This is a genomic window from Microbacterium awajiense (assembly GCF_039536545.1).
Taxonomy (GTDB): Bacteria; Actinomycetota; Actinomycetes; order Actinomycetales; family Microbacteriaceae; genus Microbacterium; species Microbacterium awajiense.
Genome location: NZ_BAAAYU010000005.1, coordinates 1,122,232 through 1,179,902 on the forward strand (window position 1 = coordinate 1,122,232; position 57,671 = coordinate 1,179,902).

The window sequence follows — 57,671 nt, forward strand, 5'->3', positions numbered from 1 at the left end:
TCTCCGGACTTCGTGGCGCAGAGGGGGAGAGCTGATGCTGTACTCCACGGTGTCGGCGGGCGAGAAGCGGCGGCTCTTCCGCGAGCGACTCGCGTCGGGCGAGCTGTTGCGCTTCCCGGGCGCGTTCAATCCGCTCTCGGCGCGGCTCATCGAGCGCAAAGGGTTCGAGGGCGTGTACATCTCGGGGGCGGTGCTGTCGGCCGACCTGGGCCTGCCCGACATCGGGCTGACGACGCTGACCGAGGTCGCCGGTCGTGGGCAGCAGATCGCGCGCATGACCGACCTGCCGGCGATCATCGACGCCGACACCGGCTTCGGTGAGCCCATGAACGTGGCGCGCACGATCCAGACCCTCGAGGATGCGGGCCTGGCCGGCACCCACATCGAGGATCAGATCAACCCCAAGCGGTGCGGCCACCTCGACGGCAAGAGCGTCGTCGACGAGGACACCGCGATCAAGCGGATCCGGGCGGCCGCCGACGCGCGCCGCGACGAGAATTTCCTCATCATGGCGCGCACCGACATCCGCGCCGTCGAGGGGCTCGAGTCGGCGATCGACCGCGCGAAGGCGCTGGTGGATGCCGGCGCCGACGCGATCTTCCCCGAGGCCATGCGCACGCTCGACGAGTTCGCCGCAGTGCGCGCGGCGGTCGACGTGCCGATCCTCGCCAACATGACCGAGTTCGGGAAGTCCGACCTGTTCAGCGTCGACCAGTTGCGCGACGTCGGCGTGAACATCGTGATCTGGCCGGTGTCGCTGCTGCGCATCGCGATGGGCGCGGCATCCCGTGCGCTCGATACGCTCGAGACGGACGGGCACCTCACCGCGAAGCTCGACGAGATGCAGCACCGCGCCGATCTGTACGACCTCATCGACTACGAGCAGTACAGCCGCTTCGACCAGAACGTCTTCGACTTCCACATCACCCGCTGAGCGCCGCGAAGGAGCACGCATGACCGACCCGACACAGATCAAGAAGGGCCTTGCCGGTGTGGTCGCGGACTACACCGCGATCAGCAAGGTGAACCCCGAGACCAACTCGCTGCTGTACCGGGGCTATCCGGTGCAGGAGCTCGCGGCGACCCAACCGTTCGAGGCGGTCGCGTACCTGCTGTGGAACGGCGAGCTGCCGGATGCCACGCAACTGGCCGAGCTGCGCGCCGCCGAGCGCGCCAACCGGGCGCTGCCCGACGATGTGAAGGCGGCGATCGATCTGGTGCCCGTCGACGCGCATCCGATGGATGAGGTGCGCACGGCGCTGAGCCTCTACGGCGCCCGCGACCTCGCCGGCATCGGCTCGGTGCTCGACGCGAGCGGCACACCCGCCGAGAATCTGGACCGCAGCATCCGCCTGTTCGCCGTGCTGCCCGCGATCGTCGCCTACGGCCAGCGACGGCGCCGCGGCGAAGACCTCGTCGAGCCGCGCGAAGATCTCGACTACGCGGCGAACTTCCTCTGGATGACCTTCGGTGAAGAGGCGGACGACGTGGTCGTCGACGCCTTCAACCGCTCGATGATCCTGTACGCCGAGCACTCGTTCAACGCGTCGACGTTCACCGCGCGCGTGGTCACCTCGACGCTGAGCGACCTGTATTCGGCGGTCGTGGCGGCCGTCGGCGCCCTCAAGGGACCGCTGCACGGCGGGGCGAACGAGGCGGTGCTGCACGTCTTCGACGAGATCGGTTCGGCCGACAACGTCGCGCCGTGGCTCGACGAGGCGCTCGCGTCCAAGCGCAAGATCATGGGCTTCGGCCACCGCGTGTACAAGCGCGGCGACTCGCGCGTGCCCACGATGAAGGCCGCCCTCGACTCCCTGGTCGCGCACTACGACCGACCCGACGTCGCCGCGCTGTACGACGCGCTCGAGAGCGAGTTCGTCAGCCGCAAGGGCATCTACCCGAACCTCGACTATCCGTCGGGGCCGGCCTACCAGCTCATCGGGTTCGACACGCCGACCTTCACGCCGCTGTTCGTCGCCGCCCGCGTCACCGGGTGGACCGCGCACATCATGGAGCAGCTGTCGGCGAACGCGCTGATCCGCCCGCTGTCGGCGTACAGCGGACCCGACGAGCGGCACATCGACGGCTACGTGCCCGACACCGCCGCGATCGACATCGCCGAGCGTCCCGAAGAAGCAGCCGGCTGAGCGGAGAGCTGCCATGAGAGACGCCGTCATCGTCGACGTCGTTCGCACGCCGGCCGGGCGCGGAAAGCCCGGAGGCGCGCTGAGCGGCATCCACCCCGTCGACCTCGCGGCCGACGTGCTCCGAGCGGTGCTGATGCGCAGCGGCCTGGAATCCCGACAGATCGACGATGTGATCCTCGGGTGCGTCAGTCAGGTCGGCGACCAGGCGATGAACATCGCGCGCCAGGTGACCCTCGCCGCCGGCTTCGACGAGGGCGTGCCGGCGACCACCGTCGACCGCCAGTGCGGATCGAGCCAGCAGGCCGCGCACTTCGCCGCGCAGGGTGTGATGTCGGGTGCGTACGACATCGTGATCGCCGGCGGCGTCGAGTCGATGAGCCGTGTGCCACTCGGATCGTCGCGCGTCGGCGGCTCGCTCTCGCGCGGCATCGCGGACCGCTACCCCGAGGGACTCGTGAACCAGGGGGTCTCGGCCGAGCTCATCGCCGCGAAGTGGTCTCTCGCCCGCGACGAACTCGACGCCTTCGCGGCCGAGTCGCACCGTCGCGCGGCCGAAGCCTGGCACGCGGGACGCTTCGACAACCAGGTGATCCCCGTGCTCGGCGACGGCCCCGACGCGGTGTCGTTCGACGAGACGGTTCGCGCGGGGACGACCGTCGAGGGGCTCGCCGGGCTGCGGTCGGCGTTCCGCACCGACGAGCTCGCCGCCCGATTCCCCGACGTGGGGTGGAACATCACCGCGGGCAACTCGTCGCCACTGACGGATGCCGCATCCGCCGCGCTCATCATGGGTGCCGACACCGCGGAGCATCTGGGCTTGACGCCCCGGGCACGCTTCCACGCCTTCGCGGTCGTCGGCGACGACCCGATGCTGATGCTCACGGGACCGATTCCCGCCACTCGGCGCGTCCTCGACCGTGCGGGCCTGTCGGCCGGCGACATCGACGCCTTCGAGGTCAATGAGGCGTTCGCGTCGGTACCCCTCGCCTGGCTGCGCGAATTCGACGTCGACCCGGCGAAGCTCAACCCGTGGGGCGGGGCGATCGCGCTCGGGCATGCGGTCGGGGCGTCGGGGACGCGTCTGCTCGGCACCCTCGTCGCGCACCTCGAGGCGACCGGCGGGCGGTACGGCCTGCAGACGATGTGCGAGGGCGGCGGGCTCGCGAACGCGACGATCATCGAGCGGATCTGACGTCGCGACGGATTCACTGCAAGCGCTTGCATTAACCGCTTCCTGCGGGCTACTCTCGGCGGACACGCACCCCCGGCACGACGCCGTGCCTTGAGCCCCGCCCCCAGGAGCCCCTGTGTCGAAGACGACCACAGCCCGTGTCCGCCGCCTCATCGCCGGTCTTGCCGCCGGAGCACTGGTCGTCACGGGGGGAGTGATCGCCGCGGCTCCCGCGACAGCCGCTGAGCGCACCTTCGCCGTTGTCGGCAGCCTGCAATCCGAGATCGGATGCCCCGGCGACTGGCAGCCCGAGTGCACCGCCTCCGAGTTGGCGCCGACCGCGACGGCAGGCGTCTACGCCGCCGAGTTCGAGGTTCCGGCCGGCACCTGGGAGTACAAGGTCGCCGTCGACGACGCGTGGGACGAGTCGTACGGGCTCGAGGGGAACAACATCCCGCTCACCCTCGGGGGTCCGGCGACTCTCCGCTTCCTCTTCGACGACACCACCCACCGGGTGGGGCTCGAGGCGGTCTCGCTGCGCGGCGACTACGAGGCGGCGGATGCCGGCCTCGTGGCCGCGCCGGTGCGCCAGCCCGGCAGCGCAGAGCAGTTCTACTTCGTGATGACCGACCGGTTCGCCAACGGCGACACCACGAACGACACGGCCGGCATCGTCGGCGACCGCCTCGCCCACGGCTTCGACCCGACCGACAAGGCGTTCTTCAACGGGGGCGACCTCGCGGGCCTGCACGGCAAGCTCGACTACATCGAAGGCCTCGGCACCACTGCGATCTGGCTGACGCCGAGCTTCGCCAACAAGCCGGTGCAGGGCACGGGCGCCGATGCGAGCGCGGGCTACCACGGGTATTGGGTCACCGACTTCACCCGCATCGACCCGCACCTGGGCACGAACGCCGAACTCGAAGCGCTTATCGCCGACGCGCACGCCCGCGGCATCAAGGTGTACTTCGACATCATCACGAACCACACCGCCGACGTGATCTCGTACGCCGAGGGCCAGTACTCGTACATCGATCAGGCGACCGAGCCCTACCGTGCCGCCGACGGCACGGCGTTCGACCCGGCCCAGTACGCGGGCACCGGCACGTTCCCCGCCCTCGATGCCGCCACGAGCTTCCCGTACACCCCGGTCGTCGCCCCCGCCGAGGCGGATGCCAAGACCCCGGCGTGGCTGAACGACCCGACGCTGTACCACAACCGCGGCGACTCGACGTGGTCGGGCGAATCGGTCACCTACGGCGACTTCGCCGGTCTCGACGATCTGATGACCGAGCATCCCACCGTCGTCAGCGGCTTCGTCGAGGTCTACCAGGACTGGATCGACCTCGGCATCGACGGCTTCCGCATCGACACCGCCAAGCACGTGAACTTCGAGTTCTGGGAGCAGTGGTCGACTGACGTGCTCGACTACGCGCACGCGGCGGGCAAGCCCGACTTCTTCATGTTCGGTGAGGTCTACGACGCCGACCCGGTCAAGCTCGCCCCGTACATCCGCGACACCGACATGAACTCGGTGCTCGACTTCACCTTCCAGTCGGCGGCGGTCAGCTTCGCCGCCGGCAACAGCGCCAAGGGGCTGCAGTCGCTGTACGCCGGCGACGACCGGTACACGACGCCCGACTCGTCGTCCACGGCGCTGCCGACCTTCCTCGGCAACCACGACATGGGCCGGGTCGGCTACTTCCTGCAGAGCCAGTCGCAGCCGCTGCAGCGCGACCTGCTCGCGCACGATCTGATGTTCCTCGGCCGCGGCCAGCCCGTCGTCTACTACGGCGACGAGCAGGGTTTCGCCGGCGCGGCGCCCGGCAACGACAAGAGCGCGCGCCAGACACTGTTCGCCAGCCAGGTGCCCGAGTACCAGAACCAGAACCTCATCACCGGCGAGACGGCCGGCTCGACCGATCGCTACGCCACCGACGCGCCGGTGTACGAGCACATCGCCGACCTCGCGGCGCTGCGCGCAGCGCACCCGGCGCTCGTGACGGGCGCGCAGATCGAACGCCACGCCGCCGACGGGCCGGGCGTCTACGCCTTCTCGCGCGTCGACCGCGATGCCAAGGTCGAGTACCTCGTCGCCCTCAACAACGCGACCAGCGCTCAGACGGTCGAGCTGTCGACCCTCACGGGCTCGGCCTCGTTCGCGGCGGTCTACGGCGACGGTGCGACCTTCACGACGGATGCCTCGGCGACGGCATCCGTGACCGTGCCGCCGCTGTCGGCGGTGGTCTGGAAGGCCGGTGCCGCGGTCACGGCACCCGCCACCCCGCACTCGCTCACCGTGACGGCGCCCGCAGCGGGAGCCGCGCTCGCGGGCCAGGTCGCCGTCGCCGCCGACATCGATGACGCCACCTGGGCAGAGACGAGCTTCGCGTGGCGCGTGGTCGGTGCAGCCGAGTGGCACCCGCTCGGCACCGCCGAAGACACCGAGCCGCGGGTCTTCCACGACATCCGCGGGCTCGCCCCCGGCACGCTCGTCGAGTACCGCGCGGTGACGACCGATGCCGCGGGTGGCCGCGCTGCGGCATCCACTTACGCTTCGGTCGGCCACAGCGTCGCGCTCGCGGTCGACGACGAGCCCGAGTCGGACATCGACATGGTGACCGTGCCGGGCAGCCTCAACAGCGAGATGGGCTGCGCGGGGGACTGGAGTCCCGGCTGCGACGCGGCGAAGCTGACCCTGCGCAGCGACGGCATCTGGGCGGGCACCTTCGACCTGCCGGCCGGCGACTACGAGTACAAGGTCGCGATCAACGGCTCGTGGGCGATCAACTACGGCGCGAACGGGGCGGCCGACGGTCCGAACATCGCCATCAGCCACGGTGGCGGCGCGATCACGTTCTACTTCGATCCCCGATCGAACATCGTGCAGTCGACGGCCGAAGGCCCCATCGTCACGCTGCCCGGCTCGTACCAGGATGAGATCGGATGCCCCGGCGACTGGCAGCCCGAGTGCCTGGCGAGCCTGATGGCCGACGGCGACCGCGACGGCGTCTACGAGTTCTCGACCGACGAGATCCCTGCCGGTGCCTACGAGGTCAAGGTCGCGCACGGCATGAGCTGGGGCGAGAACTACGGCGAGGGCGGTGCCCCCGGCGGTGCGAACCTGTCGTTCAGCGTCGGCGACGGCGAGCTCGTCGTGTTCCGCTACACGCTCGACACCCACATCCTCGAGATCGTCGTCGAGAATCCGCCGTTGGCCGGCGTGGGCGAGGAGCGCGCCCACTGGATCGACGCCGACACGCTCGTGTGGCCGTCGGGGCTCGGCGCGACCGACGGCGCGGGCTACGAGCTCTACGCCTCGGCCGACGCGTCGATCGCCCTCGGCGACGGCGACGTGACCGGGGCCGACCCGATCGCGCTCGCCGCCGGCGACGGGCTCACCGCCGACCAGGTCGAACGATTCCCGGCGCTCGCCGGCGGTATCGCGCTGCACCTCGACGGCGTGAGCCGCGACGACGTGGCAGCCCTGCTGACCGGACAGCTGATGGTCGCCCAGCGCGACGCCGGGGGTGTGCTCACCGGCTTCACCGGCGTGCAGATCCCGGGCGTGCTCGACGATCTGTACGCGGAAGCCGTCGACGAGGTTGAGCTCGGCGTCAGCTTCCAGGGCAACAAGCCGACGTTCCGGCTGTGGGCGCCGACGGCGCAGTCCGCGACGCTGCTGACGTGGGATGCCGGTGCGACGGGCGACCCGCAGCGCCACGAGGCGGCGCGGGATGCGGCATCCGGAGTCTGGAGCGTGAAGGGCAAGACGGCCCTCAAGGGCGACGAATACCTGTGGGAGGTCGTGGTCTACGCGCCGGCCACCGGGGCGATCGAGACCAACGCGGTCACCGACCCGTACTCGGTCGCGCTCACCCTGAACTCGGAGCGCAGCGTCGCGATCGACCTCGACGACAAGCAGTGGAAGCCGAAGGCGTGGGAGAAGACGAAGGCGCCCATCGTGTCGCGCCCGGTCGATCGCGCGATCTACGAGCTGCACGTGCGCGACTTCTCGATCACCGACGAGAGCGTGCCCGCCGCCGAGCGCGGCACCTACCGTGCCTTCACCCGTGACAGCGCAGGCACGGCGCAGCTGCGGGAGTTGGCGGATGCCGGGATCAACACGGTGCACCTGCTGCCGACCTTCGACATCGCCACGATCGAGGAGGACCGCGCCGCGCAGGCTGTGCCCGACTGCGACCTGTCGTCGTTCGCGCCCGACTCGACCGAGCAGCAGGCGTGCATCGAAGCGGTCGTCGACGCCGACGGCTTCAACTGGGGCTACGACCCGTACCACTACACGGTGCCCGAAGGCTCGTACGCGGTCGATCCCGACGGCGGTGAGCGCGTGCATGAGTTCCGCGAGATGGTCGGGGCGCTGCACGGCATGGGACTGCAGGTCGTGCTCGACCAGGTGTTCAACCACACCGCGCAGTCGGGCCAGGGCGAGAAGAGCGTGCTCGATCGGGTCGTGCCGGGCTACTACCACCGGCTGAATGCGGCGGGAGCCGTCGAGACCTCGACGTGCTGCCAGAACGTGGCGACCGAGCACGAGGTCGCACAGAAGCTCATGGTCGACTCGGTCGTCTCGTGGGCGCGCGACTACAAGGTCGACGGCTTCCGGTTCGACCTGATGGGCCACCACTCGAAGGCGAACATGCTCGCGATCCGCGACGCGCTCGACGAGCTCACCCTCAAGAAGGACGGCGTCGACGGTTCGCGCATCTACCTGTACGGCGAGGGCTGGAACTTCGGCGAGGTCGCGAACAACGCGCTGTTCGAGCAGGCGACGCAAGGTCAGCTCGGCGGCACCGGCATCGGCACGTTCAGCGACCGACTGCGCGATGCCGTGCACGGCGGCAGCCCGGTCGACGGATCGTCGACGTTCTACCAGGGCTTCGGCACCGGCCTGCTGACCGACCCGAACGCGCGCCCCGGGGTGCCCGGCGACGCGGCCGGCGACCTCGCGCGCAAGACCGACCTCGTCAAACTCGGACTCGCAGGCAACCTGCGCGACTTCGAGATGACCGCGGCCGACGGCAGCACGAAGAGCGGCGCCGAGTTCGATTACAACGGCTCGCCCGCCGGCTACGCCGATCAGCCCGACGAGATCATCACGTACGTCGACGCGCACGACAACGAGACCCTGTTCGACCTCGGCGTGCTGAAGCTGCCCGTCGACACGTCGATGGCCGACCGGGTTCGCATGAACACCCTTATGCTCGCCACGACGGCGTACGCGCAGACTCCGTCCTTCTGGCACGCCGGCACCGAGCTGCTGCGCTCGAAGTCGCTCGACCGCAACAGCTACAACTCCGGCGACTGGTTCAACCGCATCGACTGGACCGGCCAGGAGTCGACGTTCGGCTCGGGCCTGCCGAGGGCGGCCGACAACGAGGCGAAGTGGCCGATCATGGCGCCGCTGCTGGCCGACCCGTCGCTGAAGCCCCAGGCATCCGACATCGCCGCGGCCGAGGCGGCAGCGCTCGACCTGCTGCGCACGCGCGACGAGGTGGGGCTGCTGCGCCTCGGATCGGCGGACCTCATCGAGCAGAAGGTGTCGTTCCCGGGCAGCGGCCCCGACGCGGCGCCCGGCGTGATCGTCATGCTGATCGACGACACCGTCGGCGCCGACGTCGACGGTGAGCTCGACGGCGCTCTGGTCGTGTTCAACGCGTCACCCGACGCAGTGTCGCAGGCGCTGCCCGAACTCGCCGGTCGCGAGTTCGCGCTGGCCGACGCGCTGGCCGACGGCGCCGACCCGGTCGTCGCATCGACGACGTGGGATGCCCAGGGTGGCCGGATCACCATCCCGGCTCGTACGGCTGCCGTGCTGGTCGAGGCGGAACCGGTCGGCACCAGGACGTTCGTCGCGCCCACGTCGCTCGTGGTCAAGGCCGGCAGCACGGTGCGCGTCGCCGGGCACGTCTTCGCCGACGACGGCTCGGCCCCGGTCGGAACCGCGACCATCAGCGACAACGGCCGCGTCGTCGCGACGATCGAGCTGGATGCCGCCGACAAGGGCCGCTTCGGTGCGACGGTGACGATCTCGGGTCGCGGGCTGCACTTCCTCCGCACGTCGTTCGTCGGGGCGGGCGCGTACCGCGACTCGCGCATGCCGTTCGCCGCACCGGTCTTCGCGTATTGACGGCCGCCGGGGGCGGCGTCTATCCCGCCGCGCTGCCTGCCGCGACCTCGGCGGTCTCGTCGATCGCGCGGATGCGTGAGATCAGATCAATGATCTGCGCGTCGTCGAAGATCTCATCGGGACCCGACGGCGCCACACCGTCGAACGGATCGTCGTAGAGCCGACGCGGATCGAGGTGTCCCGAGATGGTCAGCTGCTGCACGACGAGATCGACGAAGGCGTGCTGGCGGTGGGTGAACCCCGGTGCGGCCACGAAGTCGGCCAGGGCTTCCTCGATGGCTGAGCGGTCCATTCCCACGATCGAGCGGATGAGCCTGCCGAGCCCGCCGGCGCCCTGCGCCTCTGCGTGCAGCTGATCGGCGTCGAGGCCGCCCGCGACGGTGAGCATGTCTTCCAGCTGGCCGATGTCGACACCGGTGAGCGGTCGGCCGGTGCGCAGCTTGTGCAGCGCGACATCGGTGCGGTCGCTGAGGAACCCGAGCAGCTTCTCGCGGAACGCGCGGCGGTCGAGTCCCGGCACGATCCGCGTGAGGGTCACGTCGCGGGCCTCGCCGAGCGAGTCCTCGAAGTCGGTGTACATGATCGCCTGCGCATCAGAGCCGATCAGCCGCACCAGATCGCGGAGTCTCAGCCGCACGTGCTCGAGCTGGGCGACGCCTGCCGCCTCCCACCAGGTCGGATCCGCGACCGCGTCGAGCAGCGCTGACTGCGCGGCGACCGCGGGGATGCTGCGCTGATCACCGAGGGCTCGAACGATGTCGATGATGCGGGTCGCGACACCGACGGGCACGGTAGCGCCCTCGGCAACTGCGACCTGAGCGTCCAGGATGAGCGCATCGAACCGCTTCGCCGCCTCATCCGGGTCCTGTTCCGCAGCCGAAGGCAGCCCGGCGAGCTCGGCCGCGGCATCGACATCGTCGGCGGTGAGCGTCGTCCATGCGTCTGCGGCCGCGAACCTCTCGACCGCTCGAAGATGCTTGCGCACGAGGAAGTTGTCGCGGTTCATACCCTCGACCGTCGCGTGCATGCGGGCCGCGAGTGCCAGGCGCAGCTTCGCGGCATCCGCGTCCTGCGTCCCCCCGAGGTCGGCGATCAGGCGCGCGCGCAGAAGGAACGTGCGTTCGGTCAGCGAGCGCGACCGGTGAGCGGATGCCTCGGGCAGCGACTCGTTGAAGTAGTCGATGTTGCCGCACACGTCGAAGATCACGAAGTCGCGCTTGTCGTCACCCGGTCCATACAGATCGGGTCGAAGCCGCGTGCCACGCCCGACCATCTGCCAGAACTTGGTGTGCGAGTGCACCGGCTTGAAGAAGACGAGATTGACGACGTCGGGGATGTCGACGCCGGTGTCGAGCATGTCGACTGAGATGGCGAGATGCGGGTTCGCGCCCGGTGTCGAGAACGCGTCGATGTGCGACTGCGCGTACGAGCCCGACGCGTAGGTGATGACACGGGCGAAGTGGCCGTGCAGCTCGGGGAAGTTCGCATCGAAGCGGCTCTCGATGAACTCGGCGTGGCGCTGGTTCTTGGCGAACACGATCGTCTTGCCGAGCCGGTCGCCGCCGGCGACGTACCGACCCTCCTCGACCAGCACCTCGAGCACCTTGTCGACCGTGTCTTCGTTGAACAGCCAGCGGTTCATCGCCGCGGCATCCACCTCGTCGGGGATCTCGCCGTCCTGCCACTCGAGGGCATCCCACTCCTCGCGCTCGGCGTCGGAGAGATCGGCGTAGCGGATGCCGCGACGCATGAACCCCAGGTCGATCGGCCGCGCGACAGGCGGCACGAGGTATCCGCCCGCGATCGCGTCGTCGAGCTCGAAGGCATCGGTCGGCACCCCGTCGCCGAGTTCGAACAGGCGGTAGGTGTTGTGGTCGACGTCGGCGCGAGGGGTGGCGGTGAGCCCGACGACGAGAGCATCGAAGTAGTCGAAGATCTCGCCGTAGCGGTTGTATACAGAGCGGTGCGCCTCGTCGACGACGATGAGGTCGAAGTAGCCGGGGCCGAACCGGCGCAGGTCGTCTTCGCCCGCGTCGATGAGCCCCATGACGGTCTGGTAGGTCGAAACGAAGACCCGGCTCTCGCCGGACCGATCGGCGACGAGGTTGACCGGAGCGCTGTCGGGCAGATGGGTCTTGAACGCGGCGACCGCCTGGTTCACGAGCGCGGTGCGGTCGGCGAGGAAGAGCACCCGCTTGACCCAGTTCGCCTTCTGAAGCACATCGACCAGCGCGATGACCGTGCGGGTCTTGCCGGTTCCCGTGGCCATGACGAGCAGGGCGCGTCGGCGCTGCTGCTCGAAGGCCTCGGTCACCGCGCGAATCGCGCGCAGCTGATAGGGACGCTCGACGATCCGTCGGTCGACGACTGCCGTCGACAGCGGCCTCAGCGTGTGCCGCCGCTGGATCGCAAGCACGAGCTGGTCCTTCGTCATGTATCCGGCTACCGCGCGCGGCGGATAGCGGCGGTCGTCCCACAGCCACGTCTCGTAGCCGTTCGTGTAGTAGATGAGTGGACGCTGCCCGTACTCGCGCTCGAGCGCGTCGGCGTACAGCTCGGCCTGCAGCCGCCCTTCCTTGGCGCTCTTGGTGGTGCGCTTGGCCTCGACGACCGCCAGGGGCGCACCGTCGTCTCCCCACAGGACGTAGTCGACCTTTCCGGTTCCGGAGGCGCTCGGGATGCCGCTGATCGGCCACTCGCGGTCTCGCTCACCGTCGAGCAGCCACCCCGCCTCGCGTAGCTGAAGGTCGATGAGGTCGCGCCGCGTCTCGGCTTCGGTCGCGAGGGTCGGATCGGGGATGCCGAGCTCGGCGTTGCCGGCCGTCTTCGCGGCCTTCGCCGCTGCCGCCTCGGCCTGCAGGGCGGCGATCTGCTGCTGGAGCTCGGCGTTGTGCTCCTGCTCGGCCGCGAGGGCGCGGCGCGCCTCGTCGAACTCGGCCTGGGTGCGCTCCAGCTCGGCGCGGGCACGTCGCACCGCCACCGCCGGCGCGGGCGGAACCCGGGCGAAGTCGAACGCGGCCGGAGGAGCGGCATCCGGATCGCCGTAGCAGTGGTCGAGCCAGCGGCAGATGGTGTGCAGCTGCTCGAGCGACCCGCGCGCCCGGTCGAGCGGCATGTCTTCTTCTTTGTGGACGGCGTCGTTGCCGATGCGTCGCACGATGCGCAGTCCTCCGTCGACGTTCGCACCGACGACGTCGCGGAAGGGCCGCTGCGCGGTCAGACTCGCGAACGAGTCGTCGTAGGGGCGGGGGAGCGACTCAGCGGTGTAGATCCACTCCGTGAACATCTCGCCCGCGCGGCGCGCGTACGTCGCCGACGCGCGAGGGTCGCTGCGCAGGTATGACTCTGAGCGGGATGCTGCCTCCCAGACTTTCGGCCAGCGATCCCGGATGAAGTCGAAGTTCCCCACGAACGGCTCCCGGCGGCAGGCTCGGCCCCTGCCTGCGCACATGCTAGCGAACGGCGTCGACATCACCGCGAAAACGGCGGAGGACGCGTCATCCTCTCCTCCACAGCCTTCCGAGAAGACGAGTTGTCCACACTCTAAGAATTTGCGTTTGATCTGGTTCTTTCCGACCGCTCAATGTCGGAGGTCACTGAGAGTATCAAGACATGGAGAGCCTCGCCGACACCCTCGATCAGGTAGAGCGGATGCTCGGCGATTCCGTGTCGAACACGTTGCACACGAACGGCCTTCTTGGTTCGAGCGACGTCGATCTGCTCTCCGTGGTCGGGAGGGTGGCAGCGATCAGCCGGTTGACCGAGGCACTGCTGATCGAGGCGGTCGCGAACGTGCAGCAGCGCGCGGAAGACCGGCCCCGCGACGAACGGATCACCACCGCTCTCGGGTGCCGAACGGCGAAAGAGCTGGTGCAGCGTGTGACGCGCTCGTCTTCGCGCACGGTCGGTGCACTGATGAGCGGCGCACGTGCGATCGCGTGTCCGGTGTCGATCACGACGGGCGAGTCGCTCCCTGCGCGGTACCCCTCGATGCGTGATGCCGTCGCCGCCGGTGCGGTCGGGCTCGACGGACTGCTCGCCGTCGCTGGTGCGCTCGACGACGCGGCCTGCGACGCGGCTGCACGACGGGCCGCCGAGAGCGAACTGGCCGACTCCGCGCGCGGCGAGGGAGCAGACGGCGGTCCCGCTTCCTGCGCCGACGACCTTCGCCTCCAGGCGCAGGTGTGGGCGATGTACCTCGATCAAGACGGCGCCGAGCCCCGCGAAGCACACGCCGCGCGCAAGCGCGCACTGACGGTGGGCACATGCCGCGACGGACTCGTTCCGGTGCACGGCAGTCTGCTTCCCGAGGTCGCGGGGCAGCTCGGGCTGCTGTTCGACAGCATCCTGAACCCGAAGGGCGACGGCCCCGCGCATCCCGAGGGGGTGCGCTTCGCTGAGGCAGGTGTCGATGACCCGATTCCGTCGCAGGCCGACCTGAGATCGCGCGCACAGAAGCAGCACGACGCACTCGCGACGATCCTCGGCGTCGCCGCCACGTCTGGCGCGCTGCCCACGATCGGCGGCGCGGCACCGACTCTCGTGGTGCAGGTCAGCGTCGAAGATCTCGTGGCCGGTCGCGGTCACGCCCACGTGCCGGGGGCTTCCGCGCCCGTCTCGCTGTCGGTTGCGCGCCACATCGCGTGCACGGGCGCGGTGCAGCGTGTCGTCACCGATGACGCCGGCCGCATCGTCGCCATCCACAACCTCGATCGGGTCTTCAACGCCCATCAGCGCAAGGCGATCACCCTGCGCGATGGCGGATGCATCATCCCCGGCTGTCACGTCTCCGCCACCTGGTGCGAGATCCACCACGTCACCGAGCACGCCAAGGGCGGCCAGACGTGCACCGACAACGGTGTGCTGCTGTGCTGGCACCACCATCGCACGCTCGACTCCAGCGGATGGCGGATACGGATGCGGGGCGGTGTGCCCGAGGTCCGCGGACCGTCGTGGTGGGACGCGTCGATTACGTGGCGCGCGGTCACGAACTCGCCGATCCGCATGCGGGAACGGCTGCGATCGCGACGGGAGTGACGCCGATCGGCGCGACGCGTCGTCGCAATGTCGGAGGCCTGGTGTGTCCTGCTCTACTGGCCGTCGGCCGGTGGTGCACGCCCGAGGTGTGCGCCTCGAACGACCAGAAGGACCTTCTGTCATGTCCGATAACCTCAACGGCGGCGCGTCCGGGCGCCCCGAATCCGATCAGTCCAACGAGTCGGCAGATCCCGTCACGTCGCCTGCCGGCTGGTACCCCGACCCGCACAACGCTGCAGCCCGGCGGTACTGGGACGGCACCGCCTGGACGGATCACACCGCCTACCCCACCGACGGCGTGCCGTCCCAGGCGGCCGCGCCTGCGCCCGCCGCACCGCTGAACGCTGACGGCGCGACCTCGCCCCCGGTGGCTTCCGCTGCCGCCGTCTCGCTGAAAAAGCCGTGGTACCGGCGCCCGGCGATCATCGTGCCGGTGTCGGTGGTCGCCGCGCTGATCGTGTTCGTCGTCGTGGTCGGCTCGCTGAACAGGCCTGCTGCCCCCAGCGCCGGCGACGAGCAGCCCGCCTCGCAGTCCGAGGACGCTGCCGAGCCGGCTGCCGATGACGAAGAGCCCGAGGAGGAACCTGCCTCTGCCGCACCTGCAGACCTCGAACTGGGCGAGACCGCGTTCGGTGTCGACGTTCAGCAGGGCACCGGGTGGTATGCCGTGCAGGTCACGAACCCCAACGACGACTACGTGTTCGGGTTCGCCGAGATCTCGGTCGAGGCCTACGACGCCGCGGGAGTGCTGATCGACTCCGACAGCACCTACACGACGATTCTCAGTGGTGAGTCGTGGTACATCGGCACGTTCTTCGACATCGGTTCAGCGACGATCGACCATCTCGAGGTGCGCGGTCCGGTCGCAAGCGAGGCGACCTACTCGGCGGCAGAGGAGACGGGGCACATGACGATCCAGAACATCACGACCGGGCCCGAGTACGACCGCATGACGGTCACCGGGCAGCTCGTCTCGGCGTTCTCGGAGGATCAGGACCTGGTGCGCATCGACCTGATCGCCCGCGATGCCTCGGGCAAGGTCGTCGGTGTCGACTTCACCTTCACCGACCGCGTGCCCGCGGGTGGCACCGTCGCGTGGGAGACCTCGTTCTGGGAGGTTCCTCTCGACTCGACGGTGTCGGCCTACCCGCATCTGTAGTCCAGACGGCCCGCCCCGGAGTGTGCTCGCCCGGGGCGGGCCGACCGCCTCGCCTGTCGCAGGTGGTCCGTAGCATCTTTGCCGTGGGGAACTCGATCGACGACATCATCCAGCGGATGCGTACCAGTCCCGCAAATGTGCGCTATGCCGACGTGTGCAAGGTCGCCGAGGCCTATTTCGGTCCGCCACGTCAACGAAGGTCCAGCCACGCGGTCTACAAGACTCCCTGGGCTGGTGACCCCCGCGTGAATCTGCAGAACGATCACGGCTCAGCCAAGCCGTATCAAGTGAAGCAGCTCCTCGCAGCGATCGAACGGGTGCAGAATGGATCGTGAGGCGTGGGGAGGTGCAAGCATGCGATACACCGTCGACGACTACGCTCTGCTCGTCGGGGTTGATCGAGAGTCCCGAGAGTTCGTCGCTGTCGTGCGCGAGTTCCCTTCGCTCAGTTGGGTTGCGGGCACACGTGTCGACGCGGCGGCCGGTCTGCGCGAGGTTCTGTCCGAGGTGCTGAGCGACATGTACGCCAATGGCGAAGACGTGCCGGCACCACAGCGCACACCGGTCCTGAACGACCTGCAACCTGCGTAACCGGGTCCCGACCGGGTGAGCGGCCACCTCACTCGTCGGCGAAGAAGTCCTCGTCGAGCTTCACGATGTCGACCGTGCGGGCGACCTCGACGCCGACGCGGTGCTTGATCATCAGCTCCGTGAGACGGATGCCGTCGACGAGCGCGACATCCTGGTGCACACGCTCGGCTGTCTCGACGGCTTCTCGTGTGAAGCGGCTGGTGGTGAAGAAGACGCCGACGGTCGCGCTGCGCGTCGCGAGAGCCCCCACGAACTCCTGGATCTTCGGCCGCCCGATCGTGACCTCTTCGGCATAGCGCTTGGCCTGGATGTAGATCTTGCTGAGACCCAGCTCGTCTCGGTCGATCACTCCGTCGAGCCCGCCGTCGCCCGAGCCGGCCAGCTTCGTCATCTTGCCGTCGCGCCCGTAGCCCATCTTGACGAGCAGTCTGAGCACGACGGTCTCGAAGTAGGTCGGGTCGGTGCCCCGTAGCCGATCGAGCAGCTTCACCTTGGTGTCGTCTTCGATGAGCTGAATGCCCGCGTCGATCAGGTCGTCGGGGCTCTGATCCGCGACGGTCGAGGCTGTCGTCGGCGAGGTCGGCTCGCTCGCCCGTTGCCTACGGGCCGGCACGTACTCGTTGTAAGCCGGCGCGTGGGTCTCGAGGTCAGACTCGCGGATCTCGCCGGCGATGATCTGGAGCAATTGCCTGCCCGTATCGGTGATCTGGAACGATCCCCGCGACGGGGCGGTGAGCGCCTTCGCGCGCCGCAGGGCCGAGGTAGCCCACCCGATGCGGTTGGTCGCCCGCGTCTGGCCCGAGGCCAGCAGCTCGGAGCGTTGCTCAGCCGTCAAGCCGACGCGGTCGCTCACGGCGCGCTCCATGTCTCGCTTGGCCCAGGTCTGGCCGTCTTCGAGAACCTCGAGGATCGGGCGCATGAACGTCCACCACGAGCCGATGGTGGTGTCGTCGGTGGGGTCGGTCATAGCTCTCCTCGGAACGCGCGGTGCTGGAGGGACGCGAAGAGTTCGTCGAGGGCGCGCCTAGCGGCCCCGCAACTCGCGCGTACGCCTTCCGCCTCATGCACCGCTCGCGAAAAGAACCGTTGGTCCCCCATCGAGGGCAGGCGAATCTGGTACCTAAACAGCGACTCCCGATTCAGCTTGGGCATCTGGGCGCGGGAGCTCAATGCCGCCGCGTAGCGAAGGAAGTCTGGGCTGCGCAAGGCGAACGCCAAGTACTCATGGCGCAGGCGCCCCTTCGCCGGTGAGAGCGGATAGATGTCTGCGCTTGTCAGGGCAGGCCCCTCAATAATCGCGACCTTGTTGAGCGCAGGCCGAATCTTCGAGTAGATAACTGCTCGGTCGGTCACGAGGTACTTACCACTTATGGCTCCTTGCGCAGCCGCGGAACCTGCGTGCGTGAGAACTCCACTTCCGGTTTCGATCGCATCTGAACCGTACAGGACAAGATCACGGACCTCAGGTGAACGAGGATCGACTAGAGGCGCGCGAATGACCGCGACCTCGGATAGTGGGACTCGCGTCGTGGCGCGAGTAGCGATCGCGTGGAACTCTGCGGCCAGCAACTCAACCATCAGCCTTGCCGATCGTTCCCGGTTTTCTTGCGGCGCTTCGGCCTCGTCGAGGATGGCGGCGATGCGGCGCTGCTCGGGGAGGGGTGGGAGGGGGACTTCAAGGCGGCCGAGTGCGTCGAGCGAGATGGACTTTCGACGCTCGGCGGTTCCGCGGCCCAGACGAGGGTACGACGCCAGCGCTCGCGGGGACTTCAAGAAGCGAATCAGATAATCGGGCGCGACGCGCGCTTCATCAACCGAGAACACCGTGTACATCGGGCTGATGACGCAGGTGGTAGGCGCAACACCGATGGAGCCCTCGTCGAGGTGAATAGTGGCGTATGCGAACTGGCCTTCGTGAACCACCTTGTACGTCGAGATGTCGCTCGAGAACACCTGCTTCTTGAAGTACTCGGCAGATGGCACGAAACCCATATGTTTCGTTACGGAGTAGACCGGCAACTGCCTCTCACCAGCCCGTCCCTGTACGGGGCTGATGAGCTCTCCGAGGCGAACCGTATTCATGCCAGCACCTCCCGCAGCCGCTTCAGGCCGTCCTGGATCTCGACCTCGAGGGCATCGAGCTCGTCGAGGATCTCGGTGGGCGAGCGGTGCTCGACTTCTTCGAGCTTGATCTCCTTGTAGCGGTTGAGCGAGAGGTCGTAGTTGTTGTCGACGATCTCCTGACGCGGCACGAGGAACGACTGATCGGTCCGTTGCCGCGACGCCTCCGCATCCAGCGACCGCCAGCGCGCCAAGACGTCGGGCAGGTCGTTCGCCTCGATCGGGGTGCGCTTGTCGTCGAGGGTCATGCCGTCGGCGCGCACGTCGTAGAACCACACGTGGTCGGTTCCTCCCGACGAGGTCTTCGTGAAGAGCAGGATCGCCGTCGACACCCCGGTGTACGGCTTGAAGGTTCCGCTCGGCAGCTTGATGACGGCATCCAGCTTGTGGTCGTCGACGAGCATCTTGCGCACGCCCTTGTGGGCATTGCTCGACCCGAACAGCACGCCCTCGGGCACGATGACGGCGGCGCGGCCGCCGTTGCGCAGCATCCGGATCATCAGCACGAGGAAGAGCAGCTCGGTCTTGCGGGTCTTCACGACCTTCTGCAGATCCTTCGACACCGTCTCGTCATCGAGCGAACCGGCGAACGGCGGATTCGCGAGCACCAGCGTGTACTGATCGAGGCCGGGATGCCCCTCGGACAGCGAGTCGGCGCGCTCGATCGTGGGGTTCTCGACGCCGTGCAGCAGCATATTCATGCTGGCGATCCGCGCCATCGCCGCGTCGGAGTCGTAGCCGGTGAACATCGGCCCGTTGAAGTGGTCGCGGGTCGCGGCATCCGTCCAGATCTCGGGGTGATGCTCGCGCAGGTACTCCTCCGCGGTGACCAGAAACCCGGCGGTGCCCACGGCCGGGTCGATGATGAGGTCGTCGGGCCGCGGCTGCTGCAGGTCCACCATCAGCTGGATGATGTGACGGGCGGTGCGGAACTGGCCGTTCGTGCCGCTCGTCGACAGCTTCATCAGCATGTACTCGTAGATGTCGCCCTTGGTGTCGCGGTCGTCCATCGGGATCTCGGCGAGCAGGTCGACGACCCTCGTGAGCAGCGCCGGGGTCGGGATCGTGAATCGCGCATCACGCATGTTGCGCGCATAGCTCGACCCCTCGGCGCCGAGGCGTCGCAGCCACGGGAAGACGTGCTCCGAGACCACCTCGAACATCTCGGCGGGGGAGTAGTTGGTGAACACGCTCCACCGCAGATCCCGGTAGGGGCGTCGGCCCGGCAGGTCGCTGTCGTACCCGTCGGGGAAGACGGGGTTCTCGATCTCGTCGCCGAACCGGGCCGCCTTCTTCTCGGCCTTGGTGTGCAGATCGTCAAGGCGCTTGATGAACAGCAGGTAGGTGATCTGCTCGATCACCTCGACCGGGTTCGCGATCCCGCCCGACCAGAAGGCATCCCACACCCGATCGACCTGACGCCTGAGCTCACCCGTGACCACATGGACTCCCCTCGCGCGCACCGCACCTGAACGGCTCCACGCTAGTCCAGCGCTACGACCCCGCCCGTCCCGCCCGAGCAGACGCAAAGTTGTAACAAAGGATGGCTGTCGTTCGCAATGAGGCTCCCCTAGAGTTCAGATCGTCTGGGGACGAAATAAGAGGGAGAGCAATGAAGCGTTTGCGTACGACGATGACTGCTGCGGGAATCGCAGCACTCGTCGCAATCAGCGGGGTGGGCGCCTCCAGCGCCATCGCCGCGCCGGGCAAGCCGGGCCAGCCCCGGTACACCCCGGGTGCGGAGGGCGCGGGCGACGCGTACTTCCCGTACTCGGGCAACGGCGGCTACGACGTCGTCCACTACGACCTCGATGTCGACTACACGCCGCCCGCCGCGTCGCCGGCCCCTCTCGAGGGCCAGTTCAGCGGTGTCGCGACGATCGACATCGTCGCCACCCAGGACCTCGACCGGTTCAACCTCGACCTGCGCGGCATGACGGTTTCGGCCCTCACGGTCGGTGGGAAGAAGGCGACCGGCATCGCGGTTCCCGAGCCCGGTGCCGAGGTCGACGGCGCAGCCTACTGGCAGGTTCAGGACGACGACGCCCGCATCTGGGAGCTCGTCGTGCAGCCGCGCCCGAAGATCAAGGCCGGTCAGAGCTTCCAGGTCGTCGTCGAGTACGGCGGCACCACGGTGCGCCCCACCGACGTCGAGGGAGCCCTGTACGGCTGGGTGACCACCCGCGACGGCGCCATGGTCGTCAGCGAGCCCGACGGCTCGATGACCTGGTACCCGGTCAGCGACCACCAGACCGACAAGGCCGGCTACAGCTTCGAGATCACCGTGCCCGAGGGCAAGGTGGCCGTCGCGAACGGGCTGCCGTCGCAGGATCCGGTCACCGCGAACGGGCTGACGACCTGGTTCTGGGATGCCCCCGACGAGCAGGCCAGCTATCTGACCACCGCATCGGTCGGTGACTTCGACCTGCGCGACACGTACTACTCGAGCAGCGGTGTGCCGATCATCGACGCGGTCGACACGAAGCTGAGCTCGTCGCGCATGGCCACCACGAACGCGAGCCTGGGGCACCAGGTCGCGATGATCGATCTGTTCGAGGAGCTGTTCGGGCCGTACCCGTTCAACTCGTACGGCGCGATCGTCGACAACGACAGTGTCGGATACGCGCTCGAGACCCAGACCCGCCCGGTCTACTCCAGCTCGGCGAGCGAGGGCACCGTCGCGCACGAGCTCGCGCACCAGTGGTTCGGCAATGCGGTCAGCCCGCACCGCTGGGCCGACATCTGGCTCAACGAGGGCTGGGCGACCTACGCGACCTGGATGTGGAACGAGGAGCGCGGGATCCGCTCGGCGCAGGCCTCGTACAACAGCTGGTACAACACGACGCGCGCCGACTCGTACTGGTCCTTCCAGATCGGCGACCCCGGTCCGCTCGGCCTGTTCGCCACCCAGGTCTACAACCGGGGTGCAGCGACCCTCCACGCCCTGCGCGTGCAGGTCGGCGACGAGGCGTTCTTCGAGGGCGCCAAGCTGTGGGTCGAACGCTACGACGACAGCACCGGCTCCGCCGCCGACTTCGAGGAGATCTTCGAAGAGGTGTCGGGGCAGGACCTCGACGAGTTCTTCGAGATCTGGCTCTACGGCCAGGAGAAGCCCCCGGCCACCTGGACGCTGCCCTGATCGCAGCGTCTGCCTGAGAATGACGGCGGCCCCGCCCGCTCCCCAGTGGAGCGGACGGGGCCGTCGCTTGTCGTCAGTGCGCCGTGATGGCGAACAGCGTGGTCGTACCCGAGACCTCGTTCGCGACCGCGAGCAGCGGTGCGCCGGTGGGGGACGAGGCGGCAGGGATGAACGCGAGGCCCTCGGCGCCCAGGTCGCCGGCCTGCGACAGGTACTCCTCGCCGTCGTCCTCGACCGAGACCGAGAAGTCGCGGTTGTTGACGTAGGTGACGAAGACGCTCTCAGCGGGCGTTGTGATGTCGAACACGGCGACGCTGCCGACGCGCTCGAAGCCGATGAACGCGTAGGTCCGGCCGTCGACCTCGCCGATGGCGAGGTTCTCGGGCTCGGGGCCCTTGTCGTCGCTGCGACCCTCGAGGACCGTCTCGGAGTGGTTCGAGTTGACGAAGTCGGGTGCAGCCGCGTACGTGATCTCTTCGAACGCCGAACCCGAGTCGAAGACCTGCTCGCCGGCGGTGGTCCAGATCGAGAACGAGCGGCCGCCGAACGCGTACAGCTCGCTGTAGCAGCCGTTCGCCGCGTCGAACCCGTCCTCGATCGTCACGTTGAGGCGGCCGAGCTCGGCGTCATCCGTGTAGGCCGCGAGTGGGCTGTCGTCGCACACCGGACCGTAGCCGTCATCCTCGAGATCCTTCACGCGGGAGGCCTCGACATAGTCGCCCCACTCGCGGGCGTCGCCTTCGTTCGCGGTCACGAGGTAGGTCTGACCGCCGGTGCGGTAGGCGTTGAGCCCGTCGGGCATGTAGACGCCGTTGAGGCCCTCGTACGTGCGAAGGTCGAAGGTCGGCGCGTCCCGCGGGTCGCGATCGCTCGGGTCGAGGGCGTTCTCGGCGAGCGAGAGGTCCTTGAAGCCCAGGGGAAGGATGCCGGTGACCCGCGCGCTCGGGATCTGGACGACCGCGATGGCGTTGGCCTCCTGCAGTGCGACGTAGGCGGTGTTTCCGTCGATCGCCACGTACTCGGGCTCGAGGTTGCGGCTGACGGGGTGGTCGTCGCCGTGCGGCTGCGGCCCGAAGACGCGCACGTCGGCGGGCAGCGTCATCGAACCGCCCTCCTCGAAGGCGTGGAAGTCGGCGGTCTTGACGTCCTTCTGCGACGAAGCCTTGACCTTGTTCGACAGCTTCACGACGCTGACCGTCCCCTCGGGGTCGATCTCGAAGTCATCGTCGGGCTCGCCCTCGTTGGCGACGACCGCGTACTTGCCGTCGGCGGCGATCGCGACCATGTCGGGCAGGGCGCCCACGGCGACCTCGCCGAGGTAGGCGGATGCCGCGTCATCGGCAGTCGCGTCGAAGAAGACCAGGTGGCCCGGGTCGGTCTTCACGGGCGCCTCGAAAGCGATGACGCCGAGGCCGTCCGCGCGGACGGCGACCGAGTTGGCGACGCCGTCGGACGAGAGCGAGAACTCGGGGGTGATCGCGGTCGGCGTCGAGTAGTCGAGCACGTTCACCGAGCCGGCGAGCGCGTTGACGACGAACAGACGATCGCCATGCGCCGCCACGATCTCGGCCGCCGACTCGTCGAAGACGCCGGTCTCGAACGAGCTGATCGGCGTGAGCGACAGCGCCGCGTCGTCGGCGGAGTACGTGATGGGAGCGGGCACGACGGCCGCGGTCGCCGGAGCGACGGCGGTGAGCACGAGCGCGCAGGCAGCCGCACCGGCGGCGGCGGCGGTGCGTCGGGGTGAGAGCGAGGGCATCGGGTTCCTCCGGATCGGTTCCGCCGCGCGGACGCACGGCAAGCGCCAGTCGTAACGGTTCCCGGTGGCCACCGGGTGAACGGCGGGCGAACGCGCTCAACATCTCCGTCGTCCTGTCATTTATTAGGACATCCATGTAAAATCGTCACTGTGCCCATAGTCGGGCGTAGAGACTGAGCAGGATGCCTCACGAGGGCGCCGCCTCGGATGTCAAGGAGAAACCGTGTCGACGACGATCACGAACCCCCCGGCCGACCCCATCAGCGATGACGAGCGGGAGGCGATCCTCGACGCCGTTCGTGACTTCGCGGCATCCGAACTCGAGCCCCACGCGCTCGAGTGGGACGAGCGCTCGCACTTCCCGCTCGATGTGCTGCGCGCCGCGGGCGAGCTCGGGCTCGGCGGCATCTATGTGCGCGAGGACGTCGGCGGCACGGGGCTCGCGCGGTCGGATGCCGCCGCGATCTTCGAGCAGCTCGCCCACGGCGACCCCACGATCGCTTCGTACATCACGATCCACAACATGGTCGCCTGGATGATCGACACCTACGGTGACGACGAGCAGCGACAGACGTGGCTTCCGCGCATGGTGACGATGGAGGCTCTCGGCAGCTACTGCCTCACCGAGCCCGGCGCCGGGTCGGATGCCGCCGCCATCGCGACCTCTGCGATCCGCGACGGAGACGAGTTCGTGCTCACCGGCGTCAAGCAGTTCATCTCGGGAGCCGGTTCCTCGGCCATCTACATCGTCATGGCCCGCACCGGCGAGCCCGGTGCACGCGGCATCAGCGCATTCCTCGTGCCCGACGGCGCAGAGGGCCTCACGTTCGGGCCGAACGAGAAGAAGATGGGCTGGAAGGCGCAACCGACCCGGCAGGTCATCCTCGACGAGGTGCGTGTTCCAGCGTCGGCGATGCTGGGCACCGAGGGGCAGGGCTTCAAGATCGCGATGTCCGCCCTCGACGGCGGACGCATCAACATCGCCGCATGCTCTCTGGGCGGTGCGCAATGGGCACTCGACCGCGCGGTGCGCTACGTGCACGAGCGTTTCACGTTCGGCGAGCCGCTTGCCGACAAGCAGTCGGTCGTCTTCACCCTCGCCGACATGGCCACCGAGCTCGCGGCCGCACGCGCGCTGCTGCGCGAAGCCGCCGCCGCACTCGACGCGAAGGCGCCGGATGCCTCGATGGCCTGCGCGATGGCCAAGCGGTTCGCGACCGATGCCGGGTTCACCGTCGCCAACAAGGCACTGCAGCTGCACGGCGGGTACGGCTACCTGCAGGACTACGGCATCGAGAAGGTGGTGCGCGACCTGCGGGTGCATCAGATCCTCGAGGGCACGAACGAGATCATGCGTGTCATCGTCGGGCGCAAGCTGCTGGAGGGCTGACACATGCGCATCGCTTTCCTCGGACTGGGCCACATGGGCCTGCCCATGGCCACCAACCTCGCCGGCGCCGGTCACGAGGTGGTCGGCTTCGACGTCGCACAGCCGGCGCGGGATGCCGGGCGGGCCGCAGGGCTCGAGGTCGCCGAATCGGGGCCCGCCGCCGTCGCGACCGGTGTGCAGGTCGTCATCACGATGTTCCAGACGGGCGCGCAGGTGCTGGATGCCTACCGCGGCATCGACGGCGCGCCCGGGCTGCTCGAAACCGCCGAACCCGACACCCTGTTCATCGACTGCTCGACGATCGCGGTCGACGACGCGCGAGCTGTCCACGCGCTGGCCGAACAGGCGGGGCATCGCTCGGTGGATGCCCCCGTGTCGGGAGGCGTGGTCGGCGCCGAGAACGCGACGCTCGCCTTCATGGTGGGCGGCTCCGACGACGACTTCGCCGCGGCGCAGCCGCTGCTGGAGGCGATGGGACGCCGCGTGGTGCACTGCGGCGGCGCTGGTCTCGGCCAGGCGGCGAAGGTGTGCAACAACATGATCCTCGCCGTCTCGCAGATCGCCGTGGCCGAGGCATTCGTACTCGGCGAGAAGCTGGGGCTCGATCACCAGGCGCTGTTCGACGTGGCATCCAACGCCTCGGGTCAGTGCTGGGCGCTCACCACCAACTGTCCGGTGCCGGGGCCCGTGCCGACCAGTCCCGCCAACCGCGACTACGCACCCGGGTTCGCGGGGGTGCTCATGGACAAGGACCTCGGGCTCGCCGAGCACGCCGTGACGTCGTCCGGCGTCTCGGCGCGGATGGGGATGCTGGCGCGCGAGCTGTACCGCGAGTTCGCGTCGGGTCCGGGAGCCGGGCAGGATTTCTCGGGGATCATCAACACGATCCGCGCCGAGTCCGCACATGCCTGAGGGAGACACCGTGGCCGAATACGAGACGATCCTGGTCGAGACGCGCGGGCGGGTGGGGTGGATCACCCTGAACCGGCCCGAGGCGCTCAACGCGCTGAACACGCAGGTGATGCGCGAGATCGTCGCTGCGGCATCCGCCTTCGACGCCGACACCGCGATCGGCGCCATCGTGGTGACCGGATCGGAGCGCGCATTCGCAGCGGGCGCCGACATCAAGGAGATGGAGTCGCAGACCGGCCTCGACATGGTGATGGGCGATCACTTCGGGGGCTGGGCCGACTTCGCGGCGGTGCGCACCCCCGTGATCGCGGCGGTGTCGGGCTATGCCCTCGGTGGCGGCTGCGAACTGGCGATGATGTGCGACATCATCCTCGCCGCCGACTCGGCCAAATTCGGGCAGCCCGAGATCAACCTCGGGGTGATCCCCGGCATGGGTGGATCGCAGCGGCTCATCCGCGCGGTCGGCTACTACAAGGCCGCCGAGCTGATCCTCACCGGTCGCATGATGGATGCCGCCGAAGCCGAGCGTGCGGGGCTGGTGTCGCGGGTGGTGCCCGCCGCCGAGCTGCTCGACGAGGCGGGCACGGTCGCCGACACGATCGCGTCGAAGTCGCTGCCGTCGCTGTACGCGGCGAAGGCGGCGCTGGATGCTGCAATGGAGACGCCGCTCGCCGAAGGCCTGCGCTTCGAGCGCCACGTCTTCGCGTCGCTGTTCGACACCGCCGACCAGAAGGAGGGCATGGCCGCCTTCCGCGAGAAGCGGTCTCCCGACTTCCAGAACCGGTGACGCGCGACTACAGCGGGTCGGGCAGTGGGCGCGGATCGGTGAAGTCACCCGCCCCCTTGCGCAGACGCGCGATGAGCCGCACCACCTCCGCCGTGTCCTGTTCGGGCAGACCCGGACTGTCGAACACGTTCGTGTTGAGCGCCGCCGTCGCCCGCTCGACCAGGTCTCGCCCGGCATCCGTCAGCACGAGCATCGCGGCGCGCCCGTCGACCGGGTGCGGCTCGCGCTCGACGAGCCCGTCGCGCGTCAGCCGCTCGACGGTGTTCGTCACGCTCGTCGGATGCACCTGCAGTCGTGCGATCGCGCTGGCCATCGGCATCCGTCCTGTGCGCGTGAAGCCGAGCAGTCGCAGCATCTCGTACCGTGCGAACGACAGGCCGAACGGCCGCAGCGTCGCGTCGATGCGCGACAGCAGCAGCTGGTGGGCGCGCATGATCGACGTGACGAGGGTCATGCCGGCCGCGGCATCCTGCCAGCCGTGCGCCACCCACTGGCGTTTGGCCTCGGCGATCGGATCGACCGGCAGCGGGGCGTTCCTGGGCATGCGGCGCCTCCCGTCTTCCCTTTCACGGTATCGGGTGCCCGTAGACTCGAGACACCGACGGAGCGGAGCGAAATGAAGATCGTCGTCCTGGTCAAAGAGGTCCCGGATACCTATGGGGATCGCAAGCTGTCGTTGGAGACGGGTCTTGCCGATCGTGGCGCGTCGGAGCGTGTGATCGACGAGATCGGGGAGCGTGCCCTTGAGGTGGCCCTCTCGTACGCGGACGCGCATGAGGGCACCGAGGTCGTGGTGCTGTCGATGGCGTCGGGTGATGCGGCGGCGACGGTGCGCAAGGGTCTTGCGATGGGTGCGGGCTCGGCGGTGCAGGTCGTCGACGAGGGTCTGCTGGGTGCGGATCTGGGGTTGACGGCGCAGGTGCTGGCGGCGGCGTTGCAGCGCACGGGTTTCGATCTGGTGATCGGCGGGAACCTGTCGACCGACGGTTCGGGCGGGGTGATCCCGGTGATGGTGGCCGAGCTGCTGAATGTGCCGGCGGCGACGATGCTGAATTCGGTCGAGATCGGAGAGGGCACGGTGTCGGGGGTGCGGGCGACCGACGGCGGCACGGTGACGGTGGAGGCGGAGTTGCCGGCGGTGATCTCGATCACCGAGGCGCTGCCGGATGCGCGGTTCCCGAATTTCAAGGGGATCATGGCGGCGAAGAAGAAGCCGTTCGAGACGATCACTTTGGAGGATCTGGGGATCGATCCGCATTCGACGGAGTGGTCGCGGTCGATCGTGATCGGCCTGGGTGAGAAGCCGCCGCGTGAGGCGGGCGTGAAGATCACCGATGAGGGGGATGCCGGTGAGAAGCTCGCGGCGTTCCTGATCGAGAACCGGTTGGCGTGAAGGGCGTGATGATGGCGGATTTCGCGGACGATTCGATTCTGGTGCTGTTGGACGTGACCCCGGGAGGGGAGTTGGCGTCGTCGGCGGCGGGTCTGATGGGGGCCGCTGCGCAGGTGGGGACCCCGGTGGCGCTGGTGGTCGGTGACGAGAAGCTCGCCGCGGATGCCGGCGCGGTCGGTGCGGGCACGGTGCTGGTGGCCGCGCCCGGTGCCGGTGGTGCCGCGCACGTTGCGGATGCGCTGGCTGCGGCGGCGGCGGTGGTGCGGCCGGACGCGATCCTGGCGTCGCACTCGATCGAGGGCCGTGAGGCCGCGGCGCGGTTCGCCGCCCGCTCGCAGTCTGCGGTCGCGGTCGACGCGGTCGGAGTCTCGCGCGACGAGGAGGGTGTGGTCGCGCATCACTCGGTGTATGGAGGCGCGTACAACGTCGATTCCGCGGTGACGTGGGGTGCCCCGGTGATCACGATCCGGCAGGGCTCGATCGACGCCCGCGCCGAGGCCGTGGACTCCCCGGTGGTCGAGGCTCTCGAGGTCGCGGCATCCGGTCGCAAGGTCGCGACGTTCGGCGAGGTCGAAGCCGCGGTGGTGTCGTCGACGCGCCCCGAGCTGCGGGGTGCCGCGAAGGTCGTCTCCGGCGGCCGAGGGCTCGGGTCGGAGGACAAGTTCACGCTCGTGGAGGACCTCGCCGATGCGCTGGGCGCGGCGGTGGGCGCCTCGCGGGCGGCGGTGGATGCCGGGTACGTGCCGCAGTCGTACCAGGTCGGGCAGACCGGGGTGTCGGTGTCGCCGCAGCTGTACGTCGCGCTGGGGATCTCGGGCGCGATCCAGCACAAGGCCGGGATGCAGACCGCGAAGACGATCGTCGCGATCAACAAGGACGGCGACGCCCCCATCTTCGAGATCGCCGACTTCGGCGTCGTCGGCGACCTGTTCACCGTGGTGCCGCAGCTGATCGACGCGCTGAACGCGAAGAAGAAGGCGTAACCGGGCGATGGCGACGTACGGGACGACGATCCGGCGCGGCCTGCCGCGGGTGGCCGGCGGCGACCCGTACCCGCCCGACGGGGCCGCGCCCCTCGAGGTCGCTGCGGTCGCGGCGGTCGCGGCATCCGTGGCGTCCGGCGAGGCGTCCGGCGCCACTTCCCTGGAAGGGCGCCCGGAACCTGTGGCGCCAACCCAGGAAACAGCAGCCGAACCCGCCGCGCAGGTCGTCGACACCGGGGGCGGCGACGAAGCCCCCGCCCCCGCGGCCGCGGGCGCTGCGGGTGGGGTGATGGCCCTGCGTCGCGGGCTGCCCCGCACCCCCGGAGGGGAGCCGTGGCCGCCCGCCGGGGCCGTGGCCGCCGCGGCTGAGGCATCCGTCGCCGGTTCCGGCGCCACTTCCCTGAAGGGGCGCCCGGAACCTGTGGCGCCAACCCAGGAAACAGCAGCCGAACCCACCACCGCCGTCGCTGAGCGAGCGGAGCGAGATGCCCCCGCCGCGGCGGCCGCTACCGCCGCCGGGGGAGTTGCGCTGCGTCGCGGGCTGCCCCGCACTCCGGGGGGCGAGCCGTGGCCGCCCGCCGGATTGGCCGCCCCCGCGCCGGCATCCGCTGCTCCCGTCGCCGAGGTTCAACCGCGGCAGACGGTGGATGCCGCAACGACGGAAGCCACATCCGCCGCGGTCGAACAGGAACCCGCCGCGCCGGTGTACGACGTGTCGACGCCGCTGCCGTTCACCCGCACCGTGTGGGCGGGCGCATCCGCCGCCACCCGCCCGGCACCGAAGCCGGAACCGGCCCGCATCGGTCCGTTCACGAAGGCGCAGTGGGCCGGGATCGTCGTGGTCGGCGGCGGCGCGCTGGTGTACGCGGGACTGATGGCCGTGCTCGCGGTGCGGTGGCTGCTGTCCACTCCGTGGGGTATCGACCTTCTCGCTGCGTTCCCCGGCGAATACCACCTGCCCGAGGGCGCCCCTGTCGGGTTCCCGGCGTGGTTGGGGTGGCAGCACTTCTTCAACGTGTTCCTGATGGTGCTCATCATCCGGTCGGGCCTGACGATCCGCACCGAGAAGCGCCCGACCGCGTTCTGGACCCCGCGCGGCAACCCGAAGGGCAAGGTCAGCCTCACGATCTGGTTCCATCAGGCACTCGACCTGCTGTGGATCCTCAACGGCGTCGCGTTCGTGGTGCTGCTGTTCGTCACCGGCCAGTGGATGCGGATCGTGCCCACCAGCTGGGAGGTGTTCCCGAACGCATTCAGCGCCGCGCTGCAATACGTCTCGCTGGATTGGCCGACCGAGAACGGGTGGGTCAACTACAACAGCCTGCAGCAGCTGGCCTACTTCACCACGGTGTTCCTCGCCGCCCCGCTCGCGATCGCCACCGGGTTCCGGATGTCGGGCTGGTGGCCGAAGAACGCGAAGGCGCTCAGCAAGGCGTACCCGATCGAGTGGGCCCGCGCGGTGCACTTCCCCGTGATGCTCTACTTCGTCGCGTTCATCATCGTGCACGTCGCGCTCGTGTTCGCCACCGGGGCCCTCCGCAACCTGAACCACATGTACGCGGCACAGGGCAGCGTCGACCCCAACGCCTACGCCGACAACTGGGCCGGGTTCTGGATCTTCATCGCCTCGATCGTCGTGATCGCCGCCGCCTGGACCGCCGCCCGCCCCCTCGTCCTGGCCCCCATCGCCCGGCTGTTCGGAACCGTCAGCGGACGCTGACGGTTCTCACCTTCCGGTTGTCGAGTAGCGCCCGCAGGGCGCGTATCGAGACACGGAACCGTCAGCGGACGCTGACCCGCCGCGCGGGGTCGGTCATCGGCGCCATCGAGCGGTCGCCCGACCGCAGCGCGGCCGCGATCGGCCGAGCGGATGCCGCGATCATCCCGGCCACCCACGGGTTGCCGTTCGCGCGCGCGAGCGCGGGACCGGCCAGGGCCGGAATCGAGGCCAGCGCGGGCAGGGGGCGCACGTACGCGGTGATCTCGCGGATCAGCCCGTCGGCGCCGAAGCGCAGCACCTTCAGCTCGTCGACGACCTCGCCGCGCATGAGGATCGTCAGCCGCACCGCGCGGGTGTCGCCCGTCCCGATCGCCTCGTCGACGTGCACGGCGTCGAAGAGAGCGAACATGACCTCCTCCATCCGCTCGATGTCGGTGCGCGAGGTGTACTCGTACGCATCGGTCGTCGCCGAGCGAAAGCGGGCGTCTTCTGCAAGGCAGGATGCCGCGGCCCCGGCATCCCGCGCTTCGACCGCTCCCTTCCACCGCGCGAGCGTCGCCTCGATCGTCGTGGTCTCGGTGGCCATCACGTTCCTCCTCGCAGCGGGTCGGCGCTTAGAGCAGCCGGCCGATGAGTGCCGCGGCGCGCTCCGCGCCGTCGGTCTCGACGTCGGCGAACTCCGCCGGACGCGAGAGCAGGTCGGCGACGGCATCCGCCACCGCCTGCGGGTCGAGCTCGTCGTAATCCATGCGGCGGCCCGCACCGTAGCGGTCGAGCCGTGCGCGCACGTGCACGTTCTGCTCGAAGTGGCCGCGCAGGGGCACATAGATGAAGGGCACCTTCGCGGCGGTGAGCTCCATCGTCGTCGTGAGCCCCCCCTGCACGATCGCGACATCGCACGCGGCGAGCCACCGGTAGAGACGGTCGACGTAGGCGTGGTACTCGACGCCGTCGACTTGCGGCAGCGTCGCCGGATCGATGCGCGGTCCGGTGACGACGACCATCCGCAGGTTCGGGACCGCGTGGCGCAGCACCGGGGCCGCGCCGACGACACGACGGAGCAGGTCGGTCCCGACACCCGATCCGCCCACGGCGACGACGCACACCAGCTCGTCGACGCCGAAGCCGACTTCGGCGCGCAGCCGGTCACGATCGCCGAGAGCCCGGGGGTCGAACCCGGTGACATATCCCGAGAAGTCGAAGTGATCCTCCGTCCAGTCGCGCACGACCGGCAGGCCCTCGCCGAAGGTCCCGGGGGCGATGTCGTCGGGCGACCCGACGAACACGGCCGCATCCCGCAGGGTCGGGTGGTCGGCGACGTGCTCGATCATCTCGAGGTTGTAGTCGCGGGCGACCTCGACCTGACGGGCGCCGCCGTGCGGCATCGGCGTGAAGCCGACGAAGTCCGTCATCCAGGCCAGCGGCGCGCGCTTGAGCGCGGGGTTCTCGAAGAGGTGGTAGTCGAGGTCCCACGACTCGTCGGCGATCACGAGGTCGTAGTCTCCGGCGGCCATGACGTCGTCGAGAACGTGGAAGTTGTGCAGCAGGATCTCGTCCATGTCGCGCAGCGCCTGGAACGCATCGAGCGCGTGTTCGCCGCACTCCGCCTCGATGTGCGCCGACTCGCTCGCCAGCAGGCGCGACGCGGGGTGGATGCGGTGGCCGGCGCCGTCGAGCACGCGGGTGACCGGATGCTGCGCCAGCCAGTCCACGTCGAGCTCGGGGTGGGCGGCGATCAGCGCGTCGGCGATCGCGACGTCGCGCCGTGCGTGGCCGAGCCCGATCGGCGACGACAGGTAGAGTGCGCGCCGCCGTCCCGGCGCGGGTGCCGACCATGCGGTCGTCCCCAGCTCGCGTCGGTCGGGCGTGCGCGGCCCCAGGCCCCACACCTCGTTCGCGAAGCCGTGCACGAGGTGATTGAAGCGCACCGGATAGCGCGCGAGCACGGCGTGCCCGGCATCCTCGATCGACTCGAGACGTGCGCTCGGCATCAGGCCGTCGAGCCACACCGAGCTGGCGTGGCTCGTGATGCGGTCGTCGGTGCCGTGGATGAGCAGCGTGGGCGTCGACGAACGCGCCAGCCGCTGCTTCATGTCGTCGACATCGAAGTCCTCGCTGTCGACGATCGTCCACCACAGCACGTCGGGCTCCTGATCCAGACCCCACGCGACCCCGTCGTCCCACCCCATCGTGGAGTGCGGATCGGAGCTGACCTGGGCCATGAAGAACTCGAGGAAGTCCCGCCAGTCGCGCCGCCACCACTCGACGCTGAACTTCGACCACTCCCGCGGAGGCTCGCCCGAGGTCGGATCCCACGGCGGGGCGAGACGATCAGCAACGGGGATGCGCCAGGGATGGCTGGCCGCGAGCGCGACGGCGCCGTCGACGCGGTCCGGATGCAGCGCCGACAGGTACAGCGCGAGCTCGGCCCCCATCGAGTAGCCGACGACGAGCGCGCGGTCGGTGCGGGTGGCATCCATCACGGCCACCGCGTCCGCGACCCGGTTGAGGTGGGTGTAGCGAGCCGGGTCGTGCGGGCGCGTGGAGCGACCCGTTCCCGTGGCGTCGTACACGACGACACGGAAAGAGCGGGACAGGTACGGGATCTGCGCTTTCCACATGCGCGAGTAGACGATCTCCCAGGTCGGCAGCAGCACGATCGTGCGGTCGCCCGTGCCGTAGACCTCCCAGTGCAGGGTCGCCCCCGCGCGCTCCACGTCGCCGCTCGCGGCGGGCTCGACGGCTCTCATGTGGTCGCCTCCTCGTTCTGCCACAGCGCGCCGACCGCGCGCAGCGCCTCGCGGACGGGCACGGTGTCCTGCCCGGCGAGGATGATCGTCTCGGCGCCCAGGAACGCCGCGCTCGTGAGCGCGACCGCCTGGGCGGGGGTGAGCGGGCCGAGCGACACGCCCCGACTCGCGTGATGCTCGAACGCCCCGGTGAGCACCGATATCCAGCCGTCGAGCGCCTGACGAACGCGTTCGCCGATCGCTGGCGTCGACCACCCGGCGGCGAGCATCTCGTGCAGCAGCCGCACGTACCCCGACTCGAGGTCGGCGTCGAAGTAGTCGCACGCGCGGCTCCACTGCTCGGCCAGTGGCTCGTCGCCCGCGTACAGCGCCGCCTGGCGGTCGAGCAGCTTGGCGTTCTCGTGCTCGAACAGCGCGAGGACGAGGTTCGCCTTCGATCCGAAGTGGTAGTGGATCTGGCTGAGCGGCACGCCCGCCCGCTCGGCCACCGAGCGCGTCGAGAGCGCCGCGTAGCCGTTCTCGAGGATGGCGGCGCGGGCCGCCTCGAGCAGCGTCGTCGCCGTCGGCGTGAGGGAGGTGTCGGTTCGCACGTCATCGATTCCGGTTGTTCGGTCGATCGACCGAATTTCGGATGACAGTACGCCTGATTCCGGATCCGCGCAAGGGCCGGCGCGTCAGTCGGCAGCGTCGACGGCTGCCGCGCCCGCGGCGAATCCCGCGGCGTACGCCTCGTCGGCGCCCAGGCGGAACATGTCGTTCTCGCCGTCGCGCACGATCGAACGCGCGCCGGGAAGGTCCAGGTCTCCGACGAGGTCGGCACGGCCGCGCACGACTGCGACGGGACGTCGCGAGGTCTTCCCCTTCACCAGATCGGCGGCGGCGGCGAGCTCGTCGGCGACGCACGGGAGGGTGACGACGAGCGGGCGGCCCTCGGCATCCGTGCGGCCGCGGAGGTCTTCGAAGACATGCACCCCGGCGGCGCCGATCGCCGTATCGGTCTGGCCGTCGCGCCAGGCGCGGCCGAGCGTGTCGGTGATGAGCACCCCGACCGTCACGCCGAGGCGTTCGCGCAGCCCGGTGCAGAGCGCTCGGGCCGAGGCATCGGGGTCGAGCGGCAGAAGCAGCACCGTGCCCTCTGCGGTGTTGGAGGCGTCGACGCCCGCGGCCGCCGAGACGATGCCGAGGCGGTTCTCGACGATGCGCGTCGTGTGCCCCGTCGGCGAGGTGCGGGTGGCGACCACGCGCACGGTTTCGGCGGTGATGGCCTCTTCCCGGTCGTCGGCCGCGATGATGCGCCCCTCGGCCTTCGACACGATCTTGGACGTCACGGCGAGGATGTCGCCGTCACGGAGCGAGGTTCCCGCCGAACGCGCGATCACGTCGATCAGGTCGGCGCCTGGCGCGATTTCGGGGATGCCCTCCAGGGCCCAGACCTGCAGCACGCGGCGTGTCAGCGCGTGAAGCGCACCTCGGTCAGCGTTTCGCCGAGGAACGGCTCGGTGTGCGACGCATCGTCGAGGCGGAACCCGTTGCGCTCGTAGAAGCGGTGGGCGCGCGGATTGTCGTCGGCGACCCAGAGGTAGAGCGACTCACCGTCTTCGACGACCGCATCGAACAGCTTCTGGCCGATGCCCGTGCCGTGCCACGCGTCGAGCAGATAGATGAAGTACAGCTCGCGGTTGGCGGGCGCGTCGCGGTCGCGCGCAGGGCCCGAGCCCGCGAATCCGACGATCTCGCCGTCGACGAGCGCGGCGAACATCTTGAAGTCCGGACCCTGAACGGCCCAGTGTGTCCACAGTTCGGCGAGGCGCTTGGGCGAGATCGCCTCGAGCGCCGCCTTACTGATGAGGTGGTCGTACGTCTCGTGCCAGCAGGTCGCGTGCACCCTGCCCAATGCCTCGGCATCGACGTCCCGGACCGGACGGACGACGATGTCGGTCTGCAGTTCGGCTTCCATGGGCCAGACTCTACGCGCGCCTGCGGTGCATGCGAAATCGGGCTACGCTCGCTCGACGTGAACGTGATCTGGCGCACCCTCCTGGTGATGTTGATGGCGCGGCGTCGGCTTCGGCGCCACGGCCGCCTCGCTCCGACCGCGGTCGGCCGCGTGCGGCTGACGACGCTGCCGACCGACCTCGACATCCTCGGCCACATGAACAACGGCCGCTACCTGTCGCTGATGGACCTCGGCCGGTGGGACCTGCTGGTGCGCACCGGGCTCATGGGTGCGATGCGCACCCACGGCTGGTACGCCGTCGTCTCGAGCGAGACGGTGACCTTCCGGAAGTCGCTCGAGGCCTGGCAGCGTTTCGATCTCGAGTCGCGGCTGATCGGTCACGACGACAAGGCGGTCTACCTCGAGCACCGGTGCACCGTCGACGGTGAGATCTACGCCCGGGCGATCGTGCGCGCGCGCATGATGAAGCGGTCCGGGGGCACCCTGTCGCACGAGGAGATGTTCGCCGCCGTCGGCCGCCCCGAGGGCATCCCCGACGTCGCCGACTGGATCCACGAATGGGCCGCAGCGTCCGCTCTTCCGCCGTCGCGCGCGGAGGCGCCCAGCATCTGGGCCTGAGCCGCCGACTCGCGGCCGGGGTGTCGCCTGACGCGTCGGACTGGTTCACTGGGGCCACGCGAATCGCAGGGAGGCGATCCGAATGGCCAGCGACATCGTCCTCGACGACACGTCGATCACACTGCAAGACGCCGACACGGTCACGATTTCGCAGGGCGATCGCCGGGTCGAGATCAATCTGCGCAGCAACCGCTCGCGAATGGTGGTCGGATCCGACGAGGCGCCGGGCTTCCTCACTCTCGACGGCACCAACGCCCGGATCAGCATCATGCAAGGCGGCGTGATCGCTCAGTCGGCCTCCGTGCGCGAGGAACTGTCGGTGGGCAGCGGCGGGGGCGAAGGAGGCACGCACCCCGGCTCGATCCGGGTGACCGGCCGCACCGGAGTCCTGCTGACCGTCGACGGGGCGGCCGGGCAGATCGAGATCGCAGGACACGGCAACCTTCTCGACCGGTTGGCGGAGCTGGCCGCACTGCGGGCGACGGTCAGCCGGCTCGAGTCGAGGGTGCGCGCACTGGAGTCCTGAGCCATGGCCTCCTTTTCTCTGCGGGCGCGGGCCCCGCGCTCGCCGGTTTCCATCCGCACAGAGGCGGCCGGACCGTCGCCGATCTCGGTGCGCGACCTGATCGGACCCCGCCGCAAGGTGCTCATGCTCGATCGACTGACGTGCGTGCGCAAGAACGACCTCATCGGACGCGACGAGATCCGCCTCGAGATCTGGGCGGACGGTCAATTCGACGACGCCCTTCGGATGAAGCTCGGCAAAGGTCGGCACAAGAACCTCGGCACGGCGGTCGAGTTCGACCGGAATGTGCGGGTCGTGCTGTTCGACGAGGACATCTCTCAACCGAGCGACATCGTGCGCATCGACCGCGACGACGAACTCGGCAGTCACGGCTTCACAGCGGTCGGCGACCAGATGCGGGCCTTCCGCCGCAACGGTGCGCACTACGTCCTCGCAGCGCGGGTCGTCGAGGGCGATCCCGGTGGCGCGACGACCGCATGGGAACTGGCCGACGACTTCGAAGCGTCGACGGATGCCGGTCGTTGGCCGCGCCTGTCGAAGGCGCGGATCGTCGCGCAGCTGCGCGACCGTCTGGCGCAGCCGTGGCTGGTCGACCAGGGACCGACCAACACGTGCGGCCCGGCCGCGGTCGTCTTCGAACTCATCCGCAGGTCTCCGCGGCGCTACGTACGACTGGTCAGGTCGCTGTTCAAAGACGCCGACTTCACCATGAAGGACGGCAGTCGCATCACGACGTCGATGCGGTTGAGGGCGGCACCGGCGCGGACCGAGACGGAGGACGGGCGAACGCGCACCGTGCCCGACGTGGACTGGCTCGTGCTCGCGGCGCTGCGCGAGAGCGCGAACGTCGTCTATGCGGGGCCGCGTGCCTTCGATCGTGGCGGCTCGACCCACTGGGAAGTCGCCGGCTGGCTCTACAAGCTCAACGGCTACAACCGCGTGAGGTACTTCCCCGGACCACCGCGACTGATCGCCGGTGCACTCACCCCGGCGGATGTGTCGGCACCGTCCTGGCTGGACCGTGCCCGCGACGTGCTCGACAAGAACGGCGCCGCGATCGCCAGCGTCGACTCGAGCGTGCTCGGTACGGACCCGCCCGACTGGTGGAGCAAGCCCGAGCATCTCGTCGCGGTGCTCGATCGACCGCAGCCGCGTGACGGCGATCCGTGGCCGACCGAGGTCGCACCGCTCGAGCTGGACCGATCGACGGTCCGCTGGAGCGTCTTCACGTGGGGCGGGATCGCCCGAGAGCAGACGATGCGCCGGCACTTCGAGTCGGGCATGTGGATGCTGATCACGGCATATTGACGACCGGGAAGCGGAAGTAGCCCACACGGGCCCGGTGCGCAAGCCCTTGCCGGACGGCCGCGGTTGCGGCTTGCGTGGAGCGGTGCCGGCCCGACCCCCGGGGCCGGACCCACCGGAAGGAGGGTGTCATGGACACCACCGCACTCATCTGGCTCATCGTCGGCATCGTCGTCGTCGCGGCGGTCGCCGTGCTCGTCGCGGTGCTCGTCTCGCGAGGCCGCTCGGCACGCCGCGAGCAGCGCCGGCACGAGGAGGCCGAGGAACTGCGCGCGCAGGCGGAGGCCGCGCGGCTCGACGCGCAGGAGGAAGAGGCCCGCGAGGCTCGGGCCCGCGCAGAGGCCGCGTCGGCCGCCGCAACCGCGGAGCAGGCGAAGGCGCGGGCGGTCGAGGCCGACCTCGAAGCCAAGCGTCAGGCCGGAACGATCGACGGGCACGCCTCCGATGCCGCCCGGCGCCGCGCCGAAGCCGACGAGCTCGCTCGGAAGGCGAACGAGATCGACCCCGCCGCGGCACCGCCGTCCGATGCCGACCACCGCCCGATCACGCGGACGTCGGTGCGCGACAGCGACACGGTCGTCGTCGAAGGCGCACACGAGGGCGACACCCGCGGGGATGCCGCTGAGCCGCGCCGCACCCCGGCATCCGGCTCCGCCTGACCCCGATGTCGGCTCAGCCCGGGTCCCCGCAGTCGGGCGCGTTCGTCTATGCGCCGGCCGGGGGCTCGGGCTCGTCGACGATGCTCAGACCCGCGGGCGAGTTCGCCGACTTGGCGAGCGCCTCGAGCCACGCGGGGTTGAGCCGCGGTTGACGCCCGCCGAAGTACTCGAACGCGAGCGAGATGTTGGGGCTCAGCCACACCGACGTCCGGCCCATGCCCGCACGGTCGGGATCGGTCCAGGTGAACGAGAACTGCTCACCGCGGCGCAGCTTCCCCCAGATCACGACCTGCAGGTGCGCGAGGATGCGGTCGTCGATCGCGACCGTGAGCTTCGAGTCGTAGGTGAGCGTGCCCATCGGCACCACTGTAGTGCGGGTGAGGCGTCGCGAGGGAGTCCGTGCGACCCAGGGGCGGGGATAGTACACGTTTTCTTCGACGATGTCTGGTGTTGCATCGATTCCTCGGGCATCCCACCCTGTAGTGGTGGATATCGTGAGCGATCTGGGAGACGAGCTGCGCGCGGCGCTGAACGACGGCCAACTCGCCGTCGAGTATCAGCCGCAGTTCGACCTGCACGCAGCCACGCCCGCTCCCGGTCGTCCCGTGGCGGTGGAGGCGCTGTGCAGATGGCACCATCCGACGCGGGGTCTGGTCATGCCCGATGTGTTCATCCCCATCGCCGAGCGCGAGCACATCATCACGGCGCTGGACGCGCATGTGCTGCTGCTGGCCGCTGAGCAGGTCCGGCGCTGGCAACTCGACGGACACCGGCTCGGCCTGTCGGTGAACGCCTCACCGACGCACATGTCGCCGGAATATGCGGACGCGGTGATCCAGGCACTCGACGACTTCGGGCTGTCGCACGGCTCGCTGGCGATCGAGATCACGGAATCGCCCGCACCGCAGCTTCTGCCCGAGGCGATCGCGATCCTTCCGCGGCTGCGCTCAGAGGGGATCGCGGTCTCGCTCGACGACTTCGGCGGGGGTGACACCACGATCGACATGCTGGACTCGCTGCCGATCGATGAGATCAAGATCGATCGGTCGATCACCCAGCGCACCGACCGCGCTGCGGACGTCGAGGTGGCGGCCGTGGTCGCCCACGCAGACCGCCACGGCTGGCGCGTGGTCGCCGAGGGCATCGAGACCGAGGCCGACCTCGAGCGATCGAGGCGGCGGGGATGCCACCGCGGTCAGGGCTTCCTGTGGGGGCCGCCGGTGCCCGCAGCTCGGCTCGAGGAGATGCTCGCGAGCTGACCCCGTCGGTCAGATGCCGGTGAACTCGTCGCCGTGGTCGTCGGCGCGCTCCTCGACCGGAGCATCGGCGACCTCGATCTGGCTCCATGTGACGGGCATGCCCGGCGAGAACAGGATGTCGATGCCTGGTCCTCCCCGCAGCGGCGGGACGTTGACGTAGCCGCCTCCCGCCTGGATCGCCTCGAGGATCTTCTGCTTCAACTCGGTGACGGGCTCGGGCAGGAAGTAGTCACGTCCATCGACGGTGAGTCGGTTCACGATCGCCATGACCCCAGCGTAGCCACGTGCATCGCCTTCGGCACCGTAGGATCGTCGACGTGGGTACCCTGCACTACGGTTCGCCGTCGGTCGAATTCGCGATCGACGACCGCACGCTTGCGCACCTCGAGCTGGTGATCCTCGCGAAACTGCGTCGTCGGGAGTCGCTGTCGTTCGCCGTCACCGATGAAGACACCGGAATCCGCCGCTCGGTGTGGCTCTCGCCGTCGTCGACGATCCGCTTCGAGTACGACGCGCCGATGCCCGAGATCAACAGGCTGTGGCTGCAAGAGCTCGTCGACACGGCGAACTCCTCGGGTGGGCTGCGCATCGTGCCCGAGCCCGAGCTTCCCGAGTCACGCTGACCAGCGACCTCTGCCCGCGCGCTTGGCGCGGTACATCGCCTTGTCCGCGGCATCCAGCAGCTCGGCAGGCCGCTCCGCGTCGCCTGAGCCGACCACGCCGGCGGACGCCGACATCGCCACCGTGACTCCCGCCACCGCGACCGGGTCGGACACGATCGACAGCACGCGATCGGCCACGGTGTGTGCCTCGTCTTCGTCGATGTCTGCGCACACCACGACGAACTCATCGCCTCCCAGGCGTGCGACGACATCCGAGGAGCGTGCACTGGACGCCAGACGCTCGGCGATCGCGATGAGGACCGCGTCGCCCACTTCGTGCCCGTGGGTGTCGTTGACGAGTTTGAAGTCGTCGAGGTCGATGAAGATCACGCTGACGCGCCGACCGGAGCGGACCAGTCCGTCGAGGTGCTCATGCAGATAGCGTCGGTTGCGCACGCCGGTCAGCTCGTCGTGGTGGGCGAGTTGGGCGAGCTCGGCCTTCGAGCGGGCATCCAGCGCGGATCGGATCTCGGCCCCCAGCTCGGCGGCCTCGTCGGCGTGATACACCCAGGGCAGGGAGCGCCCGGTCACACTCTCGCGCCATGCGCTGAACGATCGGCGGGGCGATATCGCGCTGTCGCGGTTGGCGGCGCTCTGGTCGCCGAGCCACGCGATCTCACGTGCGACCTCACCTCGGAAGAACATCAGGCAGTCCCCATCGCCACCGAGCGGCTCGACGAGCAGTCCGGCCACGTCGGGCATCTCGGCGGCCAGTTCCGGCCTCTCGAGCGGGAGGGCATCGGTCGCGTGGCGCCCGGGGCCGAGCGCCGCGAGCACGCGTGCGATCGCGTCGGGGGGCGGCGTGAGCCCGACGGTGCGCACGGCGCCGTCCAGTCGCAGGTAGGCGCCGTCCGCAGCGATGACGTCCAGTACGGTGCGACGTCTCGTCATGAGGACGTCTCCGGGGTCGACGCGGCCGAAGATCGGGGCGACGAGTGCGGACCGACGTCGACGGGTCTCGAGCTGTCGCTCCAGCTCGGCGATGCGCTGAGCCGCGAGCAGCTGCACGGTCACTTGGCCGACGAGCACCTCGAGGGCACGACGCAACAGGACGGGCAGGCGTCGAACGCTGCGGTGGGCGAGCGTGAACATGCCGATCAGGCGGTCGTCGTCGACCATCGCCAGCGACACCGTCGAGGCCTGACCCATGTTCCGCATGAACTGCAGGTGGTGCGGTGACGCCCACCGCAGCTCGGTCGGTCCGAGGTCGATCGCGGGGGCGCCCTGGTCCAGTGCGTGCAGCGGGCGGCCGGGGTCTTCGGTGTCGACGATCGCGCGCGAGCGCTTCTCGATGTACAGCGCACGTGCCTGCGATGGGATGTCGGACGCCGGGAAGTGCAGGCCGAGGTAGGGCTCCATGTCGGGTTCCCGCTCGTCGGCGACGATGACCCCGTGGTCATCGGACTGGAAGCTGTAGCACATGACGCGGTCGAAGCCGGTGAGAGCCTTCATCTCGATCGCGGCGCTGCGCCGCAGTTCGTCGGGGTCAGTGATGGTCGCCAGCCGCTGGAGGGCTCCGACGACGCCGGTGCGCGCGTACTCGAGGGTCGCGACGGCGGGCTCGAGCTCGACCAGCAGCGGGGCGGTGTCCCGATGGATGATCGCGTCGTAGGTCCGCCCGACGATGTCGACCCGCACCGGGTCGACGGCACCGGCGTTCGAGACGGCCCAGGTCAGCTCGTCCGATCCGACATCGGTGAGGGGGCGTCCGAGCGCATGTGCGAAGTCCTCGCTGGCCGCGACCACCACGCTGGTCTGCGGATCGATCGCGAGCAGCGTGCCGTGCGACTGGATGCGTCCGACAGCGCGGATGGGCTCGTCAGCGCACTCTCGCAGGCGTCTCTGCTCGTCAGCGCCACGGGCACCGTGACTCAGGTGCGCGATCGCGCCGGCTTCCGGCATCGGTCATCCTCACGGGCTTGGTCAGGGGGGAGGTCCGACCGCCGCCACGGGTCGGTCTGCCCATCCTATGTAGACCCCGCTCCGCTGCGAAGACGCGCCCGGCACGCGAGCCTCGTCGTGACCCTGTGCGGACGTAGGCTGTTCGCATGGTGACCGACCCCTCCCGGGCTGACACCGACCCCACGGCCGACGGCGACGACCTCGCCGCGCGCGCCGTGGCGCTTGCGCAGCGGTGGATCGCCGAGAGCGCACAGGTCGACGTCGACCCCGCCGCCCAGCGCCTGGCCGGCGTTCTGAAGGATCCCGACGGACTGCCCTTCACGATCGGCTTCGTCGACGGCGTCATGCGGCCCGAGAGTCTGGCGGCCGCGGCATCCAACCTGCACCGCGTCGCGCCGCTCGTGCCCGGCTTCCTGCCGTGGTATCTGCGTTCGGCGGTGCACCTCGGCGGGACGGTCGCGCCGGTACTGCCGTCGCCGGTCGTCCCGATCGCGCGGCGCGTGCTGCGCGAGATGGTGGGACACCTCGTCGTCGACGCACGGCCCGAGAAGCTGGGACCGGCCATCGCGAAGCTGCGCGAGGGCGGTGCGCGCCTGAACCTCAACCTGCTCGGCGAGGCGGTGCTCGGCGAGAAGGAGGCGCTGCGCAGACTCGAGGGCATCCACGAACTCATCCGGCGTCCCGACGTCGATTACGTCTCGGTCAAAGTGTCGGCGATCGCCAGCCACATCTCGATGTGGGCGTTCGACGACGTCGTCGACCGGGTCGTCGAGCGCCTGTTGCCGCTGTACGTCACGGCGGCGACCGATGGCACCTTCATCAACCTCGACATGGAGGAGTACCGCGACCTCGACCTCACGCTCGCAGTCTTCACGCGCATCCTCGAAGACCCGCGACTGGCCGCGCTCGACGCCGGCATCGTGCTGCAGGCCTACCTGCCCGATGCGCTGCCGGCGCTGCGAGAGCTGACGGTGTGGGCGCGGGCCCGCGTGGCCGCCGGATCCTCGCCGATCAAGGTGCGGCTCGTGAAGGGCGCCAACCTCGCAATGGAGCGGGTGGATGCCGCGGTGCACGGCTGGGAGCCGGCGACCTACGGCAGCAAACTCGATTCCGACGCCAACTACGTCCGGTGCCTCGACGAGGCGCTGACCCGCGAGAACGCCGCCGCGGTGCGGATCGGCGTCGCCGGGCACAACCTGTTCGACATCGCGTTCGCGTGGCTGCTCGCGGGCGAGCGGGGGGTGCGCGATCGTGTCGAGTTCGAGATGCTCCTGGGCATGGCGCAAGGCCAGGTCGCCGCGGTCGCGCGCGAGGTCGGGCACGTGCTGCTGTATGTGCCGGTCGTGCGCCCCGACGAGTTCGACGTGGCGATCAGCTACCTCGTGCGCCGGCTCGAAGAGAACGCATCGAGTGAGAACTTCCTCTCCGCCGCGTTCGACCTCGCCGAGGACCCTGCGATGTTCGCGCGTGAGCGTGACCGATTCCTCGCGTCGCTCGACCGCGCCCGCGATCCCGGCCTGCGCCTCGGACCCCGGCGCGTGCAGGACCGCGCGGGCCGGACGGACGCCTCGGCAGAGCCGGACACCGGGCGCCGCGCGGCTCGGGCTGCGGCATCCGGTCGCGACGACGCGCTCACCGAAGCGGTCATCGACATCGCCCGTTCGGCGGCGGTGACCGAGACCACGCCGATCCAGCCGAGCGTCGAGGAGCACCTGTTCGGCGGCGACGCGTTCGTCGAGACCGCCGTGTTCTCCCCGCGCGAGGGACGCACGCCCGCAGCCGGAGCCCCCGGCTTCCGCAACACCCCCGACACCGATCCGGCCCTGCCGGCGAACCGGGAGTGGGCGAACGGCATCCTCGCGCGCGTCGAGAGGTCGACCGCGGGCGACGCGACGATCGCGGACGCACGCATCGACCAGCCCGCCGATCTCGAACGCACGATCGCGCGCGTGCGGGCAGCCGGCGCCGAATGGGGCAGTCGGCCCGCCGCCGACCGGTCGGCTGTGCTGATCGCCGCGGGACGGATGCTCGAGGCCCGGCGCGGCGAGCTCATCGAGGTCGCCGGCTCTGAGACGGGCAAGGTCTTCGCCGAGGCCGACGTCGAGGTCAGCGAAGCCGTCGATTTCGCTCATTACTATGCCGCGACCGCGCGCGAGCTCGACCGCGTGAGCGGTGCGGTCTTCGTGCCGGCGCAGCTCACGGTGGTGACGCCGCCGTGGAACTTCCCGGTCGCGATTCCCGCGGGCGGCGTGCTCGCCGCGCTCGCCGCCGGGTCGGGCGTGGTCTTCAAGCCGGCCCCGCAGGCACGCCGCTGCGCCGCTGTCGTCGCCGAGGCTCTGTGGGATGCGGGCGTGCCCCATGACGCCCTCGCCCTCGTCGACATCGACGAGGGCGCTCTCGGGCGGCAGCTGCTGTCCCACCCCGGCGTCGACCGCGTGATCCTCACCGGCTCGTTCGAGACCGCGGCGCTGTTCCGCTCCTGGCGTCCCGAACTGCCGCTGCTGGCCGAGACGAGCGGCAAGAACGCGATGGTCGTCATGCCGTCGGCCGACCTCGATCTCGCCGCGTCCGATCTGGTCAAGAGCGCCTTCGGTCACGCCGGTCAGAAGTGCTCGGCGGCATCCCTCGCGATCCTCGTCGGGCAGGTCGGGCGCTCGAAGCGGTTCGCGCGGCAGCTCGTCGACGCGGCGACCTCGCTGCGCGTGGGTCCGCCGTCCGATCCGCTGTCCGAGATCGGCCCCGTCATCGAGGTGCCGCGGGGCAAGCTCGACTGGGCGCTGACGACCCTCGACGAGGGGGAGTCGTGGCTGGTGGAGCCGCGCCTGCTCGACTTCGGACCCGAGACGTCGGGTCGCTTCTGGACTCCGGGCATCCGTGCGGGGGTGCAACCCGGCTCGCGCGTGCACCGGGAGGAGTTCTTCGGCCCGGTCCTGGGGGTCATGCACGCCGAATCGCTCACCGAGGCGATCGCACTGCAGAACGCGGTCGCGTACGGACTCACCGCCGGCCTGTACACGCAGGACCCGCGAGACCTGGCCCATTGGCTCGACGAGGTCGAGGCCGGCAACCTCTACGTCAACCGCGGCATCACCGGCGCCATCGTGCAACGACAGCCGTTCGGGGGATGGAAGCGGTCGTCGGTCGGCGCGGGAGCCAAAGCCGGCGGGCCCAACTATCTGGTCGGGCTGGGCTCGTGGCGGGCATCGACGGGCACGGCGTCATCGGCGACGCTGCACCTGCGCGGTCTCGACTCGCGCATCACCTCCGTCATCGAGGCGGCTCAGCCGTCGCTCGACTACTCGGCCTTCGAGTGGCTGCGTCGCGGTGCCCTGTCTGACGCCATCGCGTGGGACCGCGAATTCGGCCAGGTCAAGGACGTCTCTCGGCTCGGTGTCGAACGCAACCTGTTCCGCTATCGCGCCTACCCGGCGGTGACGGTGCGCGCGACCGGGGATGCCACCTGGCAGGCGCTGCTGCGGGTGGTGATCGCCGGCATCCGGGCAGGCTCGGCTCTCACGGTGAGCGCACCGGTCGGGCTCCCCGCCCCCGTGCGCCGCGCCCTCAGCGATCAGGACGTCGCGGTGTACGTCGAGAGCGACGACGAATGGGTGGAGCGGATGACGGTCGCCGGCACCGGGCGGGTGCGTCTGGTCGGCGCGGTCGAGACGATGGACGCCGTGCATCGTGCGCTCGCGGAACGCACCGGCGGCGACCCCGACATCGCCGTCTACGACAACGAGGTCACGATCGCCGCGCGTCTCGAACTGCTGCCGTTCCTGAGGGAGCAGTCGGTGACGATCACCGCCCACCGGTTCGGCAACCCGGATGCGTGGAGCGAGTCGGTGATATGACGGCGGATCCGGCCGGCATCCGAGGCATCCCGCGCGAGACGCTCATCAGCGTCGACGTCGAGACCGCAGGGCCCAACCCCGCCGAGTACTCGATGCTGTCGATCGGCGCGTGTCTCGTCGACGAGCCCGACACCGGGTTCTACATCGAGCTCAAGCCGCTCACCGACAACGCGCGCGAGGAGTCGCTCGCCGTCAGCGGACTGACGATGGAGCAGCTGTCGGTCGAGGGCGTCGCGCCCGACGCGGCCATGGCCGAGTTCGACGCGTGGGTGCACGCCGTGACGCCGGACGGCGCGATCCCGATCCTGGTCGCCTTCAACGCCGTGTTCGACTGGATGTTCCTCGACCACTACTTCCGGCGCTTCCTGGCGCGCAACCCGTTCGGCCATTCCGCGCTGGACATCAAGGCGTACGCGATGGGCGCCGCAGGCGGATCGTGGGGCGAGACGAGCATGCGGGTTCTCTCGCCCCTCTATCTCGACGGCCGTCACCTGTCGCACAATGCACTCGGGGATGCCCGCGATCAGGCCGAGCTGTTCCGGCGGATCAGGTCGGCGAGGCACTCCGGCTGACACCGACACCGCACGCGAGGAGCGTCATGGCCGAGACCGACCACACCACCGAACTGCGCACGATCATCGAGTCGGCCGAACGCCTCGGCGTCGAGATGGATGAGGCCGAGAGCCTGCGCTGGCTCACCGCGATCGCGGCCGAGAGCGCCGACGCGGCCGATGCCGCAGACGTGCTCGTCGATGTGGACAGCGGCACCTACGGGTACCGGCCCACGATGCTCGACTTCAGCCCGCACGACATCGCGCGGTTCCGCCGTATCGGCGAGATCGTCGAGGTGACGGGCGAGGGTGCCGAGAGCGCGCTCGCCCTGTCAGGGTCGGCCGCGCAGTCGAAGATCCAGACCTACCCCGGCGACGCCGACTTCTTCCAGCGGCTCAACATCGCGACCGACACGCGCGAGGAGGCGTGTGCCGTGATGGCGCGGCTGATGCGCGATCACGTGCTGACGCACGTGCAGGGGCCCACCTTCCAGTTCCTCGAGGCGAAGCTCGGAAGCCACGAGGTCGACGGCGTCGTGCGGGGTGCCGAGGTGCGCAAGGGCAGCCCGATCAGCTGGACGCTCGCCGAGATCCGCGCGGGCGTACAGGTGGTCGACACCGCCGACGGCCCACGCGAGCTGCGGTGGGACGAGGTCGCCCTCGACCCGGGCTGGTGCAAGCTCGACTGGGTCGTGACCGATCCCGACAGGGGCGGGCTGTCGAACGCGAGCAACGTCATCGACGTGACGTGGGACGCTCCGGACGGAACGATCACACCGCTCGACGGCTACCTCGACGCGTACTTCCAGGAGGTGTACCTCGACGCGGGCTCGGTGCCGACCTTCGCCAAGGTGGCGAAGTTCGTCAGCGACGACGCGCTCGACGAGTACGTCGCCGCCCTCGAGGGCGAGGTGCGCAAGTACCTGACGTATCAGCTCAACTACGGCAAGGCCGCCAAGCGGATGTACAACATCTTCCGGCTGTCGGGTCGGCACATGGATGCCGCGTTCGTGCGCGAGCTGTTCGACGAGCCTGCGACGACGCTGTACCAGGTGTGGTCGCTCATCAGCACTCTCGACAACGCGGTCCACGAGGGCTCATCGATCCCGATCGCCGAGGTCAAGGACCAGGCTGACGCCCTCGTGCTGCAGGTCGTCCAGACCCTCGACGGCGACGCCGAGTCCGAGTTGGTCGCCGCCCTGCTGCGACTGCGGCGCACGCTCGACGATCCGGATGCCGCCGACGCGCGGTCGGCCGAGGTCGTGGCCGCGCGCACGCAGGTCGTCAACCTCGTGAACACGTTCTACCGGGAACGCCTCGAGCTCATGCCGTCGATCAAGGAGTACATGGAGCGGATGCAGGCTGAGGGAGGGGACGGCTCGCACCTCTGATGTAAAGAATTCTTGACACGTCGGCCCGCGGCGTGGCATCCTTCCGATGTAAAGGATTCTAGACATCGGAGGTGGCCTCGTGGGCTACTCGGAGCGCAACATCTGGTCGCAGCTCATCGCGAGCGTCGTCGGCACCGCGGTCTACCTCTCGCTCGTGCTGCCGCAGCTCGGCTCGACCCCCGTCGACGAGATCGACTGGGTCTGGCCGATGGTGTGGGTCATCGTCGGCGCGATCGCGCTGTCGATCGTCGTCAGCATCGTGTGGGGCATCGTCGCCGGTGCGGTCGACCCCGAGGAGGAGCACCGGGCCGATCAGCGCGACCGCGAGATCGAGTGGTTCGGCGACCGCGTCGGCCAGTCTCTGCTCGCGCTCGGCGGTCTGGGCGGACTCGTGCTCGCCATGGTCGAGGCCGACTGGTTCTGGATCGGCAACGCCATCTATCTCGGATTCTTCCTCTCAGCCTCGCTCAGCGGCATCGCGCGGCTGGTCGCCTACCGGCGGGGGTTCCAGTGATGGTGCGTCCGACCAAGGTCACCAACTCGCTGCGCGCCGTGCGCGAGCAGGCAGGCATGACGCAGGCCGAGCTCGCCCGCCGGATCGGCGTCACGCGTCAGACGCTCATCGCCATCGAGCAGGGCCGGTACTCGCCGACGCTCGAGCTCGCCTTCCAGCTGGCCCGCGCGTTCGACGTCGGCCTCGACGACCTGTTCCAGTACCCGGAGGACTGACATGCACGACAAGAAGGACGCCGCGGCTGCGGCCTCGCTGCCCACGACGATGACCGCGTGGCGGCAGCTGGCGTACGGCGGCCCCGAGACCGTCGTCTCGGCGCGCATCGACGTGCCGACGCCCGGCCGAGACGAGGTGCTCCTGCGCACGAGAGCCGTGAGCCTCAACAGCGCCGACGTGCACCTCATGCGCGGCGAACCGCGCATGGTGCGCCTGGCCTTCGGGCTGCGGCGGCCCAAGCGCCCGGTGCTCGGCATGGACGTCGCCGGGACGGTCGTCGCCCTCGGCGAGGGTGTGGCCGACTGGGCGGTGGGCGACGAGGTCGTCGGCGAGCTGCCCGGCGGCGGACTCGCCGAGTATGTCGCCGCGCCGGTGAAGCGGATCGTGCGGCGGCCTGAGGATCTGTCGGCAGAGACGGCGGCGACTCTGCCGCTCGCCGGCGGCACCGCGTGGCAGGCGCTCGACCGCGCCCACGTGGGCACGGGCGACCGGGTGCTCGTGATCGGAGCGTCGGGGGGAGTGGGCACCTTCGCCGTCGCGCTCGCCGCGCTGCGCGGCGCCGAGGTCGACGCGCTCACCGGTGCGCGCAGCCGGTCGCTGGTCGAGGGCCTCGGCGCGACCCGTGCGTTCGACTACCGGGCCGTGGGGCCCGGCTCTGCCCAGCTCGGTCGCGGCGGGTACGACGCCGTCATCGACGTCGTCGGCGCGGCCAGGCTGTCGGCCCTGCGCGCGCTCGTGCGTGAGGGTGGCGCCGCCGTGCTGGTGGGAAGCGGCACCGAAGGGCTGTTCGACCCTCTCCCGCGTCTGGCCGCGGCATCCGTGCGCTCGATCGGCTCGAAGCGGCCGCTTCGCCCCCTGGCCGCCGTCGCCGATGCCCGGATACTGTCCGAGCTCCTCGACCTCGCGGCATCCGGTGCGCTGAAGCCCGCGATCGAGCGCACCTGGCCGCTCGCCGAGGCGGGAGCTGCGCTCGCCCACGTCGATGCGGGCCACACCCTCGGAAAGGTCGTCGTCACCGCCTGACCTGACCGCGCACCCGGCGAGGCGCACCGTGAAGCGGCTCGGTGCCCGACGGGGTCGCGTGCCAGAATGGATGCGGCGTGCCCGGGTCGATGGCTTCCGCAGCCCCGCCGGGCCTGAGGACAGCGTCCGCCGCCCCTTCCGAAGGAGCCCCATGTCGACGCACACCGCGCCCGCAGCCACCTCCGAGGCATCCGGCGCCCGCATCCAGCAGCACCGCAGCTACCTCATGTGCAAGCCCGAGTACTTCACGGTCAGCTACACGATCAACCCGTGGATGGTGCCCGCCAACCCCACCGACACCGCGAAAGCCGTGCGGCAGTGGCAGGCCCTGTACGACACGTACCTGTCGCTCGGCCACGACGTGCACCTCATCGACCCGATCGCAGGCCTGCCCGACATGGTCTACACCGCCAACGGCGGATTCCTCATCGACGGCGTCGCCTACGGTGCGAAGTTCCGCTTCCCCGAGCGGCAGCCCGAGGGCCCCGCCTTCATGGAATGGTTCGGCGCGCACGGCTTCGAGGTCGTCGAGCCGCAGCAGACCAACGAGGGCGAAGGCGACTTCCTGCTCGTGGGCGACACGATCCTCGCCGGCACCGGGTTCCGTTCGACCGGTGACAGCCATCGAGAGCTCCATGACGTGTTCGGCAAGGAGGTCGTGAGCCTCACCCTCGTCGATCCGCGGTTCTACCATCTCGACACCGCCGTTTCGGTCCTCGATCCCGTCGAAGGGCCGGGCGGCGTCGAGCGCGCCAACATCGCCTACCTGCCGCATGCGTTCGACGAGCGCAGTCAGGGGATCCTCGCCGAACGCTACCCCGACGCGATCGCGGTGTCGGATGCCGACGGTGCCGTCTTCGGTCTCAACTCGTCGAGTGATGGACTCAACGTCCTCATCTCGCCCCGCGCGACCGGCTTCGACGCCCAGCTGCGCGAGCGCGGCTACAACCCCGTCCACATCGACCTGTCCGAGCTGCTGCTCGGCGGCGGCGGCATCAAGTGCTGCACGCTGGAACTGCGGAAGGCGGCACGATGACCATGCGACAGGCCACCCTCGACACGGCGACGATCCGCGTGATCGGCGCCGAAGAGCAGCACCTCGCCCACAACTACGACCCGTTGCCCGTCGTCGTCTCGCGGGGGGAGGGTGCGTGGGTCACCGACGTCGAGGGCAAGCGCTACCTCGATCTGCTGTCGGCCTACTCGGCGCTGAACTTCGGCCACCGCCATCCGGCGATCGTCGCCACCGCGACCGAGCAGCTCGAGCGGCTCACGCTCACCAGTCGCGCCTACCACAGCGACCAGCTCGGCATCTTCGCCGCCGCGCTCGCCGACCTGTGCGGCAAAGACCTCGTGCTGCCGATGAACACGGGCGCCGAAGCCGTCGAGACCGGCATCAAGGTCGCGCGCGCGTGGGGATACCGCGTGAAGGGCATCGCGCCGGACACCGCCACGGTCGTCGTCGCGAACGGGAACTTCCACGGCCGCACCACGACGATCGTCGGCTTCAGCGACGACCCCGTCGCGCGTGACGGGTTCGGCCCGTTCGCATCGGGCTTCGTCTCGGTTCCCTACGGGGATGCCTCCGCGATCGAGGCCGCGATCACCGCCGACACCGCCGCGGTGCTCATCGAGCCCATCCAGGGCGAGGCGGGCGTCATCATCCCGCCCGAGGGCTACCTGCGCGCGGTGCGCGAGATCTGCGACCGGCGCAACGTGCTCTTCATCGCCGATGAGATCCAGTCGGGACTGGGCCGCGTCGGCACGACCTTCGCCTGCGACCGCGAGGGCGTCGTGCCCGACGTCTACCTGCTCGGCAAGGCCCTCGGCGGCGGCATCGTGCCGCTGTCGGCCGTCGTCGCCGACCGAGACGTGCTCGGCGTCATCCGCCCCGGTGAGCACGGATCGACCTTCGGCGGCAACCCGCTCGCCGCCGCCGTCGGCACCCGCGTGGTCGAGATGCTGCAGACCGGCGAGTTCCAGACCCGCGCGACGGCGTTGGGCGAGCACCTCGAGGCGAAGCTCGACGAGCTCGTCGGCAGCGGTGTGACCGCTGTGCGGATCGCCGGTCTGTGGGCGGGCATCGACATCGACCCTGCCGTCGGCACCGGGCGCGAGGTGGCAGAGCGGCTGCTCGCCCGCGGCGTGCTCGCCAAGGACACGCACGGGCAGACCCTTCGGATCGCGCCGCCGCTGGTGATCCGCGCCACCGAACTCGATTGGGCGATCGAACAGCTCAAGGTCGTGCTCGCGGACTGAGGTCGGGCCGCCGGGGCGGCGGCATCCCGAACCTCGGAGTATTCGACGTGACTCGGAGCGACCTGCGCGTTCGGCTCCGAAGTTCGCGCGATTCTCCGACGTTCGTGCGCATCGCGGATGCCTCGGCTAGGAGAACACCTCGAGGAAGCGCTCGTCCCATCCGGTGGCGCCGTCGGGTGCGACGGCCGCACGCTCCTCGGTCTGCACCTCGCCGGTCGCGCTGATCGCGCGGCAGCGGATGAGGTGGCTGCCCTCGGTCGCGGTCCACGGCAGGCTCCACTGCACCCAGGTGTCGTCCGAGATCGCGGGGGCGAGGGATGCCTGCACCCAGGGGCCCTCGTCGATCTGCACCTCGACCCCCGAGACGCCGACGTGCTGCTGCCATGCGACGCCGGCGATCACGGTGTCGCCCGCCGTGAGGCCCTGCCCGCGGCGGGGGACGTCGATGCGCGACTGCAGCTTGATGGGGCCGCGCGCAGACCAGCCGCGGGTGGTCCAATAGGCCGTCGAGCGATCGAAGCGGGTCACTTCGAGGTCGACCACCCACTTCGTGGCCGAGACGTAGCCGTACAGCCCCGGCACGACCATGCGCACGGGGAAGCCGTGCTCGATCGGCAGCGGCTCGTCGTTCATGCCCACCGCGAGGATGGAGGCGCGGTCGTCGGTGAGCACGTCGAGCGGCGTCGACGCGCTGAACCCGTCGATCGACGTCGAGAGCACCATGTCGGCGTCGGCGGAGGGGGCCGCGCGTGCCAGCAGCTCGCGGATGGGGTACCCCAGCCACTTGGCATTGCCGATGAGGGTGCCGCCGACCGGGTTGGAGACGCAGGCGAGGGTCGTATAGCTCTCTTCGAGCGGCAGCGAGACGAGCTCGTTCCACGAGATGACGACCTCGCGCTCGACCATGCCGTGGATGCGCAGCGACCAACCGGCCGGGTCGACCTCGGGCACCACGAGGGCGGTGTCGATCCGATAGAACGCGTCGTTCGGCGTGACGATGCGGGCGAGTCCGGGGATGTCGAGCTCGGCGCCGGCGGGGACGGGCGGCGCCTTCACCGCGGGCGCGGGGAGCCCCAGCGCGTCGCGCGCCGCGGTCACGGCGCGCTCGCCGGCGCGCGCGAGGTTGCCGCCGATGAGCGCGAGCACGCCGACCACCCCGGCGGCTCCGGTCCATGCCAGGAAGCGACGGCGCGGCACCTCGGTGTCGACGGGAGGCTGGTGGGGCACCGCGCCGGGCGCGGAGCCGACCGCCAGGCGCACGAGGTATCGGATCGCGATCACCCCCGCGAGGCCGGCCAGCGCCGACGGCAGCCACGCGATGCCCGTGGCATCCGACCGAGTCACCGCGACCACGACGCCGACGGCCGCCGATGCGCCCACGACCACTTCGCCCAGCGGCGCCCGCGCCGCCTCGAGGAGGCCGGCGCCCGCCGCGACCGCCAGCATCACGATCGCGATGCCGACCAGCAGCGCGATCTTGTCGGCGGTGCCGAACCACGCGATCGCGGTGTCTTTCGCCCAGGGTGGCGCCAGATCGATGAGCGCCGCCCCGATGACCGCGAACGGGCTGGATGCCGGCGCGACGACGGCCGCGGCGAGCTCGCCCACCCCCGCGGCGAGCACCGCCGCGGCCATGCCTGCCGAAGCGGCGCGCAGGCGCACCCCCGTGTTCACACCGCGAGCCTAGATCGGGATGCCGCGTCCCGCGCGGCCCGGATATGACGGAACGCGGACATCTCGCGACGACGACGGGCGCCGGAAAATACACCACTTCTGCGCTCGGCGCACGGTAACACCGCGGCAACACGTGCCGGACTAGGCTCGGCACATGGGCGACCTCTTCGACGGATACGGTTCCACGCTCGCGCCGCGCAAGACGGCGTCGGGAGTCCCGGCGTTCGACGAGATGTTCGGCAGTCCGACCCATCCGGGAGCCCCTGCGGAGTCGCGTGAGGCGTATCGCGAGCTGTACCAGGCGCTCGCGCAGATGACCCAGGAGGAACTGCGCGGGCGCACCGAATCGCTCGCGACGTCGTACCTCGCGCAGGGCGTCACGTTCGACTTCGCGGGCGAGGAGCGGCCGTTCCCGCTCGACGCCGTCCCCCGGGTGATCGCGTACGACGAGTGGTCGCGGGTCGAAGCCGGTGTGCAGCAGCGCGTGAAGGCGCTCGAGGCGTTCCTCGACGACGCCTATGGCCGCCAGCACTGCGTGCGCGATGACGTGCTGCCCGCGGGGCTCATCGCCTCGTCGCAGTACTTCTACCGCCAGGCGGCCGGCATCCATTCTGCGAACGGGGTTCGCATCCAGGTCGCCGGCATCGACCTCATCCGCGACGAGCACGGTGAGATGCGCGTGCTCGAAGACAACGTGCGGGTGCCCTCCGGCGTCTCGTACGTCATCTCCAACCGTCGCATGATGGCCCAGACCCTGCCCGAGCTGTTCGTGTCGATGCGGGTGCGCCCGGTCGGCGACTATCCCAACAAGCTGCTCGCCGCGCTGCGGGCATCCGCGCCCCCCGGCGTCGAAGACCCCAATGTCGTCGTCCTGACGCCCGGGGTGTACAACTCGGCGTACTTCGAGCACACGCTGCTCGCGCGCCTCATGGGCGTCGAGCTCGTCGAGGGCCGAGACCTGCTGTGTGTGGGCGGCAAGGTGTTCATGCGCACCACGCGCGGCCCCAAGCGCGTCGACGTCATCTACCGCCGCGTCGACGACGACTTCCTCGACCCCCTGCAGTTCCGTGCCGATTCGATGCTCGGCGCCCCGGGCCTCATGCTCGCCGCCCGGCTGGGCAACGTCACGATCGCCAACGCGGTCGGCAACGGCGTCGCCGACGACAAGCTGCTGTACACGTATGTGCCCGACCTCATCCGCTACTACCTCGCCGAGGAGCCCATCCTCAAGAACGTCGACACCTGGCGGCTCGAAGACCCGGGCGCCCTCGAAGAGGTGCTCGATCGCCTCGATGAGCTCGTCGTCAAGCCCGTGGACGGCTCGGGCGGCAAGGGGCTCGTCGTCGGACCGGATGCCTCGCCCGCCGAGCTGGATGCCCTCCGCAAGCGGCTCCTGGCCGACCCGCGCGGCTGGATCGCCCAACCCGTCGTGATGCTGTCGACCATCCCGACGCTCGTCGAGGACGGGATGCGGCCGCGTCACGCCGACCTGCGCCCGTTCGCCGTGAACGACGGTGAGGACGTGTGGGTGTTGCCCGGCGGCCTGACCCGCGTCGCGCTGCCCGAAGGTCAGCTGGTGGTGAACTCCTCGCAGGGCGGCGGATCGAAGGACACGTGGATCGTCGGCGGCTCGGCCCCCGGCCACGTCGAGTACGGGCAGGGCAGCGGTCTGGCGGGGCTCGTCGCCGACCAGGCGGCGGTCACCGCGGCCATCCCGATCATCTACGACGCGCAGTCCGAGCCCACGCACTCGCCGCAGGACCGCCCGCGCTCGCGCGTCGAGCAGCAGGAGCAGCAGCAACAGGCCGCGCAGGAGCTCGCTGTCACCGACGATGTCCCACCTTCGGCTCATGCGCCAGGCCCACGTGAGCGGAAAGTGGGACATGCTTCGGCGAGATCGGGCCACGGTGCGGAGGGGGTGAGCGACGATGCTGTCGAGGATCGCTGAGTCCCTCTTCTGGATCGGCCGCTACATCGAGCGCAGCGACGGCACCGCCCGCATCCTGGACGTTCACCTGCAGCTGCTGCTCGAAGACCCGTGGATCGACGAGGAGACCGCGTGCCGCTCGATCCTCAGCGTCATGGGCTCGTTCCCGCCCGGCGGTGTCGAGCAGGTGCGGCGCGACGACGTGCTGCAGCGCCTCGCGGTCGACCGCGGCAACCCGGCGAGCATCGCCTACGCGCTCGCGGCCGCCCGAGAGAACGCGAGGCGTGCGCGCGAGATCGTCTCGACCGAGCTGTGGGAGACGCTCAACACCACGAACGCCCGGATGCCGCGCCGCCTGCACGGCGACAAGGTGCACGAGTTCTTCCAGTGGGTGCACGAGCGCGCCGCCCTGGCCGTCGGTGTGGTCGACTCGTCGACCAGCCGCGACGAGGCCTGGCAGTTCTTCACCCTCGGGCGCAGCATCGAGCGCACCGACATGACGGCGCGTCTGCTGGCGACACGGTCGCTCACCGAGGCATCCGGACCGTCATGGACGACCATCCTGCGCTCGTGCGGCGCATACGAGGCATACCTGCGGACCTACCGAGGCATGCCGAGCGCGCGCAACGCGGCGGAGTTCCTGCTGCTCGACCGCCTGTTCCCCCGATCGATCATCTTCTCGATCTCGCAGGCCGAGGGATGCATGAGCGCGATCGACCCGCGCGCCGACCGCGTCGGCCACTCGAACACGGTGGCGCGGGCCCTGGGTCGCATCCGCAACGATCTGGAGTACCGGCCGATCAGCGAGATCCTCGGCGAACTGCCGCACCACATGCAGCGCGTGCAGAAGGTCACGCGCGAGGCGTCCGAGGCGATCCGTCAGAGATTCTTCCCGACCGGGGCCGAGCCGAGCTGGATCGGAGAGACGTCATGAAGCGCCTGCGCATCGAACACCAGACCGGCTTCTCGTACCAGGGCGACGTCTCGGCCTCGTACAACGAAGCGCGGATGCTGCCGGGCTCGACCGACAGTCAGTTCGTGCTGAACTCCTCGCTCGAGATCGACCCGTCGACGTCGGTGAACAACTACGTCGACTACTTCGGCACACGTGTCGCCGCGTTCGACGTGCTGTCGCCGCACGCAGCGCTCGCGATCACCGCCCGCTCGCTCGTCGAGGTGCGACCCCGACCGCTCGAGCACACCGACATGACGTGGGATCGGCTTCGGCGGGAGGCGTCACGAGCGATCGAGACCGTCGAGCAGATGGGTCAGTCGGCGCGCACCAGGCCCCACCCCGAAGTCGTCGAGATCGCCCGGTCGATCGCCGGTCAGCACGAGCATCCGGGCCGTGCCGCGCTCGCGATCGCCAGCGCCATCGGCGATGCGGTGGAGTACATGCACGGCATCACCGGCGTGCACTCGACGGCGACCGAGGCGTGGGAAGCCCGCAAGGGCGTCTGCCAGGACCTCGCGCACATCACCCTCGGCGCGCTGCGTGAGGTCGGGATCCCGGCCCGCTACGTGTCGGGCTATCTGCACCCTCGACCCGCAGCCGAGGTCGGCGTCGCCGTGCCCGGCGAGTCGCACGCGTGGGTGGAGTGGTTCGCCGGCGGGTGGCATGGGTTCGACCCGACGAACAACATCGAGATCGGCGATCGCCACGTCCTGGTCGGCCGAGGCCGGGACTACAACGACGTTCCTCCCCTGCGAGGCGTGTACGCCGGTCCGTTCAAGAGCCACCTGCACGTGAAGGTGACCATCACTCGCGAGGCGTGAGCGACTCGAGGTGAACGGCGGTCAGCCTGCCGTGGAGCGGCGTACGACGAGTTCCGGCGGGAACACGGTCTGACGGGGGATGCTGTACGGATCGGCGGTCTCCTCCAGCACGATGCGAAGCGCTGTCCGTCCGATCATGCGACTGGGCTGCCGGATCGACGAGAGGGGCACGGCGGCTGCTGCGGCGAACGGGATGTCGTCGAAGCCGATGATCGCGATACGGTCGGGCACCAGCATCCGCCCGTCGACGATCAGCGACTGCAACAGGCCGAGGGCGATCAGATCGTTCGCGGCGAACAGCGCGTCCGGCCATGCCGTCGGTGGTCGACTGATGATCCTGGCGCCCGCTGCGACACCTTCAGCGACGGTCATGGCTTCGGTGGCGACGACC

The 57,671-nt window shown here is 69.6% G+C and carries 48 protein-coding genes (1 of these 48 running past the window's edge); 32 read left to right on the forward strand and 16 right to left on the reverse strand.

The genetic code is table 11. From position 1 onward, the window contains the following. Positions 1 to 34 precede the first annotated feature (34 nt). The 4 genes from prpB (at position 35) to pulA (ending at position 9,469) form a co-directional block, all read left to right on the forward strand. On the forward strand, positions 35 to 934 hold the full coding sequence (gene prpB, locus ABD663_RS11985) for a methylisocitrate lyase (protein WP_344738825.1): 900 nt from the start codon (positions 35 to 37) through the stop codon (positions 932 to 934). A 19-nt stretch (positions 935 to 953) separates the two neighbouring features. Further along, positions 954 to 2,147 carry a bifunctional 2-methylcitrate synthase/citrate synthase gene (locus ABD663_RS11990; protein ID WP_344738827.1) on the forward strand — a complete coding sequence of 398 codons (1,194 nt, stop codon included), beginning with the start codon at positions 954 to 956 and terminating at the stop codon, positions 2,145 to 2,147. A gap of 13 nt (positions 2,148 to 2,160) precedes the next feature. Then, positions 2,161 to 3,339, forward strand: a complete 1,179-nt coding sequence (locus ABD663_RS11995) for a thiolase family protein (protein ID WP_344738829.1) — start codon at positions 2,161 to 2,163, stop codon at positions 3,337 to 3,339. Between the two features lie 115 nt (positions 3,340 to 3,454). Further along, complete coding sequence (pulA, locus tag ABD663_RS12000; RefSeq protein ID WP_344738831.1) at positions 3,455 to 9,469, forward strand: pullulanase-type alpha-1,6-glucosidase; 6,015 nt, start codon at positions 3,455 to 3,457, stop codon at positions 9,467 to 9,469. Positions 9,470 to 9,488: 19 nt separating this feature from the next. On the opposite strand, the gene ABD663_RS12005 is transcribed toward pulA, so the two are convergent. Continuing rightward, positions 9,489 to 12,878 (reverse strand): DEAD/DEAH box helicase family protein, encoded by a 3,390-nt coding sequence (locus ABD663_RS12005; RefSeq protein ID WP_344738833.1) that lies wholly within the window; start codon positions 12,876 to 12,878, stop codon positions 9,489 to 9,491. 203 nt (positions 12,879 to 13,081) lie between these two features. Here ABD663_RS12005 and ABD663_RS12010 point away from each other — a divergent pair, with 203 nt between their 5' ends. The 4 genes from ABD663_RS12010 to ABD663_RS12025 all read left to right on the forward strand — a co-directional run bounded on the left by ABD663_RS12010 (position 13,082) and on the right by ABD663_RS12025 (position 16,256). Next, entirely contained in the window at positions 13,082 to 14,506 is a 1,425-nt protein-coding gene (locus ABD663_RS12010) for an HNH endonuclease signature motif containing protein (RefSeq protein WP_344738835.1), read from the forward strand. A gap of 121 nt (positions 14,507 to 14,627) precedes the next feature. Further along, positions 14,628 to 15,665 carry a DUF2510 domain-containing protein gene (locus ABD663_RS12015; RefSeq protein ID WP_344738837.1) on the forward strand — a complete coding sequence of 346 codons (1,038 nt, stop codon included), beginning with the start codon at positions 14,628 to 14,630 and terminating at the stop codon, positions 15,663 to 15,665. An 83-nt stretch (positions 15,666 to 15,748) separates the two neighbouring features. Then, positions 15,749 to 16,000, forward strand: coding sequence for a toxin HicA (locus ABD663_RS12020; protein ID WP_344738839.1), 252 nt, complete (start codon positions 15,749 to 15,751; stop codon positions 15,998 to 16,000). Between the two features lie 19 nt (positions 16,001 to 16,019). Then, positions 16,020 to 16,256: a hypothetical protein gene (locus ABD663_RS12025; protein ID WP_344738841.1), complete on the forward strand. Its 237-nt coding sequence runs from the start codon at positions 16,020 to 16,022 to the stop codon at positions 16,254 to 16,256. Between the two features lie 28 nt (positions 16,257 to 16,284). On the opposite strand, the gene ABD663_RS12030 is transcribed toward ABD663_RS12025, so the two are convergent. The 3 genes from ABD663_RS12030 to ABD663_RS12040 all read right to left on the reverse strand — a co-directional run bounded on the left by ABD663_RS12030 (position 16,285) and on the right by ABD663_RS12040 (position 19,819). Continuing rightward, positions 16,285 to 17,223, reverse strand: coding sequence for a restriction endonuclease (locus tag ABD663_RS12030; protein WP_344738843.1), 939 nt, complete (start codon positions 17,221 to 17,223; stop codon positions 16,285 to 16,287). Continuing rightward, positions 17,220 to 18,248, reverse strand: a complete 1,029-nt coding sequence (locus tag ABD663_RS12035) for a restriction endonuclease subunit S (protein ID WP_344738845.1) — start codon at positions 18,246 to 18,248, stop codon at positions 17,220 to 17,222. Before ABD663_RS12035 ends, ABD663_RS12030 begins: the two co-directional genes overlap by 4 nt. A gap of 86 nt (positions 18,249 to 18,334) precedes the next feature. Further along, on the reverse strand, positions 18,335 to 19,819 hold the full coding sequence (locus tag ABD663_RS12040) for a type I restriction-modification system subunit M (protein ID WP_344738847.1): 1,485 nt from the start codon (positions 19,817 to 19,819) through the stop codon (positions 18,335 to 18,337). Positions 19,820 to 20,010: 191 nt separating this feature from the next. Here ABD663_RS12040 and ABD663_RS12045 point away from each other — a divergent pair, with 191 nt between their 5' ends. After that, on the forward strand, positions 20,011 to 21,516 hold the full coding sequence (locus tag ABD663_RS12045) for a M1 family metallopeptidase (RefSeq protein WP_344738849.1): 1,506 nt from the start codon (positions 20,011 to 20,013) through the stop codon (positions 21,514 to 21,516). A 73-nt stretch (positions 21,517 to 21,589) separates the two neighbouring features. On the opposite strand, the gene ABD663_RS12050 is transcribed toward ABD663_RS12045, so the two are convergent. Next, on the reverse strand, positions 21,590 to 23,275 hold the full coding sequence (locus tag ABD663_RS12050; protein WP_344738851.1) for a choice-of-anchor I family protein: 1,686 nt from the start codon (positions 23,273 to 23,275) through the stop codon (positions 21,590 to 21,592). A gap of 223 nt (positions 23,276 to 23,498) precedes the next feature. Between ABD663_RS12050 and ABD663_RS12055 the strand changes: the two genes are divergently transcribed. From ABD663_RS12055 to ABD663_RS12065, 3 genes are read left to right on the forward strand one after another with little or no spacing between them, the layout of a single operon-like run. After that, complete coding sequence (locus ABD663_RS12055; RefSeq protein WP_344738853.1) at positions 23,499 to 24,665, forward strand: acyl-CoA dehydrogenase family protein; 1,167 nt, start codon at positions 23,499 to 23,501, stop codon at positions 24,663 to 24,665. A gap of 3 nt (positions 24,666 to 24,668) precedes the next feature. After that, positions 24,669 to 25,577 (forward strand): 3-hydroxyisobutyrate dehydrogenase, encoded by a 909-nt coding sequence (mmsB, locus tag ABD663_RS12060; protein WP_344738855.1) that lies wholly within the window; start codon positions 24,669 to 24,671, stop codon positions 25,575 to 25,577. Between the two features lie 10 nt (positions 25,578 to 25,587). Further along, the gene (locus tag ABD663_RS12065; protein WP_344740231.1) at positions 25,588 to 26,364 is read left to right on the forward strand and encodes an enoyl-CoA hydratase; all 777 of its coding nucleotides are present in this window, start codon (positions 25,588 to 25,590) and stop codon (positions 26,362 to 26,364) included. A gap of 7 nt (positions 26,365 to 26,371) precedes the next feature. On the opposite strand, the gene ABD663_RS12070 is transcribed toward ABD663_RS12065, so the two are convergent. After that, on the reverse strand, positions 26,372 to 26,908 hold the full coding sequence (locus ABD663_RS12070) for a MarR family winged helix-turn-helix transcriptional regulator (RefSeq protein WP_344738857.1): 537 nt from the start codon (positions 26,906 to 26,908) through the stop codon (positions 26,372 to 26,374). Between the two features lie 72 nt (positions 26,909 to 26,980). Here ABD663_RS12070 and ABD663_RS12075 point away from each other — a divergent pair, with 72 nt between their 5' ends. The 3 genes from ABD663_RS12075 to ABD663_RS12085 are packed head-to-tail and all read left to right on the forward strand — an operon-like array spanning position 26,981 to position 30,460. Continuing rightward, positions 26,981 to 27,757: an electron transfer flavoprotein subunit beta/FixA family protein gene (locus ABD663_RS12075; protein WP_344738859.1), complete on the forward strand. Its 777-nt coding sequence runs from the start codon at positions 26,981 to 26,983 to the stop codon at positions 27,755 to 27,757. Between the two features lie 11 nt (positions 27,758 to 27,768). Beyond that, positions 27,769 to 28,740, forward strand: coding sequence for an electron transfer flavoprotein subunit alpha/FixB family protein (locus ABD663_RS12080; protein WP_344738861.1), 972 nt, complete (start codon positions 27,769 to 27,771; stop codon positions 28,738 to 28,740). A gap of 7 nt (positions 28,741 to 28,747) precedes the next feature. Next, positions 28,748 to 30,460, forward strand: coding sequence for a cytochrome b/b6 domain-containing protein (locus ABD663_RS12085; protein ID WP_344738863.1), 1,713 nt, complete (start codon positions 28,748 to 28,750; stop codon positions 30,458 to 30,460). 61 nt (positions 30,461 to 30,521) lie between these two features. On the opposite strand, the gene ABD663_RS12090 is transcribed toward ABD663_RS12085, so the two are convergent. The 5 genes from ABD663_RS12090 to ABD663_RS12110 form a co-directional block, all read right to left on the reverse strand. Continuing rightward, on the reverse strand, positions 30,522 to 31,046 hold the full coding sequence (locus ABD663_RS12090) for a nuclear transport factor 2 family protein (RefSeq protein WP_344738865.1): 525 nt from the start codon (positions 31,044 to 31,046) through the stop codon (positions 30,522 to 30,524). A gap of 28 nt (positions 31,047 to 31,074) precedes the next feature. Then, complete coding sequence (locus ABD663_RS12095) at positions 31,075 to 33,210, reverse strand: alpha/beta fold hydrolase (protein WP_344738867.1); 2,136 nt, start codon at positions 33,208 to 33,210, stop codon at positions 31,075 to 31,077. Next, positions 33,207 to 33,800, reverse strand: a complete 594-nt coding sequence (locus tag ABD663_RS12100) for a TetR/AcrR family transcriptional regulator (RefSeq protein WP_344738869.1) — start codon at positions 33,798 to 33,800, stop codon at positions 33,207 to 33,209. The genes ABD663_RS12095 and ABD663_RS12100 overlap by 4 nt, the downstream gene beginning before the upstream one ends. An 84-nt stretch (positions 33,801 to 33,884) precedes the next feature. Continuing rightward, entirely contained in the window at positions 33,885 to 34,652 is a 768-nt protein-coding gene (gene cofE, locus ABD663_RS12105; protein WP_344738872.1) for a coenzyme F420-0:L-glutamate ligase, read from the reverse strand. An 8-nt stretch (positions 34,653 to 34,660) separates the two neighbouring features. Next, entirely contained in the window at positions 34,661 to 35,167 is a 507-nt protein-coding gene (locus ABD663_RS12110) for a GNAT family N-acetyltransferase (protein WP_344738874.1), read from the reverse strand. Positions 35,168 to 35,224: 57 nt separating this feature from the next. Here ABD663_RS12110 and ABD663_RS12115 point away from each other — a divergent pair, with 57 nt between their 5' ends. The 4 genes from ABD663_RS12115 to ABD663_RS12130 all read left to right on the forward strand — a co-directional run bounded on the left by ABD663_RS12115 (position 35,225) and on the right by ABD663_RS12130 (position 38,275). Next, positions 35,225 to 35,785, forward strand: a complete 561-nt coding sequence (locus ABD663_RS12115; RefSeq protein ID WP_344738876.1) for a thioesterase family protein — start codon at positions 35,225 to 35,227, stop codon at positions 35,783 to 35,785. A gap of 82 nt (positions 35,786 to 35,867) precedes the next feature. Beyond that, positions 35,868 to 36,311 (forward strand): hypothetical protein, encoded by a 444-nt coding sequence (locus tag ABD663_RS12120; protein WP_344738878.1) that lies wholly within the window; start codon positions 35,868 to 35,870, stop codon positions 36,309 to 36,311. A 3-nt stretch (positions 36,312 to 36,314) separates the two neighbouring features. Then, positions 36,315 to 37,619, forward strand: a complete 1,305-nt coding sequence (locus ABD663_RS12125; protein ID WP_344738880.1) for a hypothetical protein — start codon at positions 36,315 to 36,317, stop codon at positions 37,617 to 37,619. Between the two features lie 128 nt (positions 37,620 to 37,747). Then, the gene (locus ABD663_RS12130) at positions 37,748 to 38,275 is read left to right on the forward strand and encodes a hypothetical protein (RefSeq protein WP_344738882.1); all 528 of its coding nucleotides are present in this window, start codon (positions 37,748 to 37,750) and stop codon (positions 38,273 to 38,275) included. A gap of 46 nt (positions 38,276 to 38,321) precedes the next feature. Here ABD663_RS12130 and ABD663_RS12135 read toward each other — a convergent pair whose 3' ends face one another. Further along, positions 38,322 to 38,633, reverse strand: coding sequence for a DUF7882 family protein (locus ABD663_RS12135; RefSeq protein WP_344738884.1), 312 nt, complete (start codon positions 38,631 to 38,633; stop codon positions 38,322 to 38,324). Between the two features lie 127 nt (positions 38,634 to 38,760). Here ABD663_RS12135 and ABD663_RS12140 point away from each other — a divergent pair, with 127 nt between their 5' ends. Then, positions 38,761 to 39,534, forward strand: a complete 774-nt coding sequence (locus tag ABD663_RS12140) for an EAL domain-containing protein (protein ID WP_344738886.1) — start codon at positions 38,761 to 38,763, stop codon at positions 39,532 to 39,534. 9 nt (positions 39,535 to 39,543) lie between these two features. Here the strand turns inward: ABD663_RS12140 and ABD663_RS12145 are convergent, their stop codons facing one another. Continuing rightward, positions 39,544 to 39,801, reverse strand: a complete 258-nt coding sequence (locus ABD663_RS12145) for a hypothetical protein (protein ID WP_344738888.1) — start codon at positions 39,799 to 39,801, stop codon at positions 39,544 to 39,546. Positions 39,802 to 39,851: 50 nt separating this feature from the next. Here ABD663_RS12145 and ABD663_RS12150 point away from each other — a divergent pair, with 50 nt between their 5' ends. Further along, the gene (locus ABD663_RS12150) at positions 39,852 to 40,157 is read left to right on the forward strand and encodes a DUF7882 family protein (RefSeq protein WP_344738890.1); all 306 of its coding nucleotides are present in this window, start codon (positions 39,852 to 39,854) and stop codon (positions 40,155 to 40,157) included. Here the strand turns inward: ABD663_RS12150 and ABD663_RS12155 are convergent. Beyond that, on the reverse strand, positions 40,149 to 42,098 hold the full coding sequence (locus ABD663_RS12155; RefSeq protein ID WP_344738892.1) for a diguanylate cyclase domain-containing protein: 1,950 nt from the start codon (positions 42,096 to 42,098) through the stop codon (positions 40,149 to 40,151). The two genes, ABD663_RS12150 and ABD663_RS12155, sit on opposite strands and share 9 nt — an antisense overlap. 146 nt (positions 42,099 to 42,244) lie before the next feature. Here ABD663_RS12155 and ABD663_RS12160 point away from each other — a divergent pair, with 146 nt between their 5' ends. From ABD663_RS12160 to rocD, 8 genes are all read left to right on the forward strand, one after another. Next, positions 42,245 to 45,949, forward strand: a complete 3,705-nt coding sequence (locus ABD663_RS12160; protein WP_344738894.1) for a proline dehydrogenase family protein — start codon at positions 42,245 to 42,247, stop codon at positions 45,947 to 45,949. After that, entirely contained in the window at positions 45,946 to 46,521 is a 576-nt protein-coding gene (locus ABD663_RS12165) for a 3'-5' exonuclease (protein WP_344738896.1), read from the forward strand. Before ABD663_RS12160 ends, ABD663_RS12165 begins: the two co-directional genes overlap by 4 nt. Before the next feature lie 26 nt (positions 46,522 to 46,547). Then, positions 46,548 to 47,891: a hypothetical protein gene (locus ABD663_RS12170; protein WP_344738898.1), complete on the forward strand. Its 1,344-nt coding sequence runs from the start codon at positions 46,548 to 46,550 to the stop codon at positions 47,889 to 47,891. Positions 47,892 to 47,970: 79 nt separating this feature from the next. Further along, a complete protein-coding gene (locus ABD663_RS12175) occupies positions 47,971 to 48,405 on the forward strand; it encodes a hypothetical protein (RefSeq protein ID WP_344738900.1) in 435 nt (144 codons plus the stop codon). Then, positions 48,405 to 48,620 (forward strand): helix-turn-helix transcriptional regulator, encoded by a 216-nt coding sequence (locus ABD663_RS12180; RefSeq protein WP_344738902.1) that lies wholly within the window; start codon positions 48,405 to 48,407, stop codon positions 48,618 to 48,620. Before ABD663_RS12175 ends, ABD663_RS12180 begins: the two co-directional genes overlap by 1 nt. 1 nt (position 48,621) lies before the next feature. Further along, positions 48,622 to 49,644 (forward strand): NAD(P)-dependent alcohol dehydrogenase, encoded by a 1,023-nt coding sequence (locus tag ABD663_RS12185; RefSeq protein WP_344738904.1) that lies wholly within the window; start codon positions 48,622 to 48,624, stop codon positions 49,642 to 49,644. A 151-nt stretch (positions 49,645 to 49,795) separates the two neighbouring features. Next, entirely contained in the window at positions 49,796 to 50,680 is an 885-nt protein-coding gene (ddaH, locus tag ABD663_RS12190; protein ID WP_344738906.1) for a dimethylargininase, read from the forward strand. Further along, the gene (rocD, locus tag ABD663_RS12195) at positions 50,677 to 51,903 is read left to right on the forward strand and encodes an ornithine--oxo-acid transaminase (RefSeq protein WP_425561779.1); all 1,227 of its coding nucleotides are present in this window, start codon (positions 50,677 to 50,679) and stop codon (positions 51,901 to 51,903) included. The genes ddaH and rocD overlap by 4 nt, the downstream gene beginning before the upstream one ends. A gap of 126 nt (positions 51,904 to 52,029) precedes the next feature. Here rocD and ABD663_RS12200 read toward each other — a convergent pair whose 3' ends face one another. Then, positions 52,030 to 53,538 carry a molybdopterin-dependent oxidoreductase gene (locus ABD663_RS12200; protein ID WP_344740235.1) on the reverse strand — a complete coding sequence of 503 codons (1,509 nt, stop codon included), beginning with the start codon at positions 53,536 to 53,538 and terminating at the stop codon, positions 52,030 to 52,032. A gap of 193 nt (positions 53,539 to 53,731) precedes the next feature. Between ABD663_RS12200 and ABD663_RS12205 the strand changes: the two genes are divergently transcribed. The 3 genes from ABD663_RS12205 to ABD663_RS12215 are packed head-to-tail and all read left to right on the forward strand — an operon-like array spanning position 53,732 to position 57,280. After that, positions 53,732 to 55,525, forward strand: a complete 1,794-nt coding sequence (locus ABD663_RS12205; protein WP_344738908.1) for a circularly permuted type 2 ATP-grasp protein — start codon at positions 53,732 to 53,734, stop codon at positions 55,523 to 55,525. Continuing rightward, positions 55,506 to 56,438, forward strand: a complete 933-nt coding sequence (locus ABD663_RS12210; RefSeq protein ID WP_344738910.1) for an alpha-E domain-containing protein — start codon at positions 55,506 to 55,508, stop codon at positions 56,436 to 56,438. The genes ABD663_RS12205 and ABD663_RS12210 overlap by 20 nt, the downstream gene beginning before the upstream one ends. Beyond that, positions 56,435 to 57,280 carry a transglutaminase family protein gene (locus tag ABD663_RS12215; protein WP_344738912.1) on the forward strand — a complete coding sequence of 282 codons (846 nt, stop codon included), beginning with the start codon at positions 56,435 to 56,437 and terminating at the stop codon, positions 57,278 to 57,280. Before ABD663_RS12210 ends, ABD663_RS12215 begins: the two co-directional genes overlap by 4 nt. A 21-nt stretch (positions 57,281 to 57,301) precedes the next feature. On the opposite strand, the gene ABD663_RS12220 is transcribed toward ABD663_RS12215, so the two are convergent. Further along, positions 57,302 to 57,671: the final stretch of a LacI family DNA-binding transcriptional regulator gene (locus tag ABD663_RS12220; protein ID WP_344738914.1), read on the reverse strand. The gene runs 638 nt beyond the window's last position; only the last 370 of its 1,008 coding nucleotides appear in the window; its start codon lies beyond the right edge, outside the window; its stop codon occupies positions 57,302 to 57,304.

Coding starts and splice junctions, on each gene's coding strand:
- prpB (WP_344738825.1), top strand. CDS start 35: ATGCTGTACTCCACGGTGTCGGCGGGCGAGAAGCGGCGGCTCTTCCGC.
- ABD663_RS11990 (WP_344738827.1), top strand. CDS start 954: ATGACCGACCCGACACAGATCAAGAAGGGCCTTGCCGGTGTGGTCGCG.
- ABD663_RS11995 (WP_344738829.1), top strand. CDS start 2,161: ATGAGAGACGCCGTCATCGTCGACGTCGTTCGCACGCCGGCCGGGCGC.
- ABD663_RS12010 (WP_344738835.1), top strand. CDS start 13,082: ATGGAGAGCCTCGCCGACACCCTCGATCAGGTAGAGCGGATGCTCGGC.
- ABD663_RS12015 (WP_344738837.1), top strand. CDS start 14,628: ATGTCCGATAACCTCAACGGCGGCGCGTCCGGGCGCCCCGAATCCGAT.
- ABD663_RS12025 (WP_344738841.1), top strand. CDS start 16,020: ATGCGATACACCGTCGACGACTACGCTCTGCTCGTCGGGGTTGATCGA.
- ABD663_RS12030 (WP_344738843.1), bottom strand. CDS start 17,223: ATGACCGACCCCACCGACGACACCACCATCGGCTCGTGGTGGACGTTC.
- ABD663_RS12035 (WP_344738845.1), bottom strand. CDS start 18,248: ATGGGTTTCGTGCCATCTGCCGAGTACTTCAAGAAGCAGGTGTTCTCG.
- ABD663_RS12045 (WP_344738849.1), top strand. CDS start 20,011: ATGACTGCTGCGGGAATCGCAGCACTCGTCGCAATCAGCGGGGTGGGC.
- ABD663_RS12050 (WP_344738851.1), bottom strand. CDS start 23,275: ATGCCCTCGCTCTCACCCCGACGCACCGCCGCCGCCGCCGGTGCGGCT.
- mmsB (WP_344738855.1), top strand. CDS start 24,669: ATGCGCATCGCTTTCCTCGGACTGGGCCACATGGGCCTGCCCATGGCC.
- ABD663_RS12070 (WP_344738857.1), bottom strand. CDS start 26,908: ATGCCCAGGAACGCCCCGCTGCCGGTCGATCCGATCGCCGAGGCCAAA.
- ABD663_RS12075 (WP_344738859.1), top strand. CDS start 26,981: ATGAAGATCGTCGTCCTGGTCAAAGAGGTCCCGGATACCTATGGGGAT.
- ABD663_RS12080 (WP_344738861.1), top strand. CDS start 27,769: ATGGCGGATTTCGCGGACGATTCGATTCTGGTGCTGTTGGACGTGACC.
- ABD663_RS12085 (WP_344738863.1), top strand. CDS start 28,748: ATGGCGACGTACGGGACGACGATCCGGCGCGGCCTGCCGCGGGTGGCC.
- ABD663_RS12090 (WP_344738865.1), bottom strand. CDS start 31,046: ATGGCCACCGAGACCACGACGATCGAGGCGACGCTCGCGCGGTGGAAG.
- ABD663_RS12095 (WP_344738867.1), bottom strand. CDS start 33,210: ATGAGAGCCGTCGAGCCCGCCGCGAGCGGCGACGTGGAGCGCGCGGGG.
- ABD663_RS12110 (WP_344738874.1), bottom strand. CDS start 35,167: ATGGAAGCCGAACTGCAGACCGACATCGTCGTCCGTCCGGTCCGGGAC.
- ABD663_RS12120 (WP_344738878.1), top strand. CDS start 35,868: ATGGCCAGCGACATCGTCCTCGACGACACGTCGATCACACTGCAAGAC.
- ABD663_RS12125 (WP_344738880.1), top strand. CDS start 36,315: ATGGCCTCCTTTTCTCTGCGGGCGCGGGCCCCGCGCTCGCCGGTTTCC.
- ABD663_RS12130 (WP_344738882.1), top strand. CDS start 37,748: ATGGACACCACCGCACTCATCTGGCTCATCGTCGGCATCGTCGTCGTC.
- ABD663_RS12135 (WP_344738884.1), bottom strand. CDS start 38,633: ATGGGCACGCTCACCTACGACTCGAAGCTCACGGTCGCGATCGACGAC.
- ABD663_RS12145 (WP_344738888.1), bottom strand. CDS start 39,801: ATGGCGATCGTGAACCGACTCACCGTCGATGGACGTGACTACTTCCTG.
- ABD663_RS12155 (WP_344738892.1), bottom strand. CDS start 42,098: ATGCCGGAAGCCGGCGCGATCGCGCACCTGAGTCACGGTGCCCGTGGC.
- ABD663_RS12160 (WP_344738894.1), top strand. CDS start 42,245: ATGGTGACCGACCCCTCCCGGGCTGACACCGACCCCACGGCCGACGGC.
- ABD663_RS12165 (WP_344738896.1), top strand. CDS start 45,946: ATGACGGCGGATCCGGCCGGCATCCGAGGCATCCCGCGCGAGACGCTC.
- ABD663_RS12170 (WP_344738898.1), top strand. CDS start 46,548: ATGGCCGAGACCGACCACACCACCGAACTGCGCACGATCATCGAGTCG.
- ABD663_RS12180 (WP_344738902.1), top strand. CDS start 48,405: ATGGTGCGTCCGACCAAGGTCACCAACTCGCTGCGCGCCGTGCGCGAG.
- ABD663_RS12185 (WP_344738904.1), top strand. CDS start 48,622: ATGCACGACAAGAAGGACGCCGCGGCTGCGGCCTCGCTGCCCACGACG.
- ddaH (WP_344738906.1), top strand. CDS start 49,796: ATGTCGACGCACACCGCGCCCGCAGCCACCTCCGAGGCATCCGGCGCC.
- rocD (WP_425561779.1), top strand. CDS start 50,677: ATGACCATGCGACAGGCCACCCTCGACACGGCGACGATCCGCGTGATC.
- ABD663_RS12200 (WP_344740235.1), bottom strand. CDS start 53,538: ATGGCCGCGGCGGTGCTCGCCGCGGGGGTGGGCGAGCTCGCCGCGGCC.
- ABD663_RS12205 (WP_344738908.1), top strand. CDS start 53,732: ATGGGCGACCTCTTCGACGGATACGGTTCCACGCTCGCGCCGCGCAAG.
- ABD663_RS12210 (WP_344738910.1), top strand. CDS start 55,506: ATGCTGTCGAGGATCGCTGAGTCCCTCTTCTGGATCGGCCGCTACATC.
- ABD663_RS12215 (WP_344738912.1), top strand. CDS start 56,435: ATGAAGCGCCTGCGCATCGAACACCAGACCGGCTTCTCGTACCAGGGC.